The sequence below is a fragment of the Spinactinospora alkalitolerans genome, from assembly GCF_013408795.1.
GTDB classification, from domain to species: domain Bacteria; phylum Actinomycetota; class Actinomycetes; order Streptosporangiales; family Streptosporangiaceae; genus Spinactinospora; species Spinactinospora alkalitolerans.
This window is the reverse complement of sequence record NZ_JACCCC010000001.1, coordinates 6,622,079-6,675,957: the sequence shown is the minus strand read 5'-3', so window position 1 is coordinate 6,675,957 and position 53,879 is coordinate 6,622,079. Positions and strand designations below refer to the sequence as shown.

Here is a 53,879-nt window from a genome sequence, read left to right as displayed (position 1 = left end):
GCGCGTTCTCGGTGGAGTCCTCGTCGCGCTCCTCCAGCCAGCGCAGCACCGCCGGGGTGGTGGCGGTGAACCACTGCCTGTCGCGGGTCTGGCCGTCCTGGTCGAAGCCGAAGGCACGCAGTCGCAGGGCGTCGCGCACCTCGGCGGGGACGCCCGTCCGCACCGTGCACATGTCCAGCAGTGCGGGCCGGTAGCGGCCGTCCTCGCCGTGGCGCAGCAGCGCGTCGAGGTCGCGCCACACGGCGCGGTCGGCGTCGGCGGGACGGGGGTAGATCCGGCCTTCCTTGCTGGTCTGGTGGATGAGGTAGGGGTCGAGCGGAGCCGTTCCGCGTTCCCGCCACGCCCAGGTGACCCAGGCGTCGACCACGCTGGAGCCGTCGGGGGAAGGCTGCAGCAGGACGGCGTGGCGGGACTGGTTGACGAGGGTCCCGGCCGGCCCGATGGGTTCTTCGGGCAGGCCGAGCGGGTCGTTGAGGTCGGGCCGCTCCCACGGGGCGAGATCGGGCTCGGCGTCGTCGCCCGGATAGGCGATGTTGAGGACCAGGCTCTCGAAGAGGGTCCGGCCCAGCGGGTGGTAGGACACGGTGCCGCGCAGCGGTCCCGCGGTCACGTTGGCCTCGTTGCGGCCGTTGACCACCCGGGCCGAGCAGCGGCCGGACGGCCCGTTGCCCAGCGTGGCCAGCAGGTGCCAGGCCGCCTCCGCCGGGGTGAGCGGCTGCGGATCGAGGTCGTGGTGGTGCCCGCCGAGCCACACCTGGTTCTGCCCGGCTGTCCGTCCCCAGGCCAGCTTGTTGACGCCCGACGGCTTCGGGCACTGCTCGCGCAGGCGGGGGTCCTGCTGCCAGGGGCGCTCGGGGTGGAAGAGGTCGAAGCGGTCGGGGTGCCGCGCGAAGTAGTCGTCGACGGCCTCGGGGGTGAGTCCGCCGTCTTTCAGGATCTGGAGGCGCCGTTGCTGCCACTTTTTCGGGCTGTCGGCTTCGTCGAGTCCGGTGACCCTGGCGGCGATCAGCGCGAGCACCCGCCACAGCACCGCCGATGCCGGGGGCAGGGGGATCTCGACGTCGGCGAGTTCGTGGGCCCGGACGAGGGCATCGCGCAGACCGAGCGTTTCGGGCGCGACCTGGGGATCGGTGCTCCGGGCGATGAGCCACGGGGCGGTGGCGAGGTCGAAGGAAGGCGGTGGGATGGCTCCTCCAAGGGATCAAGCGGGTGCCGCCCCCCGGTCCGGCCGCACCGGTCGGCAGGACGGGACGCACCGCGCGGAGGGAGGCGATGACCTGCGATGGCATGAGCTTGGCATCGGCGAGGGTGATTTGGGCGATAGTTCTGGGAAATCGCCTCGCCCGATCACGGTGAGTGAAAACTTGGAGTCACGCTCACGCTTTCAGGCAGCAGATAAAGTGGTGCTGACGTGGTGGTCATCCCGGTCACCCCTTAGAGCAGGCCGTCTAAGGTTGGTAGCGTAAGGTCAACACCCTCACGCAAGTGGGGATGAACCGTGGCAAGGTCGACATCGACACGCCAATGGATAAATCACCCCACGCATGTGGGGAAACAGGCGGGGGCCTCTTAGCCCCCGCCTGATTCATCTACGGAAGCACACCGTAAATCGGGACTACGTAGATGACCACGATCAGGCAGAAGATGACTCCCCTGCTCCACAAGGCCACAGCCTTGACATCATTACTATCCAATTGAATCTGCACGCCGACCTCTCTACCTTCAGCTCCGTTGTCGCTTCGCTGAGGATCATGCCACAGATGTAGTCGCTTTGCGAAGTGGCATGGTCGGAGTCGTAAGTGGCAAGGTCACCTTCGACTCGCTAGCAGCGCATCGGTCACTTCAGCGAAGACAGGAAAGGGCTCGACGGTTACGTCGGGCCCTTGAACTGGCTGCAGAATACGGAGCGGAGTAGACTTCCCCTGGAACGAGTACGGGCCCCGGCGTCATCGCCGGGGCCCTCTTCATGTCTGACTTACAGCAGACCGCGCCGTGCAGCTTCCACCAGTGCGCACCACTCGGCGGAGGGGAACGCCAGCGCGCCGAGGTCACGGTTCTTCGTGTCGCGTACGCCGGTTACACCGGGAGTGTCGGCGACCTCCACACAGTTCTGCTGCTGTGTATAAGAGGAAGTGCGCCATGCGGCATCGGGGAGCGAGTACATGGACTGGCCGTCTCTCTAGGTGATCATCCTTCGGAGATGAGGGACCGTCTTCTCCTCATCGAGCGCCGATGTGCGGATGTGGTCCCACAGCAGCCGATATTGGGCGATTTCGGCTTCGCGTTCCAGATACAGGCCGTCCGTGTAGGTCTCCAAATAGACCACGGGCGATGCAGGTTCGGCGAAATCCATGATCACAAAGGGCCCGGTTGCGCCGGCGTGCACTCCGGCACTGGTCGGCAGAACTTGAACCGTCACATTGGTGGATGTGTCGGCGAGAGTGATCAGGTGCTGCACCTGTTCACGCATCAACGCAGGGTCACCGGCGAGGCGTAGTAGTGCATGCTCTTCTATAACGACCCGTACGGCCGGTGGATCTGGACGAGTCAGGATTTCCTGACGACGCAGCCTTGCGTCGATGGCACGTTGGACGTCCTTCGGATCGCGATCGAGCCTGGCCCGCTGGAGCGCCCGGATGTATCCCGGCGTCTGCAGTAGACCGGGCACGGCAAATGCTTCGTAGTGGCCGATCGCCGTGGCCTCGGCCTCCAACTCCACGTAGGAGCCGGTGAGGATGTCGTCGTAGCGGGTCCACCATCCGCGCTGCTGCCCCTGGCGGACGAGCCCGAGGACAGCGCCGTAACGCGGATCGCTTTCAGCGACCTCGTATTCCTTCAGTAGTGCTTTGACCTCGACAACGGATGGGCGTTTGCGCTGACCGGTCTCGATGTGGCCGACCTTCGCGCGCGACCACTCCACACGTTTGGCGACTTCGTCGAGAGACAGACCCGCTGCCTGCCGCATCTGTTTGAGGATCGCCGAAAGCTGGCGCCGTCGCACAGTGGGACTTGCCGCCATGCGCATCGGCCTCCTCTTGTCCAGCTTTCTGGTGGTGCTGATGGTAACTCCCAAAGCGAGAAAACGGACATATAGACATCTATGGAAGTCAATCTATTCCATAGACTTGAAATCGTAGACTTCTACGACCCAATATGGAGGGGTACTCGTTCCACTGCCGCCCCGTTCCAGGCGGCCGATCTCCCCGAGAGGGGTCCCCATGTCCCGTGTGCTGTTCCTGCTCCTGCTGCCGGTGGCGCTGCTACTGGCCGTGGCCTCGCCCCGCCCACCCGGTGCCCACCGCGCCGCCATCGCCGTTCCGACTTCACCGGCGGTCGCGCCGTGCCCCGCCGCTCCCATGAAGCCGCCCTGCCGCCAGGCCCGCTCGCTGCCGCGCCGCATCCCGGACTACTGCGCGTTCGCGGCGATGGCTCTGCGGAACGAGGCGCGTTGGGAGATCACCTACGAACACGACAGCCCCGCCCCCTGCACCGCCCGGCACCGCGCCAACGGCGATGTCATCGCCACCGCCGACCCCGAGCTGCTGGACGAACTGCTCCGCGCCTACGATCCGGCTCCCGCCGCCCGGCGCTACCTGGACGCGGTGAACGCGTGATGGCCGCGCCATCTCCTCCCCGCAGTGCGCCCGCTACGGCGCTGTCATGCGCGGCGGCCTCGGCCGCACTCGCCCGGGTACGACGGGACTTCCCCGCCTGGGCCGTCTTCTACGCCCCCGACGCGCCCGCCTGGCGCCGCTGGACAGCGGTGCGTCGCCTGCCGCTGCTGCGCGCCGAACGCCTGATGCGCCACCGGTCGCGCATCGTCGGCTCCACCCTGGACGGGTTCCTGTCCGCCCTGGGCGCCGAACAGCGCACCCAGGACCGCCACGCACACGTCCTCAGAGGGACGTGGTAGCGGACGAGGAGCCCGCCGCACGAACTGGCACGGCCTGCCGTTCCCAAGCGGAGAACCCCGAAGCGACAGGCCAAACGTATGACGATGCGGCCGATCCGGCAGCGGATCGGCCGCGCCCCGAATCGGGCGGCGCCCCATACCGCCAGGTCACCGGATCACCGGGCTACCGACCCGCCGACCCCGCAGCGTTCGCGGGCGCACCGCTTCAGTGGATCAGGCCCTTGCGCGGATCGAGCAGCCATTCGCGCCCGCCGAGCTCGGCGGGGACGATGGTTCCGTCCTCCAGCACCCCATGAGGAAGCAGCACCAGTTCGCGCAGGTGCGCGGACTTCTCCCAAGGATCGGGCGGGCGGTTCGCCTCGGGAAGCCGCTGCCCGTACCACTGCTCCGCGCGGACCGGGATCGTGCGCGACACCAGCTCGCGAAGCTGCTCCATGGTGAAAGAGCCCTTCTCCCCGGCGCCGGTCTCGGGCAGCGGAAGCGAGCACTCCGGGTCCAGCCACCACTTCCCGTGCGCGTCCACGTAGCAGCACAGCACCCGGACCGAGTCGGCTCCGAACCGCGTGGCCAGCATGTGCTCGTCGACGTCGAAGCCGAGCTTGCTGAGTCCGAGCAGATTCCCTTCGACGGCGGTCGGTGAGGGGATGACCGCGTCGCGGGCGAAACCGCGCAGCGCCATCTCCTCCCCCATGCGTTTCAGGTCGGCTTCGAGGTCTTCGGCGAGGGATTCGTCGTCGTACACGCCGTCCACGAGCGACTGCACGTCCTCCGGGATTCGGATCACCTCCCCACTCCGCCGGCGCAGCAGCGCGTGCGTGCGCTGCAGCAGCGACAGCGGATAGACCATCTGCCAGGAACGGGGGAAGCGCTGCGGGGCGTCGCCGTCCGCGCCTTCGGGCCGCTCCGGAACGAGGACGACGAGTCCGGGTCCGGCCGCCCATGCGGGGCGCTCGATGATCCCCAGATGTTCGTGCCGCCAGCACCGGCCCGCGCGCTGCAGCAGCAGGGACACCGGTGCGATGTCGGTGATCATCAGATCGACGTCCAGATCGAGGGACTGCTCGATGACCTGCGTGGCCACCAGGACGGCGGCGCGCGGCTGCCGCCGCTGACCGGGACGGGATCCTTCCCTCGCGCCGTCCTTGCCGAACCTGCGGATGATCGTCTCGGTGATCTCGGTGCGCTGCCGGTTGGGGAAACGCGAATGCAGCAGGTGGAGTTCCGGGGCGTCCTCGCCGTGCTCCGCGAACCAGTCGGCGAGCAGGCCGTACGTGGCCTGTGCCTCGGCGACCGTCGTGCAGATGACCGCCGCGCAACCGCCCTGTTCCACCAGCGGAGCGAGCTTGGAACGCAGCACCGCGGAGCGGTCCGGCCTGCCCTCCCTGCTCCCCACCTCGGCGAGTTCCACGGTCAGCGGCGCGCGTCCGGTCGTGGCGATGGGTGCGGGGTCGAGGTCCAGGTTGCGGGTCACGGCGCACGTGCGCGCGTCGGCGTGCAGCCACCCCGGGTAGGAGACATCGGTGACCGGCTGCGGCTCCGAACGCTTCCACCTGCGCCCCCGCGCACCCTCCAGGTACGCCTTCACCAGCGAGTTCGCGATGCTGTGGTGCAGGGTCGCCGACAGCAGCACCACCGGGACCTCAAGTGCGCCCAGCCAGCGCAGCAACTGTTCGAGGAGCACCTGCATATAGGGGTCGACCGCGTGCGTCTCGTCGACGACCACCACTTTTCCGGTGAGCCCGAACATGCGGACCATGTTGTGCTTCGCGGGCAGCACGGCCATGAGCGCCTGGTCGATGGTGCCGACCGACCATGACGCCAGGAGGCCGCGCTTGGGGCCCAGCAGCCAATCGGTCGCGGCGAACGGGGTGACACGGTGCTCGGAGGTGCTGCCGGAGAGCACGGTGGAGGTGGCCGGCAGGTCGGCAGGGACGTAATCGGGGTTCAGCCACGCCATGGAGTGCAGGAGCGCCAGCGTGGCGGGGCGGTCGGGGTCGACGTAGTCCGCGCGGTGCTCGGCGTAGGACCTGAAACGGGTGTGCATCTGGTCTGCGGTGGCCATTGTGGGAAGCGCGATGAAGCGGCCCTGACGCCCCGTCGCCTCGCCGAGCAGGTCGGCGACGTGGTAGGCTGCCTCGGTTTTGCCCTCCCCCATAGGGGCCGTGATCAGCACCAGTCCGGGACCCGCGCAAAGGGACGGCAGGTGGGCCGCGAGCGAGGTCTGGAGGCCGTTCGGCTTGGTGATATGCGGGAACGAGTCGGTGAACGTCGCCGGGGGCACGGTGATGTGGCCCAGACCCGCACCGTCCAGGAGGGAGGGGATCTGCCGCAGGGACTCCTCGAAGTGGGCGCGCAGTGCCTTGCCGGTCCCGTCGGCGGGCGGACTCTGCAACCGCCGCAGGATGAAGCGCTCCTGGCTGACCAGCCAGTCGGCGAGGACGACCAGTCCGCAGACGACGGCGGCCATCGGCCCGTCCAGCTCTTCGGGTTGGGCGGGCCGGTCCAGCACGTCGAACACGGTGTGCAGGAGGGCACGCCGCTGCTCCTCCCACGGGCCCGAAGCGAAACCGAACTCGGTGAGAGGATCGCCGGTACGGCTCTCGGGCTGGTCTCCGAAGCGGCCGTGGTGTCCGCCGAGCAATTGGGACACCAGCGGTGTCACCGATGAGGAGGGATCGGCGGAGTAGCCCACGCACGGGAGGGCCAGTGGCAGCCACTCCCCGGTGGCGGTGCCGTGTGAGCGCCGGGAGCCGGTGTCCTCCTCGCCGGGGTAAGCGGAGAGGTCCACGTCGATCTGCCGTTGGAACTCTCCGGTCAGCTTGCCGACGTCGTGCATCCCCGCCCAGAAGGCGACGTTCCGTCCCGCCTGCTCCGTGTCCGTCCGCATCGCCGCGGCGATCGTCTCGCGGACTCCGGGCGAGAGGTACTCCCGCCACAGCACCAGCGCTGCGGCGGCGCTGTCCAGGGAGTGGCAGGCCAAGGGATAACGGGCACCCTCCAGCCCGCGTTCTTTGGCCCACAGACTCAAGTCAACGGGAGTCCCGTATTCGTCACCGGAAAGATTCGGCTCGGCCACATCCCCACCTCCACCAGTCCATACGTCGGTCGTGCGCCGAACGTAATCGGATCCTGAGACGGAGAGCCGTGATTTTCCGGATAATGGCCTTATGAGGCCAGGACCGGGGAACCGCTCGAACCAAGAAGGTAACGCGAAGATAACGCCCCACAAAACCGCAGGTCATTAACTCCAAGCCCCACGCACGTGGGGATGAACCTTCGTACGGGTGCCAAAAAAGCGTGCCATTTTCCCAAGCCCCACGCACGTGGGGATGGCCGCCGGGTCTTCGGCGGGCTCTCGCCGGGCTCCGGGGGCCGCTGCCCACCGGGCCCCGGAAGTCGCTCGCCGCCGGGCTTCGGCGCCTGCTCTCTCGCTCATCCTGCTTCCGACGCGCCGGCTGCGAGGAGGGGGCGCATCCGGACGGGGCTTCGATGCGCGGAGAAGGCCGGACCCCATGGGGTGCGGGTGCGGCCGGTGGGCGGTGCCCGTCAGCACCGCCGGGCGGCGATCCTCTCCATGTGCTGCTCGCCCCATTCGCCGAGGGGGGCCAGGGCGTCGTTGAGCGAGACGCCGAACTCGGTCAGCGAATACTCGACCCTGGGCGGGACCTCGCGGTAGACCTCGCGATGGACGAGGCCGTCGGCCTCCATCTCGCGCAACTGCTGGATCAGCATCTTCTCGCTGACGCCCGACACCAGCCGCTTCAACTCCCCGAAGCGGCGGTACCGGGCGTGCAGCGCCCACAGGATCAGTGGTTTCCACTTGCCGCCCACGACGTCCACCGCGGCGTCCAGGCCGCAGGTGTAGGGCTTCTCGCCCATGCCGCCCCCCTTACTTACAAAAAGGTAAGTACCTGACTTAATAGTAGGTACTTGTCCTGGATGCGGACAAGGGCGAGCATCGAAAAGAGCGCGCCGCGACCGGGATTCCCGAGGGAGCTCGCGGCGGTGGCGCCCATGAGCAGGGGCAGGACGAATCGGACTGGAGCACGGAATGCACGGACGCAACCCCGGCCGCGTCGGCGGGTCGGCGGGCATCGGAACAGAAGAGAACGCGGCGGCGGGCGGGGACCGCTCCGCGGTGACGGTCATCGGCCTGGGCGCGATGGGGGCGGCGCTGGCGAACGCGTTCCTGGACAGCGGCCGTCCGACGACCGTGTGGAACCGCTCGCCGGAGAAGGCCGACGGCCTCGTCGCCGAGGGGGCGGTCCGGGCGGCCACGGCCACCGAGGCGGTCTCGGCGAGTCCGCTGGTCGTCGTGTGCGTGCTGGACTACCGGGCGGTACACGACGTCCTCGGTCCCGCGGGCGCGGCCCTGTCGGGCCGGGTCCTGGTCAACCTCACCAACGGGACTCCGGAGCAGGCCCGCCGGACGGCCGCCTGGGCGGCCGAGCGCGGCGCCGACTACCTCGACGGCGGGATCATGGCCGTCCCCCCGATGATCGGGAGCCCCGAATCCGTCCTGCTGTACAGCGGATCGGCGGACGCCTTCGAGGCCCACCGGCGGACGCTGGAGATCCTGGGCACCGGCAGGCACCTCGGCGCCGACGCCGGGCTGGCGCCGCTCCACGACCTGGCCATGCTCACCGGCGCGTACGGGATGTTCGCCGGCTTCCTGCAGGCCGTCGCCATGGTCGGCACGGAGCGGGCCGAGGTCGCGGAGTTCACGTCGTCACTGCTCGTCCCGTGGCTCAATGCCATGACAACGGAACTGCCCCGGCTCGCGGAGCGGGTGGACACGGGCGACCACGCCACCGATGTCGGCTCCAACCTCGCGATGCAGGCCGCGGCCTTCCCCAACCTCGTCGATGCCGCCGGGGCCCAAGGCGTCGACGCCGGCCTGCTCGCCCCCGTCCGGGCCCTCCTCGATCGCGGCGTCGCCGAGGGCCACGGCGCCGAGGAGCTCTCCAGCCTGGTCGAACTGCTCAGGAAACCGGCACCGGCGTAGTCACCGCCTCGGGCGCCGGGCGGCCATCCCCTGGTGTTCTTCCGGGTGGTGCTGCCGGCCTGCGTCCTGCGGGGCCTGGAGGCGGGCGCGGCGGCGGTCTCCCACGATCGCGTCACCCGGCCGCGTCGCGGAGGCTGCGGCCTGCGGCGGCCCGCCCCGCCCCGATGCGGTCGGTCCGCCGCAGCCCGTACAGCAGCCCCAGGGCCGCCCACGTGAGGTGGACCAGGTTGGCGGGGCGGTTCACCGCCATGCCCATCATCATGTGGACTCCGGGGCGGCCCCGGAACATCCACGCGTAGGCGGCGGTGAGCGCCCCGAACAGTCCGGCGGTCAACCGCATGTAGCGCGTCGGCGGCCGGGCGAACCGGGTGAGGCCGAGCAGGCCGAAGCCCAGGTGCAGCGACGCGTGCGCCCAGTTCATCCCGAACACGCCGAACAGCTTCCCGGTCCGGATGTTGACCACCCCGTCGCGGTTCCCGGTGACCGCCGGACCGGTGAAGCCGGTGATTCCGATGAGCACGTTGAGCAGCGCGAAGCGCCGCGCCGTCTGCTCGCTCCCGGGCAGGTGCATGGCGGCCCCTCTACCTCGCGCCGATGCGGCCAAACCACCGCGCGCCACCGCCGCGCCGCTCGCGTCGCGCCGGTTGGACGGCCGTCCGCGGGGCACTCTCCGTTCTGAGCAGGCGGGTCGGAGCGGGAGAGACGACAGGAGGAGGCCGGGATGCCGATACCGGAGGAGTCCCCACCCCACCGGACCCCCGAGGAGGGCGCGCGGCACGGCCGACTGGCCGCCCGCCCGTCCGTCCCCGCTGCATCCCCGCGGAAGCCGGGCACGCACCTCGTGGACGGGCGGGCGCTGCTGCGCGTCCCCGCGGCCGCGGGCCCGCACCGGCTGGTCGTGGCGCTGCACGGGGCGGGAGGGGCGGCGGAGCAGGCGCTGGAGTGGCTGGCCCCGCACGCCGAGGACGCCGGGCTGCTGCTCGCGCCGCAGGCCACCGCGTCGACGTGGGACGTGATCGTGGACGGGTACGGCCCGGATGTGAGCCGGATCGACGCGGCGCTGCGTGAGGTCTTCGAGCGGTTCGCGATCGTCCCGGCCGGGGTGGCGGTGGCCGGCTTCTCCGACGGCGCCTCGTATGCGCTCTCGCTGGGGGCGGCCAACGGGGACCTCTTCGATGCGGTACTCGCCTTCTCCCCCGGGTTCATGGCCCCGCTCGTCCGCCACGGCCGCCCGCGGGTCTTCGTCTCGCACGGCACGGCCGATCGGGTGCTGTCCGTCGACGCGTGCAGCCGTCGGCTCGTCCCCGAGCTGGAGCGCATCGGCCATTCGGTCACCTACCGGGAGTTCACCGGCGACCACGAGGTGCCGCCGGAGGTGGTCACCGAGGCGATCCGGTGGTGGTCGGCCGGCGGGGCGCCGACCGTGTCGGAATGAGAGCGGGGCGGCCTGTCCGGCGGCGCCGGCGGCCCCGGTCCGGTCATCGGCGAGCGTCGGGGCGGCCGGGGGGATCGGGCGGCAGGACGCGCTCGACCACCTCGGTCACCAGGTCGTGGATCCGCTCCTCCGGGAAGATGTCGGGCAGCGTGAGCCGCTCCACGATCAGCCAGTTCATGGCCAGGTAGAGCAGCACCACCGTGGTGGCGTCGCCCGGCAGGCCGGAGTCCAGGTGGTAGGCGATGTTGGCGTCGACGTCGGCGCGGATCCTGCGGGTGAGCACGGCGCGCAGTTCGGGACGGCGGGTGGCCTCCAGGCGCAGCTCCAGCAGGGCGAGGTAGCCCGACCGGTAGGCGGAGACCCGGTCCACCAGTTCGCGCATCAGCTCCGTGACCCGTGCGCGGTCGCGCGGGCCCTTCAGGCTCTCGGCGATGTGGGCCGGTTCGGGCTGCAGCCGTTCGTAGATGCGGCCGCCGGCCTGGGTGAACAGGGTGTCGCGGTCGGCGAAGTAGTTGGATGCGGTGCCCGCGGGCACCGCGGCCTCGGCGTCGACCGCGCGGAAGGTCAGCCCGCGCGCGCCCTCGCGCGCCAGCACCTCGATCGCGGCGTCGACGAGCGCCGCGCGCCGCTGCGGATTGCGAACCATGCGTCGTCCTCCGGAAAAGACCTTGAAACCACTACAGGCAAAGTACTACACTCAGAGCACTACAAGCGTACCGGTTTGGATCGGCTCTCCCGGCCCGCGGCCCGAGTGAAAGAGGCGCGCATGCGAAAGCTCAGCTACTACGTCGGCACCACCATCGACGGCTTCATCGCCGGACCGGGCGAGGAGATCGACTTCTTCCCGCTGGCCGACGACATGATGGAGTTCATCAGCGCCGGGGTCCCCGAGACCGTCCCCACCCACATCCGCGCGCAGTCGGGCATCGACGCCGCCAACCGGCGCTTCGACACCGTCGTGATGGGGCGCGGCACCTACCAGCCCGCGCTGGACATCGACGTCACCAGCCCGTACGCGCACCTGCGACAGTACGTCGTCTCCACCACCATCCCCGAGATCGCCGACCCCGGGGTGGAACTGGTCCCCGGCGACCCGATCGGCCTGGTGCGCCGGCTCAAGAAGGAGGAAGGCCTCGACGTCTGGCTGGCCGGCGGCGGGAAACTGGCGGGCTCCCTGCTGCCCGAGATCGACGAGCTGATCATCAAGCGCTACCCGGTGGCCGTGGGCGCCGGAATCCCGGCTTTCACCGGAGAGTTCCGGCCGCTGCCCTTCACGCTGGTCGACACCCGCACCTTCAGCAACGGGGCGGCGGTCACGACCTACGCCCGGGCATGACCGCGCCCCACCCCGCCGCCCCGGTCGGCCGTGTGCGCGTTCACCGGGACGGCAGCGGGGGCGCGTCCTCGCCCAGCACGGCGAACAGCCGCTCCCGGTCGGCCTTGCGCAGCCCCGCGACGACCCGCTCGTAGGAGTGTCTGAGCATCTCCACCAGCTCGTCGCCCGGCACCGTGCCGTCCAGGACGACGGTGTTCCAGTGCCGCTTGTCGGTGTGGTAGCCGGCGGTCACGGCCGGGAACTCGGCGCGCAGCTCCAGCGCGAGACCGGGCTCGCACTTGAGCGTGACGCGAGCGGGGCGGTCGCCGCCGGAGTCGCCGAGCAGGGCGAACATCTTGCCGCCGACCTTGTACACGAGCGTCCCCGGCCCGAACGGCTCGGTTTCGACGGCCTCGGGGAACCACAGCGCGGCGTCGATGAACTGCTGCGGGGTCATGGGAGGTCTCCTCATCGATCGGCCGGTGCCCTGCCGCGACCGGTCTCCCGAACCATCGTGGCACCCCGCGACGACATCTCCCCGGGCGTCCCCGGCCGCCCCGCCCGGTGCCGCGAACACGGTCGGCCGCTCACTCAGCGGGGCGAGTGCCCCCCGGACCCGAGCGGCCGGGGTCACCGCGTCGCGCCCCGTCGAAACCCGCCCGCCGGGTTCTTCACGCAGAGATGGTCTGGGCTTGACGGACACGAGTGGCCGACCGGACACATGCTTGGCATGACATGCGGATGCACCACAAGGAGGCGACGACATGTCGATCATGGAGGAGAGGAAACAGCCGTTCGACGTGGCCGAGTTACGCCACGCCATCGAGGACCGGGACGCCGAGGCGATGCTCCGCCTCTTCGCCGACGACGCCGAGATGCGGATCGTCAACCGGAACTCGCCCCCGAGAGCGCCCCAGACGCTGCGCGGCCGCGACCAGATCAGCGAGGCGCTGCGCGACGTCTACGGCCGCGAGATGCGGCACGAGTTGCGCAACGTCGTCGTGCAGGATGACCACGCCGCCTACGAGGAGCTGTGCACCTACCCCGACGGGACCAAGGTGCTCGGCATCATGATGGTGGACCTCGCGAACGGCCGCATCATGCGCCAGACGGGCGTCGAGGCATGGGACGAGGAGGAGGCCGCCATGGGCGGCGCGGAGCAGGCCGACTTCACCTCGCCCGACGAGACGCGCACCTTCGACCGCGGGCGGATAGAAGTGGTGAACGTGGCCGGACGCGCGATCGGGCGGCTCGTGCTCGAACCGGGCTGGCGCTGGTCGGAGTGCGTCAAGCCGCTCGTCGGCACGGAGCTGTGCATGACCGCCCACTTCGCCTATCACGCGTCGGGAACCCTGGCGGTGCGGATGGCCGACGGCACCGAGTTCGAGGTGACCCCGGACCAGGTGGCGCAGATACCGCCGGGGCACGACGCATGGGTGGTCGGCGACGAGCCCGTGGTCGCGGTCGACTGGCAGGGCGCCCTGCACTACTCCCAGCGCTGACCTGCGCTGACCCCGCGTGAGGCCGCGATCCGGCCGGTCCGGGCCGCGGGGACCGGGACCGGTCGGATCGCACCGGCGCATCCGGAAGAACCGCGAGACCGCGAGGGAATCGGCTGCCATGAGCGCACCGAAGTCCCACCCCTGGCCGCCGTGCAATCGGGCGAGGGCCGCGCCCGCATCGGGCCGGGGCCGGGGCCGACGGCCGTGCACCCGGTGGTCGGGCCCGGTCAGTACTCCCTGCTCTCGACCGTCTCGACGATCCGCGTCCGGGGCTCGCCGACGAGAGCCGGCGACGTCTCCTGCAGCCGCCACACGTCCTCGCGGAGGGCGGCGAGGAATGCCTCCGCCTCGCCGACGCTGTCGAACTCGAGCTCGATCACGAGATGGTTCCGGTCGTCGACGGGATGGGCGACGCGGTGGCGGCGCACCCCCCGTTCCTTCCGGTTCAGCGGATCCCGGTCGAAGATCGTCTTCCACTCGTCGAAGTCGCTGACCTTGTGGTCGATCTGCAGAATCGGCATGACCGGCTCCTTTTCCGTCGCCCCTGCGAAGCCCTGCGCACTCGCCGCGACCAGAACTCAGCGTAGGTTTCCGGCCCGGCCGCGGACCGGCCGGACAGGTCAACGACACCCCATGTTTGCGGCTTGCGGCGGCACGGCCGACCACTGCGCCGGGGACCGGATGCTCCGGGGCGGGTGCGGCGGATAGCATGCACGCGGTGCACGGCGACCGGCCGCGACGCGGGCTCGCCGGACGGATCGGTGACCTCCGCGGCCGTCAACTTCGCGCTGATCTTCGTCTTCGCCGGACTGGGGGAGGAGTTCGGTTGGCGCGGCCCGGCACTCCCCCGGCTGCAGCAGAGCAGGGGACCGCTCGCCGCGAGCGTCCTGGTCGGACTCATGTGGTTCGCCTGGTATCTACCCCTGGGCTTCGGCACGCGGGAGTGAGCGGCGGAAAACGCGGTCTTCCTCGTCAGCGTGACGGCGGCGACGTTCTTCCACACGTGGCTGTTCAACCGGACGGGAGGCAGCGTTCCGGCTGCCACGCTCCTGCACACCACGGAGAACGCGCTCGGATGGCCGTACCGGGGCGCCTTCGGTTTCGAACCGCCCGGTTCCCCTTTCTTCGATGGCGTCAAAGCCGGGGTGCGGGTACTCCCTGCGGTGCTCGTCGTCCTCGTCGCAGGAGGGAGGCTCGCGTACCGGGAACAGCGCTAAGAGCTCATGGTCGGGCTCCCGTCCGCAGGGTGAACGTGCAACCGGTGACACACGCCCGCGTGCGGCTCGTGCAGGACGGCGCCGAGCGTCCGGGATTCAGCGACTGATCGGTCACGAGGACTGCTCGACGGCGCTGCGCTATGCGCACCTCGCGCCGGACAACCACGCCGGAATCCGGACGGCATGGGAGCGGCGGCGAAGCGCCGACCGACGGTGGCCACTGACCGGGCCCGACCGTGGCGACGATGCACATCAGTGCGCGCGGGACAAAAAAGAGTGGCCACCCGGTAGCGGTTGTCTACTAGGTGGCCACCCTTGACCAGGGAGAACGCTCCCTGGTCACCTGTCGGGGTGGCGGGATTTGAACCCACGACCTCTTCGTCCCGAACGAAGCGCGCTGCCAAGCTGCGCTACACCCCGAAGCAACGTTGACCAGTCTAGCGGACGCGGGGCGGTGCTCGCACACCGGTTCAGCCGCCGTCATCGCGGCCCGGGAGCGTGCGGTCTGGCGCGGGCCAGGGCCCGGGTGACGCGGGCGGCGCCGTGGCGCACCACGCGTTCCAGGTGCCAGCGGCGCTTGCGCAGTTCGGCGACCGGCAGGGAGATCGCCACCGACGCCACCACCGCGCCCGCTCGGCTCTGCACCGGGGCCGCCATGCAGCCCAGGCCGCGCTGGAACTCCTCCAATTCCAGCGCGATGCCCGACTCGCGCACGTGGGACAGCTGCTCGGTCAGCTCGGCCGCGTCGGTGATGGTGCTGGGCGCCAGGCTCGGGCAGCCGGTCAGGCCGAGGTGGGCCGCGCACTCCTCCGGGGCCATAGCGCTCAGCATCACCTTGCCGAAGGCGGTCGCGTGCGCGGCCTCGTCGAACCCGACGTCGAGCGGCTGCACGCGCGGACGCCGGTCGGAGTCCTCCACGTGCGCGATCACGACGTCGGTCTCGCGGTAGACCGCGTAGTAGGCTGCGGCGTCGGCGTCCACGTGGACCTGCTTGATGGCCGCTGCGACCTCCCTGGGAACGGCGAGCTGACGGGTCAGCGCCTGGCCGAGGAAGCGGGCCTTGGAACCGATGCCGTAGCGCGCCTCCTCGCTCAGGTGGACCACGTAGCCCGCGTCGACCAGGGTGGTGAGCAGGTGGTAGGTCGACGGCAGCGCGAGGTCGAGGCGGCCCGCGATCTCCTTGGCCGACAGGCCCGTGGGCGAGCCGGCGATGAGTTCGAGCACCCGCAGCGCCTTGGTGGCCGACTGCAGCACGGGCGTGCGCGAACCTCCGGACCGCGGCGCGACCGCCCCCTCCTCGGCGGTCGCGCCCGGCCCGGTCTCCTCCGCGGCGATCCGCAGCCGCGCCCTCCTCCCCTGGCGCGGCGCATCGGCCGCCCGCCCACTCATCGCGGTTCCTCTCCCCTTCCGCGGCCGCTCGGTGCCCCCTGCTCCTCCGGCTCCGTCGGCGCTCCCGATCGCCCCGGTGCCCCCTGTTCCCCCGGCACCCCCGGTTCCCCGCCGTAGCGGGTGCCGAGCAGGCCGCGGCACCAGCCGGAGTTGCCCTCGATGCTGATCCGCGTGGTCCTGGCGAACCGCAGCCGCGCCGGCAGCCCCTCCAGCGGCACCGGCCGCCCGTCGTCGTCCAGCAGCAGCGCCGCGTCGGGGCCGTCCGGCAGTCCCAGGTCGGCGCGCCTGCGCCGCAGCCGCTCCAGGTCGGCCTCCGGCACCCGGCCGCGGACCGCGCCGAGCGTCAGCGCCACCAGCGCCTCGTGGGCCGCGCCGCCGCGCAGCAGTTGTCGGGCGACGCGCTCCTGGCACGCGGTGTGCGCCTTGCGCCGGAAGGTGCGACGCAGGTCGGCGAGGTCGCCCTCGGCCAGTCCGGGAAAGGCCCCGGTGAAGTCGCCGCCCGCCGCCACGCCCGCGTTGATCTCCTCGGAGGCGAAGTGGTCCAGCAGCCGCACGCGCACTCCGGCCACGCCGGGCACGGCGCGCAGCGCGTCGTGGGCGTCGGCGACCATGAGATAGGCGAAGTTGGGTGCGCAGAAGTAGGTGGGCAGCCGCAGCTCGGCCAGCACCTCGCCCCGGCCGGAGACCTCCAGCGCCGCGACGAAGCCGAGGTCGGTGATCGGCTCGTCGAGCTCGGGGTCGCGGACCGCGTCCAGGGCCCGCCGCGCCGCGGACTCCAGGGCCGCCGCCGGCGCCGCGGTCGTCATCGCAGCACCGCCTCGTTGCGTTCGGCCCCCACGGCCGGTCCGGCCTCGCGCTGCTGCGGGACGGTGACGCCCATGCCCTCGGGCACCTCGATGCCGTAGAGGCGGGCGGCGTTGAGACCGAGGATCTTGCGTTTGACGTCGGTGCTGAGCGTGCCGTACTCGCCCTGCATGTCCTCCGGTATCTGGAAGTCCACGAACGACTCGACCAGCCACTTGGGCGTCCAGATGGCGTAGTCGCTGGCGAACAGGATGCGGTCGTCGTTGAGCCAGTACAGCAGCTCGCCGATGATCTGGGCGAAGTAGCGGGGCCGGGTGTGGATGAACGGCAGCGCCACGGCCAGACCGCCGTAGACGTTGGGCTCCTGCGTGGCGATCCAGCAGAAGTCCTCCAGGCGCGGCAGCCCCACGTGCTCGACGATGAAGTTCAGTTCGGGGAACGCCGAGGCCACGTCGTCGACGTCGGCGACGTCGAAGGCGTCGCGGTTCAGCGGATAGATCGTCGGGCCCTTGTGCACGTGGACGTTGCGGATGCCGAGCTCCTGGCACTTCTCCAGGTAGCGGTAGGACCACGGGTCGGAGAGCTTCCACCCCTTGGAGTCGCCCTTCCACTCGGCGGTGTAGAGCTTGACGCCCTTGAGCTGCCAGCGTTCGGCGAGCCGCTCCAGCGCCTCCAGGCCGTTCTCGCCGTCGCGCGGGTCCCAGGAGCCGTTGACGATGAACCGGTCCGGGTGCTTCTCGGCCAGCGCGCCGTCCTGCTCGGTGGTGTTGAACCCGTTGACGAAGAAGTCGGTCAGGTAGGTCGGCTGGAAGATCGCCTTGTCGACGTATCCCTCCTCGAACAGGTCCCGGATGATGTCGGCCTCGCTCTGCTTCTGGAAGTGCTCCAGGTCCCACTTCACCTCGTCGGGGCTGAGGTTGCGGTGGTAGTCGTAGAAGCAGTTGATGAAGCCCTCGCCGTAGCGGTTGGCCTGGTTGGCGGGCGTGCCGTCCCAGTAGTGGATGTGCCCGTCGACGATGAAGTAGCGCTCGCCGTTCTTCTCGTACATCTGCGGCCTCCTGTGCGTGCTGGATGCGGACGGTCCGAAAGGGGGTCAGCGCGGGTCGGTGGGGACGAGGACGGCGCGGCCGCCCGGGATCCTGCCCGCGTCGAGGTCGTTGAGGGCGTCGAGGGCCGCGTCCAGCGGGTAGGTGCGGGTGCGCAGCCTGACCCTGCCCTGCGCCGCCAGCGTCATGAGCTCGTCGAGATCGTTGTAGGAGCCGACGAGGTTGCCGATGACGTTGATCTCACGGGAGATCACGTCGATCGTGGGGATGTCGACGCGGCCGCCGTAGCCGATGACGAAGTAGCTCCCGGCGTCCCTGGTCATCGCGACGCCGTCGGCCTCCGTGCCGTTCTCGCCGACGAAGTCCAGCACGACGTGGGCGCCCTTGCCCGAGGTGATGTCGAGGACCGCGTCGACCTGCCCGCCGTCGGCGCGGACGGTGTGCTGTGCGCCCAGCTCGCCGGCCAGCCGCAGCGCCTCCTCGGAGCGGTCCACCACCGTGATCTCGGCGGGCGTGAGGGCGAGCAGCGACTGCAGCCCGATGTGGCCGAGCCCGCCGGCCCCGATCACCACCACGTGCGTCCCCGGGTGCAGCAGCGGCACGGCCTTGCGCACCGCGTGGTAGGCGGTGAGCCCGGCGTCGGCCAGCGCGGCGACGTCGGCCGGGGCGAGGCCGGGGTCGAGCTTGACCACCGCCCGCGCGTTGGTGAGCAGCAGGTCGGCCATTCCCCCGTCGCTGTCGATGCCGGGGAAGGCGGAGTTCTCGCAGTGCACGTCGTCGCCGGCCCGGCAGGCGCGGCACAGCCCGCAGGTGGCCAGCGGGTGCAGGATCACCCGGTCGCCGGGCGCGACGTTGCCGACGGCCTCGCCCACCTCCAGGACGGTGCCGGCGTTCTCGTGGCCGATCGTGTAGGGCAGGGTGACGCCGCTCTTGGCCGCCCACTGTCCCTCGATGATGTGCAGGTCGGTCCGGCAGACACCGGCGGCGTTCACCTCGACGAGCACGTCGAGCGGCCCCGAGGGCTCGGGGTCGGGCACCTCGTCGATCGACGGTGGGCTGTCGTAGGTGTGGACGCGGACCGCGCGCATGTGAGCCTCCCGGGCCTGTGCCGTTGTGATCGGTCTCACCAAATGTGATCACAGGCACAGTCGCCCGCCAAGGACCGTTATCGCATGCTGATAACGCGTCCGACGTGCGCGGATCGGCGGGACGGCATCCGGGGTGCGGGAATCGGCGGCCGCGGTGGGGCCGCCGGGTCAGCCGCGGGCGACCAGGTCCAGCAGGGTGGCCTCGGGGCGGCAGCAGAAGCGGACCGGGGCGTAGGGGGAGGTGCCCAGCCCGCCCGAGACGTGCAGCCAGGAGGCGCCGTAGCGGCTCAGGCCCCAGGCGCGGCGGCGGTCGATGCCGCAGTTGGTGACGATGGTGCCGTAGAACGGCAGGCACAACTGGCCGCCGTGGGTGTGGCCGGCCAGCAGCAGCTGGTAGCCGTCGGCACTGAACCGGTCGAGGTTGCGCGGCTCGGGCGAGTGCAGCACGCCCAGGCGCAGGTCGGCGGCCGGATCGGCGGGGCCGGCGATCGCGTCGTAGCGGTCCAGCCCGATGTGGGAGTCGTGGACGCCGCCCGCCGCGACGTCCAGGGCCGCGGCCTTCAGGTGCCCCGTGCGGTTGTTGAGGTCCAGCCACCCCGAAGCGCTCATGGCCGCGCCCAGCTCCCGCCACGGCAGGTCGGGGACGGTGCGCTTCCGGTAGTCGCCCTTACTGCTGCGCCACAGGTAGCGGGCGGGGTTCTTCAACTGCGGCGAGTACAGGTCGTTGGAGCCGTAGACGAAGGCGCCGGGGCGTTCCAGCAGGGGGCCGAGCGCGTCGATGAACGGCCCGACCGCCTCGGGGTGCGCCAGCGAGTCACCGGTGTTGACGACGAGGTCGGGCTCGTGCGCGTCGAGGCCCCGGATCCAGTCGATGAGCATCCGCCGGCCGGGCGTGAGGTGGGCGTCGGACAGGTGCAGCACGCGCAGCCGCGGACTGCCCGGGGGCAGCAGCGGGATCTCGTGGTGCCGCAGCCGGAACCAGTTGCGCTCGATCACCGAGGCGTAGCCGACGCCCGCCGCGCCGACGGCGCCCGTGACCACTGCCGCGCGCCCCGCCACGCGCAGGGCCCTTCTGATTCCGCTCACCGCCACCGCACCTCCCTACGACGTCGATGGTGCCAGATCCGGCGACCGCGCCGGACCGGTTCCAGACCTCAGCGGGCCCGGCACGGCGGAAAACCCTTCTCGGGACGCGGCGCGGAAACCATATGATCCTTTCCATGGCCGAGATGAAGACACGCCTGAAGTCCGACCTCACCGCCGCCATGAAGGCGCGCGACGAGGTGCGGACCCGGACCCTGCGCATGGTGCTGACCGCGGTCTCCAACGAGGAGGTCGCCGGCGAGGCCGCCCGCGAGCTCAGCGATGACGAGATCACCAAGGTCATCACCCGCGAGGCGAAGAAGCGCAAGGAGGCCGCCGAGGCGTTCGACAAGGGCGGCCGCGCCGACAAGGCCGACGCCGAGCGCGCCGAGAGCGAGGTGCTCACCGACTACCTGCCGGCGCAGCTCTCCGACGCCGAGCTCACCGACCTGGTCGCCGCCGCCGTCGCCGAGGCCGGTGTGAGCGACGTCAAGGGCATGGGCAAGGTCATGAAGGCCGTGAACCCCAAGATCGGCGGCCGCGCCGAGGGCGGCCGGGTCGCCGCCGAGGTGAAGCGGCAGTTGGGCGCCTGAGCCGGGGCGCTCACCGCGGCGGGAAAACGGGAGAGGGGCGGGTGACCCGTCGGTCGCCCGCCCCTCCTCGTGCTCACCGCGCGATCAGTCCTCCTCGTCGTCCCTGGCGAACGGGGACCACGCCGGGACGGCGCTCGGCCGGTCGGCGGGCTGCCAGGCGCCGCCGTCGGGACTGCTGTCCGGGCTGTGCGACGCGGGGCCGGAGCCCTCGCCGTCGCTCAGGAACACGTTCACGGTCGCGCCCTCGGGCAGGGAGCTGCCGGGGTCGGGGTTGACCGCGGCGACGCTGCCCTCCGGTTCGGACGAGCGCATCGGGTCGCCGGAGACGTTGACCACGTACCCCGCGGCCTCCAGCGCGTCCACCGCCGCGTCCCTGCTCTGCCCCACGACATCGGGGACGCCGGCCTCGCTGTTGCCGGTGGGCTGGGCGGGCTCCCTCTCCCGCCGCGGCTCCGAGGTGGAGCCGAACTGCGACGGCGCGGCCGGGAAGTCTTCCTCCGGGAGGTCCTCCACGGCCCCGCGCATCGTCTTCTGCCAGATCGGGCCGGGGATGGTGGCGCCGAAGACGGCGCCGTAGTAGCGCCCGTCGAGTGTGACGTTGCGCAGCGGGTAGCCGCTGCCCCGCGGGTCGCCGACGAACACGGCGCCGGCGAGGTTCGGGGTGTAGCCGGCGAACCAGGCGAACACGTTGCCGTCGGTCGTCCCGGTCTTGGCCGCCGCCGGCCGGCCGATCCCCAGCCCGCTGGTGGTGCCGCCCTTGAACGTCTGCTGCAGCAGGTGGCTCACGCCGTCGGCGACGTCCTCGTCGATCGTGCGCTCGCACTGGTTGTCCATCTCGATCGTCTCGCCGGACTGGCGGTCCTCGATCCTGGTGATGGCCTGCGGCTCGCAGTAGATCCCGCCCGAGGCGAACGTGGCGTAGGCGTTGGAGATCGTCATCGGGGAGACCTCCTCGCTGCCCAGCGTGAAGGAGTTGTTGGCCTGGGTCCTGGGGTTGTCGAACGACTCCCCGTCGGCCCGGTGCACGCCGAGCCTCTCGGCCATCTCGATGGTGTCGCACAGCCCCACGCGCTTCTGCAACTGCGCGAAGTAGGTGTTCACCGACCCCTTGGTGCCGGAGACCATGTTGTGGTCGCCGCCGCTGCTCTCGTTGGAGTTGGCCACGTCCCAGGAGGCCAGCGGCGCGCCGTCGCAGTTGCGCTGCCCGGTCACGGTGGTGCTGCCGGGCGAGTTGAACGAGGTGCCGAAGCCCAGGCCCTCGTCCAGCGCCGCGGCCAGGGTGAACGGCTTGAACGTCGACCCGGCCTGGAAGCCGGTGCTGCCGCCGCGGTCCTTGTCGGTGGTGAAGTTGATCGACGTCTCGCCGAGGTTGCTCTCGTCGGGGCCGTAGTTGCGGCTCTGCGCCATGGCCCGGACCTCGCCGCTGCCCGGCTCGATCAGCACCTCGGCGGCGACCTTGCGGGACTCGTTCTCGCGCGGGACGTACTCGTCGACCGCGTCCTGTGCGGCCTCCTGCATGCCGGCGTCGAGGGTGGTGTGGATCTGCAGGCCGGCCGTGCGCAGCCAGCGGGCACGCTCGGTCTCGGTCTCGCCGAACCGGTCGTTCTTCTCGATCTCCTGGACGACGTAGTCGCAGAAGAACGGCTGCTCGCTGGGCATGCAGCCGTTGGTGTGCGGGGTGATGTCCAGCGCCAGCTCGGTGCCCTGGATCTCCTCGGCCTCCTCGGCCGTGGTCCTGCCGGTATCGACCATGCGGCTCAGCACGACGTCGCGGCGGGCCTGGGCCGCCTCGGGGTTGAGGCGCGGGTTGTAGAGGTAGGGGTAGCGGACCAGGCCGGCCAGCGTCGCGGACTGCTCCAGGCTGAGCTCTGTGGCACTGACGCTGAAGAAGTGCTGGGCCGCCGACTCCACCCCGTAGGCGCCGTCACCGAAGTAGGCGATGTTGAGGTAGCCCTCGAGGATCTCGTCCTTGCTCATCTCCTGTTCGAGGGCGACGGCGTAGCGCAGCTCGCGCACCTTGCGGCCGATCGTGGTCTCGCGGGCCTCCTCCAGCTCGGCCGGTGACGTGGCGCTCTCGACGAGGACGTTCTTCACGTACTGCTGGGTCAGCGACGACCCGCCCTCGGTGTCGCCGCTGATCGTGCGCAGCGCGGCCCGGAAGGTGCCGGCGATGTCGATGCCGCCGTGCTCGTAGAAGCTGCTGTCCTCCATGGCGATGATGGCGTCCCGCATGACCGGCGCCATGTCCTCCAGCGCGACCACCTCACGGTTCTGGTCGTAGATCTCGGCGATCACGCCGCCGTCGACGTCGTAGATGACGGATCGCTGCGGTGGCGGCGGAGTCTCCAGCTCGCTCGGCATGTTGAGGAAGCCGGTCGCGACGTTGCGTGCCGTGATGCCCATGCCGCCTAACGCAGGCAGCGCGAGCGCAGCGACCAGCACACCTGCGACGACGCCGACTCCGACCAACTGACCGATTTTTTGCAGCAATGTCCCCTGACCCACCCATACAGACTACGTGCGCACCGGGGCCGACCGAGCGCTGAGGAGAAGCGGGAAGCCCGTGTGTCGGCTATTTCGGTCCCACCATAACCGTCGGCCTCACGACTATCTTTCCATGATCACGGAGATGCCCGAGGATCGTCCCCCACTAGGGTTTCGTCACACTCTGTGCGGAAGAGATGACTAGTTTCGAACATCGCAATGGCCCAGCCGGGCTATATCAGAAATGGGCCTAATGGGGCCTGTTGATCACGCGCCGTGAACCGTAATTTCTTCACCAGCGGCGATGAGGAGGGCCGCGCGTCGAAGCGGCGAACCCCTAAGAGCGGCCGGACTCCCCGTCCCGGCCTCGCCTCCTTCCCCGACGTGACCCCCCTGCGCCGCACAGCCGACGACCGCGCCCGTCGGCCGTACGCACGAAAACACACATGATGATCTTGGGAGTGGGGCACATGTGGATCACGGACTGGACGGCTCGGGCCGTATGTCGAGAAACCGATCCTGACGCACTGTTCGTCCAGGGAGCGGCGCAGAACCGCGCCAAACTCATCTGCCGCGGATGCCCGGTCCGCACGGAGTGTCTGTCCGACGCATTGGACAACCGCATCGAGTTCGGTGTCTGGGGAGGCATGACCGAACGCGAGCGGCGCGCGCTGCTTCGCCGGCGTCCGGAGGTCACGTCGTGGCGCGACCTGCTGGAGAGCGCCCGCGAGCGCTACGAGCAGCGGGACAGCGACGAAGCCGACCAGTTGATCGTCGGCTGAGTCGGTCCCGCCGGGCACCTCAACCGGATCGGATCAACCGGCGTCGGCCAGCGCACGGCCGATCTCGCGCAACCCGTCGAGATCGTGCACGTCCTCCGGCTGCGCCGGTACCTCCGCCACAGGGATGGCCGGGTGCGCCGAGGTGAAGTGTCCCTTCAACCGCAGCTCTCTGGCCTGCATCTGCACGCGCTCGGCGTGCAGCCGCAGGGCGGACGCGGCGAGCGGGTGGTCGCCGGATTCCTCCAGCGACTCAGCCGCCGCCGTGCTGCGGGCCGCGGACAGGTGCGGCACCTCGGTCCGGTGGGTCCGGTTGAGTACCAGCCCGGCGAGCGGCATGCGCTCCTCGTCGAGCCGTTCCACGAAGTAGGAGGCCTCGCGGACGGCGTCGCTCTCGGGCACGGCCACCACGATGAACGCGGTGCCCGAGGCCTGCAGCAGCCGGTAGGTCCGGTTCGCGCGTTCCTGGAACCCGCCGAACACGGCGTCGAACGCGGTCACGAACGTCTGCACGTCCTTGAGGAGCTGCGCGCCGATGACCTTGGTGATGACGCCGGTGACCATCCCGAAGCCCGCGCCGAGGAGCCGGAACGCCCGTCCCCCGGTCGTGTTCGGGGTACTCAGGAACCTGATCAGCCTGCCGTCGAGGAACCGGCCGAGCCGCTTGGGCGCGTCGAGGAAGTCCAGCGCCGACCGGCTGGGCGGGGTGTCGACGATGATCAGGTCCCATTCGCCGGAGCGGCGCAACTGGCCGAGCTTCTCCATGGCCATGTACTCCTGCGTCCCGGAGAAGCTGGAGGACAGCGACTGGTAGAAGGGGTTGGCCAGGATCTGCGCGGCCCGGTCGGGGTCGGCGTGCGCCTCGACGATCTCGTCGAAGGTGCGCTTCATGTCGAGCATCATCGCGTGCAGCGTCCCGTCGCCGGACGCCCCGGTCGGAACCGGCCGCGGGGTGTTGTCGAGATGGGTCAGCCCCAGTGCCTGCGCCAGCCGCCGCGCTGGGTCGACCGTGATCACCACGGCGTCGCGGCCGTGCTCCACCGCCCGCAGTGCCAGCGCCGCCGCCGTCGTGGTCTTGCCGACCCCGCCGGAGCCGCAGCAGACGACGATGCGGGTGCCGGGGTCGGTCAGCAGCGCGTCGACGTCGAGGCGGTTCGGCCGCCGGCCGGTGCCGTAGGGCGGGTTCGTCGCGGTCATCAGGCCGCCCCCTGCTCTCGGAGTTCGTCGGCCAGCCGGTACAGGCCGGCCAGATCCATGCCGTCGGTGATGAGGGGCAGCTCGTAGCGCGGGCGGCCGGCGCCGGCGAGCCGGTCGCGCACGTCGGCCTCCGCCCGGACTCGGCGGGCGTGGTCGACGATCTCGCCGGACAGCGCCTGCGCCGTCTGCTCGGCCTGCTCCAGCCCCGCCGACTTCAGCCCGCGCGCCAGCGCGTCGATGTCGACTTCGCCCTCGCCCGCGGTGGCGAGGTGATCGGGGGGCAGCAGCGGAGAGCGGACCATGTTGACCAGGATGCCCCCGATGTTGAGGCCGACGCCGCGGACCTCCGCCATGCCGTCGAGGCACTCCTGCGCCGGCATCTCCTCCAGCATCGCGACGAAGTGCACCACGGTCTCCGGCGAGCGGATGACCTCCATGACGCGGTCGGCGTGGTTGCGGATCGGTCCGACCTTGGCCAGGCCCGCGACCTCGGCGTTGACGTTGAGGAACTGCGCGATCCGCCCGGTGGGCGGCGCGTCGAGCACCACGGCGTCGTAGACGAACGGCGCCCTGGCCTGCTCCGGGCGCCTGGCGGCGCGGTCGGCGCGGTCGCGCCGCACCCTGCGGCGCACGGCCTCGGTGGCCTTGCCGGTGAGCAGGACGTCGCGCGCCCCGGGCGCGATGGTGGTGGCGAAGTCGACCACGCCGAACCGGGTGAGGGCCTGGCCGGCCCGGCGCATGCCGTAGAACATCTCCAGGTAGTCCAGCAGGGCCGCTTCGGGGTCCACGGCCAGTGCGTGGACGTCGCCGCCCCGGGGGGCGACCGCGACCCGGCGCTCCTCATAGGGCAGCGGCGGGCAGTCGAAGAGCTGCGCGATGCCCTGGCGCCCCTCGACCTCGACCAGCAGCACCTTCTTGCCGCCCGACGCCAGGGCCAGGGCCAGCGACGCGGCCAGGGTCGTCTTGCCCGTGCCCCCCTTGCCCGTGACGACGTGGAGGCGGACACCGTCCCAATCGCGATCACCTGCGCTCACCCAAGCGAGTTTATGTGCGTATGGCCGGTCTCGCCGGTCAGCGGTGGCCCGCGGTGAGTAAGGTGGCGCTCATGACGAAGTGGGAATACTCGACCGTGCCGCTGTTGTCGCACGCGACCAAGCAGATTCTGGACAACTGGGGGGAGGACGGCTGGGAGCTCGTCTCGGTCATCCCCGGACCCTCCGTCGACGGGGACCCGCGCAACCAGCAGATGGTGGCCTACATGAAGCGGGAAAAGCAGTGACGCAGAGCCCCGAGGAGCGCATCGCCGATCTGGGCCTGACCCTGCCCGAGGTGGTCAAGCCGGTCGCGGCCTACGTGCCGAGCCTGCGCAGCGGCGGCCACGTCTACACCTCCGGCCAGGTCCCGATGGTCGACGGCAGGCTGGACGACACCGGCAAGGTCGGTGCCGCCGTCTCCCCCGAGCGGGCCGAGGAGCTCGCCGCCGTCTGCGCGCTGAACGCGATCGCGGCGGTCAAGGCCGAGGTCGGCGAGCTGTCCAGGGTCAGACGCGTCGTCAAGGTCGTCGGGTTCGTCGCCAGCGACCCGGCCTTCACCGGGCAGCCGCAGGTCGTCAACGGGGCCAGTGAGCTGCTCGGCCGGGTCTTCGGCGAAGCGGGCGCGCACGCCCGCAGCGCCGTGGGGGTCGCGGTGCTGCCGCTGGACGCCCCCGTCGAGGTGGAGATGATCGTCGAAGTCGACTGAAACCGCACCGGTCTTGCGGGACGCCCCCGGGCGCCTCGCCGCGAAGAGCGAGGGCCCGCGCCCGCGGGACCGGTGGCGACAACCCCCGGGAGGACGACGACCATGGCAACGAATCTTCCGATGTCTCAGGAAACGGCCTCCTGGGTCCGCGACGTGCTCGCCGGACGCGCCGAGCCAGTGGAGCCCCGCCCCGCCGCGACGGTGATGCTGGTGCGCGAGGGCGCAGACCCCGGCGGCCTCGAGGTGTACCTGCTGCGCCGGGTCTCCTCCATGCCGTTCGCGCCCGGCGCCCACGTGTTCCCCGGCGGCTCGGTGGACCGGCGCGACATCGACCACGAGGTGCGCTGGGCCGGGCCGGCGCCCGCGGAGTGGGCACGCCGGCTCGGCGCCGCCGAGCCGCTGGCCCGCGCGCTGGTCTGCGCCGCGGTGCGGGAGACCTTCGAGGAGTCGGGGGTGCTGCTGGCCGGCGCCTCCGCCGACGAGGTCGTCTCCGACACCCGCGGCGCCGACTGGGAGGCCGACCGCACCGCGCTCATCGACCACTCGCTGTCCTTCGCCGAGTTCCTCGACCGGCGCGACCTGGTGCTGCGCTCGGACCTGCTGCGGCCGTGGTCGCAGTGGATCACCCCGCTGGCGGAGGTCCGGCGCTACGACACCCGGTTCTTCGCCGCCGTCCTGCCCGAAGGGCAGCAGACCCGTGACGTGGGCGGCGAGGCCGACCACGTGGCCTGGATGCGTCCGGCCGAGGCGATCGAGGGCTGGCGCAGCGGGGCGATGGCCATGCTGCCGCCGACGGTCTCCTCACTGAAGGACCTCGCCGCCTACGCCACGCTGCCCGGCGTCATGGCGGCCCGGCGCACGATCGTCCCCATCCAGCCGGAACTGCGCGAGGTCGACGGCGAGGTCAGGCTGGTCGTCCCCGAGGGCGTCGACTACCCGCTCTGACCGTTCTTCTCCGTTCAGTGACGCCGCGAAATGAGGTGCGATGAGGATCGACGGTTCCGGAACCCTGCGTGCGAGCTGTGTACTGTGCCCCAACCCCGGCCCCATGACGCTCGACGGAACCAACACCTGGATGCTCAGGGAGCCCGGGGCGCGGGGCGTGATCGTGGTCGACCCCGGCCCGCACGACGAGCGGCACCTGGAACGGGTGGCCCGCACCGTCCAGGAGCAGGGCGCCCAGGTGGCGGTCACCCTGCTCACCCACCGGCACTTCGACCACTGCGAAGGGTCGCGCTACTTCTCCGAGCTCACCGGCGCTCCGGTGCGCGCGGTCGCCCCGGAGCAGCGGATCGGGGGCGAGGGCCTCGCCGACGGCGACGTCATCGAGGTCGACGGCCTGGAGGTGCGGGTCGTCGCCACGCCGGGGCACACCTCCGACTCGGTCTCCTTCCACCTGCCGGCCGACGGCGTCGTCCTGACCGGCGACACGGTGCTGGGCACCGGCACCACGGTGATCGCCGAGGACGGCGACCTCGGCGACTACATGGACTCGCTGCACCGGCTCCGCGGCCTCGTGCGCGGCACCGAGGTCCGGGCGCTGCTGCCCGGCCACGGCCCCATCTGCACCGAGCCGCTGGTGAAGCTGACCGGCTACATCGACCACCGGGAGGAGCGGCTGGCCCAGATCACCGACGCCGTGGCGGCCGGGGCCCGGACCCTGCCCGAGATCGTGACCCGGGTCTACGTCGGGATCGACGAGGCGGTGCTGCCCGCGGCCCGGGCGTCGGTGCGGGCGCAACTGCGCCACCTCGTCAAACGGGGGGACGTCCCCGCCGACGTCGGCGGAGAGTGATCGGGGGGTCCGGCCACCGGGGGCTTTGGACCTCGGCCACAGGGGTTCGCGGAGAACGGGCGGCCCGTCGTGTGGCCGAAGGCCCGTCTCTTCGGGGTGCCCGGCTCCGCGCGAAGCACAACGGATCCCTATAGCGCAGGCCGAAACCGTGGTTTCGGTGCGCGGTGAAGGCGACAGGTCCGCTTCGCGCGCGGGTGCGCAGTTCACTCAATGGGCCTTCGGCCACACGAGAGAACCGCACCCGCGCGAGCCTCCTCCTGGGCGGGGGTTACAGACCCCCTGAGGTCAAGGCCTTCTTCAACACCGGCGAGCCCGGTCAGCGGGCGCGGCGGCGCATCCGCTCGACGTCCAGCAGAACCACGGCCTTGGCCTCGATCCGCAGCCAGCCGCGCAGCGCGAACTCGGCCAGCGCCTTGTTGACGGTCTCACGGGAGGCGCCCACGAGCTGGGCGAGCTCCTCCTGGGTGAGGTCGTGGTGGACGTGCAGGCCGTCGTCGCCCTCCTTGCCGAACCGGTCGGCGAGGTCGAGCAGGGCCTTGGCGACGCGGCCGGGAACGTCGGTGAAGACGAGGTCCGACATCACGTCGTTGGTCCGGCGCAGCCGCTCGGCCAGCGCCTTGAGCAGGTGTACGGCGACTTCCGGCTGCTGCGAGACGAAGGGGCGGAGGTCGTCGTGGCCCAGTCCCGCGAGCACGGCGTCGGTGACCGCCACGGCGCTGGCCGTGCGCGGGCGGGGGTCGAACAGGGACAGCTCACCGAACATCTCGCTCGGGCCGAGCACGCTCAGCAGGTTCTCGCGGCCGTCGACGGCCGTGCGGGTGAGCTTGACCTTCCCGCTCAGAATCACATAGAGGCGATCGCCTTCGTCGCCTTCCGAGAAGAGCGTCTGCCCCCGTCCGAGCCGCACCTCGCTGATCGAGGCGCGCAGCGCCGCGGCGCCGTCCTCGTCGAGTGCCTCGAACAGAGGGGCCTTGCTCAGCACCTCGTTGGTCTCGTCCACCACGTCCTCCTTGCAGCCTGACCGTCAACAGTGTGACGCATATCGCACCTCGCTGTGAAACCAGCTTGTTACCTCGGCTTGTCGCTCGGGTGACAACCTTCTCCGCCACAGCCGACGTCAGCACTAACGATCTTAGATGCACCAACGATCCCATTACCGCTAGCCCCGCCGTTTCCCGACGTTTCCCGCCGTTCCTCGCCGTTTTCCGACGTTGCGGACGCGGTTCCGGGCGCCCGGAACCGTGGGACCTCGCCCGCAGGGCGCCGGGGTCCGTAGGCTTTGACCGTGCCTCGTGACGCTTCGACCTCCTCCGCAACGACCGACCAGGCCGCCGTTTCCGGTGGCCGCGACACTCCCACGGGCGAGTCGCGCCTCGCGCTGGTCCGGCGCGCCCGGCGGATGAACCGGGAACTGACCCTGCTGTACCCCGACGCTCATTGTGAGCTGAATTTCACTGATCCGCTGGAGCTCCTGGTCGCCACCATCCTGTCCGCGCAGTGCACCGATAAACGGGTCAACGCGGTGACGCCCACGCTGTTCGCGCGCTACCGGACCGCCAAGGACTACGCGGCCGCCGACCGCGAGGAACTCGAGGGCATCATCCGCCCCACGGGGTTCTTCCGGGCCAAGGCCAACAGCGTCGTCAACCTCGCCCAGGCGCTGTGCGAGCGGCACGGCGGCGAGGTCCCGGGGCGGCTGGCCGACCTCGTGAAGCTGCCCGGCGTCGGCCGCAAGACCGCCAACGTCGTGCTGGGCAACGCCTTCGGCGTCCCCGGGATCACGGTGGACACCCACTTCGGCAGGCTGGCCCGCCGGTTCGGCTGGACCGAGGAGACCGACCCGGTCAAGGTCGAGCACGCGGTCGGCGACCTGTTCCCGCCGAAGGAGTGGACCATGCTGTCGCACCGGCTGATCTGGCACGGCCGGCGCATCTGCCATTCCCGCCGGCCGGCCTGCGGCGCGTGCGGGGTGGCCCGCTGGTGCCCCGCGTTCGGCGAGGGCCCCACCGACGAGGCGACGGCGCGCAAGCTGGTGCGGAACGGGCCGTTTTCGTGACCGGGCCCGTGACCACTCCGGCGTGGCTGGCCTCCCTGGCCGAGGCCGCCGAGCGGATGCCGGTCCCCCGAAGGATGCGCCCGCCGCGCGAAGGCGGGCGCCACTCCGCCGTGCTGGTGCTGTTCGGCGAGACCGACGCGGGCCCCGACGTCCTGCTGATCCAGCGCAACACCGGGCTGCGCCGGCACTCGGGGCAGCCCGCCTTCCCCGGCGGGTCGATCGAGCCCTCCGACCCCGGGCCGATCGCGTGCGCGCTGCGCGAGGCCGAGGAGGAGACCGGCCTCGACCCCGCCGGCGTGCGGGTGCTGGGCACGCTGCCGGAGCTCTACATCCAGCGCACGGGCTTCCGGGTCACGCCGGTGCTCGGCTGGTGGCACACGCCCGGCGACGTCCACCCCGCCGACACCGGCGAGGTCGCCTCCGTGGCCCGGGTGCCCGTCGGCGAGCTCGCCGACCCGGCCAACCGGCTGCGCACCCGCCACTCGGACGGGTCCACGGGTCCCGCGTTCCGGGTCAGGGAGATGCTGGTGTGGGGGTTCACCGCCGGGATACTGAACCAGCTACTCGTCCTGGGCGGCTGGGAGCGGCCGTGGCTCGACAGCGGGGCCGCCGAACCGGTGGACGCGGTCCCGCCGGGCCGGCCCGGGGTACCGTAACCGGATGGAAGGCGTGGTGCTGGACGCGATCCTCGTCGTGCTCGTCGTGGTCTTCGCCATGTCGGGCTACCGGCAGGGGTTCATCGTCGGGGTGCTGAGCTTCACCGGGTTCATCGGCGGCGGGGTGCTCGCCGCGCTCGGCGCGCCGCCGCTGATCCAGCGACTGGTGGAGCAACCGGGGCAGCAGGCGCTGCTGGCCATAGCGGTGGTGTTCCTGTCCGCGGCCATGGGGCAGTTCCTGGCCTCCTACCTCGGCGCGCTGGTGCGCAACCGGGTCACCTGGAACTCGGCCCGGGTGCTGGACGCCATGGGCGGCGCCGTCGTCAGCGCGCTGTCGGTGCTGCTGGTGACGTGGCTGATCGGCAGCGCGGTGGCCAACTCCTCGATCCCCCTGCTGAACTCCCAGGTGCAGAACTCGCGGGTGCTGCAGGCCGTCGACCGCACCATGCCCGACGCCGCCCACACGTGGTTCTCCACGTTCCGCAAGATCGTCGACCAGAGCGCGTTCCCCCAGGTGTTCAGCGGCCTGGGGTCCGGAGAACCGGCCGAGGTCGAACCGCCGGACCCCGACGTCCTCAGCACCGAGGAGCTGCGCCAGGCCAGCACCAGCGTGGTCAAGGTGCTCGGCACCGCCCCGTCCTGCCAGCGCAGGGTCGAGGGCACCGGGTTCGCCTACGCGCCCGACCGCATCATGACCAACGCCCACGTGGTGGCGGGCGTGCGGGACGACCTGCGGGTCGTCACCCGCTCCGGCCAGCAGCTTCCGGCGACGGTCGTGCTGTACGACCCGCAGCAGGACATCGCGGTGCTGGACGTGCCCGGCCTGGACCTGCGGCCGCTGGAGTTCGAGCCGCAGGCCGAGAAGGGCGACGACGCCGTGGTGGCCGGGTTCCCGCGCAACAACGGGTTCACCGTCGTCCCGGCGCGGATCCGGGCCGAGCAGACCGCGCAGGGCCCCGACTTCTACCACTCCCAGCAGGTCAGCCGCGAGATCTACCAGGTGCGCGCCGTCGTCCAGCCGGGCAACTCCGGCGGCCCGCTGCTGTCCCCCGAGGGCACCGTCTACGGCGTGGTCTTCGCCGCCGCGACCAACGAGGAGGAGACCGGCTACGTGCTCACCGCCGAGGAGATCGCCGCCAACGCCGCGGAAGGCCGCGAGGCGACCGCCCCGGTCTCCACCCAGCAGTGCGACTAGACGCACCGTTCCGGCGCAGAGAAGACAGCGGGGCGCCTCCCTCGGTGGGAGGCGCCCCGCTCGTGTCTGCCGGAAACCTCAGCCCGCGGTGCGGGGGTTCGCCGGGGCGGTGTCGTCGGCACCCAGTGGCCAGCTCATGCGGACCACCGTGCCGTCCTCGTTCGGCTCGATGCTGACCTCGTCGGCCAGGCCGACGATGACGGCCAGGCCGACGTCGGGAGAGAGCCCCGAGATGCCACCGGGAGGCGTGTGGACGCCGAGGTAGGAGCCGAGCCCGCCCGAGACGTAGGAGTCCGGCTCGGAGTCGGCCACGGGCTCCTTGGCGGGAGCCCGATCGGAGACGACCACCTCGAAACGTCTGGATCCGCTGCCGTTGACGTGGCCGGGAAGCGTGGAACCGCGCCGGGCGGCATCGGCCGACGCCGACGGCCCCGAACCGGCGCTGTCGATCAGTTCGAGCCGGATCGGCTGGTCGGGGCAGTGCGCCCGGTGGGCCTCCACCGCGCGGGAGCACGCCTCGCCAACCGCCAGCCGAACTTCGTCGAGGGCGGATTCAGCGATGCCCGCCCGCCGTGCCACGGCCGTGGCCATGAGCCTCGCCGTGCGCACGTGGGCGGGCAGGGCGCTGATCGTGAGCTGGACGATTGCCATCGCTCGCTCGTTACGTAGCTACTTCGACTTACGCTTGTCGATGGCTTCCTGCACCGACTCGTAAATGCCGAACACCTTGGTCAGACCGGTGATCCGGAAGATCTTCAGGATGCGTTCCTGGGTGCAGACCAGGTCGAGGGTGCCATCGTGCGCCCGAACCCGCTTGAGGCCGCCAACGAGCACACCGAGACCCGTCGAGTCGAGGAACTCCACCTTCTCCATGTTCACCACGAGGTGGAAGTTGCCCTTGTTGACCAGGTCGATCAGAAGCTCACGCAGCCGAGGCGCGGTATAGACATCGATCTCACCTTCAACGACGACGATCTCGGTGTCGTCCTCGGTGTAGTGATCAAGCTTCAAGTCCACTAGTCCTCCAGCGCCGAACCGCGACTAAAACCGCGAGTGATCTCTGCCGGGCGTTACCCCACAAGGCCGCATTCAACCACGCCCCGCTGTGTGATCTGCCTGTTATCCACAAGAAAACCACGCCACCGCGGCTGTGTTCCCCCAGATGCCACACTGAAACCGGTATCCATGCAGCCACCGTCCTGAACCGAGTACGGTCTTGCGCGTCGAGGAGGTGCGGGGTGAACCGATGGGAGCCGACGCTCCAACGGTTGTGGCGTGACCATACCCGGACCTCGCAGGTGACACATGTACAGCGGCTGGCCCGTAGCCCTGGGGTAAGTGAAGACTGGCCCGGCTGGACACCACCTTTCCTGCTGGAGCGGCTGGCCGAGACGGGGGTGGCCGCTCCTTGGTCGCACCAGGTGGACGCGGCGGACCTCGCCCACGCAGGCAGCAATGTGATCATAGCCACTGGCACCGCCTCCGGAAAGTCACTGGCCTTCCTGCTCCCGTGCGCCGCGGCGATCGCCGACGGCGGCAACGTGCTGTATCTCTCACCGACCAAGGCGCTGGCGGCGGACCAGCAGCGGTCCCTGGCGGAGCTGGCGCTGCCCGGGGTGCGCTCGGCGGTCTACGACGGCGACACCCCCTCGGAGGAGCGCGCCTGGATCCGCGCGCACGCCAACTACGTGCTGACCAACCCCGACATGCTGCACCACGCCGTCCTGGGGCGGCACGCCGCCTGGGCGGGCTTCCTGCGGCGGCTGCGCTACGTGGTGATCGACGAGGCGCACCGCTACCGCGGGGTGTTCGGCTCGCACGTGGCGCAGATCGTGCGGCGGCTGCGCCGGGTGTGCGCCCGCTACCGCGGCGAGCCGACGTTCATCCTGGCCTCGGCCACCACGGCCACGCCGGAGGAGAGCGCCCGGCGGCTGACCGGGCTGCCCGTGCGCGCGGTCACCGACGACGCCGCGCCGCGCGCGGCGCTGAGCTTCGCCCTGGTGGAGCCGGAGCTGACCGACCTGGTGGGCGAGAACGGCGCACCGGTGCGCCGGACCGCCACGGCCGAGGCCGCCGATCTGCTGGCCGGTCTCGCGATCGAGGGCGTGCGCACGCTGGCGTTCGTGCGCTCCCGGCAGGGGGCCGAGCTGGTGGCGATGTCGGCCAGGCGCGCGCTGACCGAGGCCAAGGAGCACGACCTGGTCGACCGGGTCGCCGCCTACCGCGCCGGCTACCTGGCCGGCGACCGCCGCGGCCTGGAGGAGTCGCTGCGCTCCGGCGAACTGCTCGGGCTGGCCAGCACCAACGCCCTGGAGCTGGGCGTCGACATCGCCGGGCTGGACGCCGTGGTGATGGCCGGCTGGCCCGGCACGCTCGCCTCGCTGTGGCAGCAGGCGGGGCGGGCCGGGCGCACCGGGGAGGACGCGCTCGCGGTGTTCATCGCGCGCGACGACCCGCTCGACACCTACCTCGTGCACCACCCCGAGGCGGTCTTCGGCCGACCGGTGGAGTCGACGGTGCTCGATCCGGACAACCCCTACGTGCTGGGCCCGCACCTGTGCGCGGCGGCGGCCGAGATCCCGCTGACAGAGGACGACCTTCCGGTCTTCGGTCCCGCGGCCGAGGAGGTGCTGGCCGACCTCGTCGAACGGAAGATGCTGCGCCGCCGACCGCGCGGCTGGTTCTGGACGCGTCGCGACCGGGCCGCCGACCTGGCCGACATCCGCGGCGCCGGGGGGCCGCCGGTGCAGATCGCCGACGCCGAGAGCGGCCAGTTGCTCGGCACGGTCGACGAGGCCGCGGCCCACTCGACCGTCCACGACGGCGCGGTCTACCTGCACCAGGGGCTGACCTACGTGGTCGACCGGCTGGACCTGGACGCCGGTGTGGCGCTCGTGCGCGGCGCGAACCCCGAGTACAGCACGTGGGCGCGCGACGTCACCGAGATCGAGGTCCGCGCGACCCTGCGCGAGGCGTCGTGGGGCCCGTCCGCTGCCGTGCACTTCGGCGAGGCCACGGTGACGCGGCAGGTGGTGGCCTACCTCAAGCGCGACGTCCGCACGGGGTCGGTGCTGGGCGAGCAGCCGCTGGACCTGCCCGCGCGGACCTTGCGCTCGCGGGCGGTGTGGTGGACGCTGGGGCCCGAGGCCGAGGAGCGGCTGCGGGCGGCGGGGGTGGAGCCGCGCGGCGCCGCACACGCGGCGGAGCACGCGGCGATCGGCCTGCTGCCGTTGTTCGCGACGTGCGACCGCTGGGACATCGGCGGGGTGTCGACCGCGCTGCACGCCGACACCGGGCGGCTGACCGTGTTCGTCTACGACGGCCACGAGGGCGGGGCCGGCTTCGCCGAACGCGGGTACGCCGCCGCCCGCGCCTGGCTCACCGCGACCAGGGAGGCGATCGCCACGTGCGAGTGCCTGGACGGCTGCCCCTCGTGCATCCAGTCGCCGAAGTGCGGCAGCGGCAACGACCCCTTGAGCAAGTCCGGCGCCCTGCACCTGCTCGACGCGGTCCTGGACGACGCCTGAGATCGTTGACGGGAATTGGAAAGCCATGGCCGCAGTCCTCCATTCACCCCTGGTGACCTGGGGAGGCTGCCGTCAGCGCGCCGGCGCCGGCGGCGCGGAAGGTCGCGCCGCACGGCTCATGCCGGTCGCCCGCCGCAGACGGCCGGGGCCTTGAACGACGGGAATCCCGCGACCTTTCGCGTTGCCGGACGCTGCGCGCCTGACAACAGCCCCACCAGGACCGCAGGACCACAGCAGGGCCTGGAGGAATCCTCGCCCTCTCCCATCAGCGACCTAGCCTCCCAGGGCCTCCAGGGCCGCCGCGGCCTCCCGGGCCTCGGGGACGCCGAGTTCGGTGAAGATCTCGGCGGCGGTGGCGAGCATTCCCGCGACGTCATCGGGGGCGGCCCCGGCCGGCAGCCTGGAGAGCCCGAAGAGCGCGCTGGCCTCGGCGTAGCGCTCGTGCCGCTCCCTGGCGAGCCGGAGGGCCTCATCGAGGGAGGAACGGGCCTCGGCGTACCGACCGGCCCGCGCGTAGGTGACTCCGAGCTCGTTGAGCACCTCGGCCTCGGCGCTGCGCTGGGCGGTCTTCTCGCCGAGCTCCAACGCCGCGCCGTGAGCGGCCAGGGCGGACTCGAAGTCGCCCATCTCCCGGAACACCGTACCGAGCGCGTTGCGGGTGTAGATCTCACCGGCCGAGTCCTCCATGGCCAGGAAGACCTTCAGCGCGTTCTCCAGTTGCCCGAGCGCCAGGTTGTACTTTCCCAGCCGCATGTTCGCCTCGCCGAGCCCCCGCAGAGCCGATGCCTGGATCTCACGTGAGTCCCCGTCGAGCCTTATCTCCAGCGCGGCCTCGCAGTGCACGATCGCCTCGTGGTAGTTCCCGAGAGCATGGTGGATCGCCCCGAGGTTGGAGCGCTGGAGCGCCACGAGTGACGCGTCGTCAATCGACATCGCGTGATCGAGAGCGCGGGAAAGCACCTTTTCGGCGTCTTCGTAGCGCCCCATCCGCTCGTACACCATGCCCAGATTGGCGAAGGCCCGCATCTCCCCGGACTGGTCGCCCAGGGAGACGAAGAGCTCCTTCGCCTCCTGCAGAAGAGACAGGGAGGAGTCGAGCCGTCCGGAGAGGCAGTGCGCGATCCCGAGGCCGACGAGCGTGATCGCACTGCCCAGATGATCGCTGTCCGCCCTGCTCGCCGCCAGCGCCTGCTCGTGCGTCGTCAGCCACAGTTCGGTCTGGCCGTGGACCGCGTAGAACCGCCAGAGCGAGTCGGCGAGCTGCCACGCCTGCTGACCGCTGCCCTTCTGCGCGTAGTGGTCGACCACGGCGGCCAGGTTCTCCCGGTGCCGGTCGAACCACTCGACGGCCTCGGAGCGGGTGGTGATCTCCGCCTTGTACCTGGACGTGTCCGCCAGTTCGATCGCGTAGTCATGACGGCGCGGTCCCAGCCATTCCGCCGCCCGCTGCGCGGCGTGCAGGTAGTAGTCGCTGATGCGGCGGTGGGTGGAGTCGATCTCCTCTTCGGGGAGGAGCCTCAGGGCCTTCTGCTTCGCGTACGCCCCGATCAGGTCGTGGAACCGGTAGAGATCGACGCTCTGCTCCTCCAGCAGGCGGACACCGACGAGCTCCTGGAGGAGGTCGTCGGTCCGGGGAAGGTCGGAGTCCGTCAGCGCGGCGGCGCCGTAGAAGTCGATGCTGTTGCCGATCGCGAGACCGAGGCGGAGAAAGACCTCCTGCTGAACGCTGTTCAGGCTCTGGTAGGAGAGCTCGAAGACCGCCTCGACGCTGTGCGCGTCCGTGCGGAGTTCGCGGAACCTGCGGTGCTGCAGGCTCAGCCGTTGTTCCACGTGGACGAACGTCCACTGCGGCCGGGTCAGCATCCGGCCGGCGACGATCCGCAGCGCCAGCGGCAGACCGCCGCACAGGTTCACCACGCGGCCGAGGGCATCGGGTTCGCGCTTGGTGCGCTCCGGGCCGAGCACCGTCGAGAAGAATCGTTCCGCGGTGGCGTGGCTGAGCATTCCCAGGGAGATGTAGCGCGCTCCGCCCAGACCAGCGAGGTCGTGTCGGCTGGTCACCAGCGTGAGCGACCCGGAAGCCGCCGAGAGCAGCGGGCTCACCTGGGTGTAGTTCACCGCGTTGTCGAGGACGACGAGGATCCGCTTGTCAGCCAGCGTCGCCCTCCACAGCGCCGCGCGGTCCTCCAGGGATTCCGGGATCGCCTCCGGGCTGACGCCCACGGCCCGCAGCAGGCTGCTCAACGCCGTCGCGGGCAGCAGCGGATCCTGATCCACGGTGTGGCCGTGCAGGTCGATGAAGAGCTGGGCGTCGGGATAACGCTCGGCCATGCGGTGCGCGGCGTGCACGGCCAAGGTGGTCTTCCCCGCGCCACCCGTTCCGGTGATGACGCAGACCTCCGCGCGCCCGCCGCCGTCCGCGCCGATCGCGAACAGCTCTTCGAGGTGGTCTTCTCGCCCGGTGAAGTCGGGGGTGTCCCTCGGCAGGTCGTTGCGTGAAACGAAGGGCGCGGGAGCGGCCTCGTCCTCGTCGCCCGCCGAATCCGCAGGGGCGTCTCCCGCTCCGATTCCGTCCGGCCCGGCGACCGGAGGCCGCGTCGGTCCCTCGGAGTCGTGCAGCATGCGCTCGTAGAGTTCCAGGACCTCGCGGCCCGGATCGATCCCGAGCTGCTCGGCCAGCGCCTTGCGGATCTCGTGGAAGACCGACAGGGCGGTGGCGCGCTGCCCGTCCCGGTACAACGCGGCGATCAGCAGGAAGTGCAGCCGCTCGCGCAGCGGGTCCTCCCGGACCAGAGGAGTGAGCCGGGCCGCGAGTTCCGCGTAGCCGCCCAGCCCGAACGCCGCCTCGGCCCAGGCCGTGACGGCGGCCCAGCGCTCCTCCAGCAGCGGCTGGCAGACGGTGTAGTACAGGTAGTCGGAGCCGGTGCCCGAGAACGGCTGCCCCCGCCAGCACGACAGCGCCTCGTCCCAGAGCCCGACCGTCGCGGCCGGGTCCTCGGCCTCCTGGGCCCGGGCCGCCAGTCCGCGGAACCGGTGCAGGTCGACGCGGTCGGGATCGGTTCGGGCGAGATAGCCGCCGGCCGTGGTCTGGATGAGATCGGGGAAATTCTGGCGCAGGTGGGAGACCTGCACCTGGATGATGGAACGGGCAGTGCGAGGCGGGTCGTCCTGCCAGAGGAAGTCGACCAGCCGCTCGACCGTGACCTCCTTGCCGAGCTCGACCAGAAGCGCGCCCAGGACACAGCGCTGCCTCGGCCCGCCAACGGACACCGGCTGTCCGTCGCGCCACGCCGAAATCGGACCCAGGACGCCAAAATCCACAAACGGCACTGTAGCAAGGCCATTTGCGGTTCACAGATTCGTTGAAAACACCGCTACATCCGTACCCCCCTCCTCAGTACGGATGCAGCGGCGGTTATTCGGTTTTGGGTCAGGCTCCAGACCTACTTCTCGGGGGTTTCGGTCCCCTCTTCCTCGGGCTGCGGCTCGGTCTGCGGCTTCTCCTCTTCGAGGGGCTGCGGATCGTCCTTGGTAGGCCGCAGTTTCGCCGTCACCGGCGCATCGCCCGAGGCCGTCCAGGCACCCAGGTTCTCCACGATCTTCAGGAATTCGGTCTTCGTGCGAAGTCGGTCCACGGTCAGCATCTGTCCCATGTGCATCCCCTCATATGAGCGCCAAGCCCGTATTGCGGCCGATGACCTACGGCCACTCGACCCCGTCGTCGAAGATTTCCTCGTCCTCGTCCGGCTCCTGCTCCAGCTCCCGCTGAGGTTCCGGATCGTCTTTCGTTGGACGCACCTTCGCCGTTATCGGTTCCATGGTCAGACCCGCCACGATCTCCAGGAACTCGATCTCGGTACGAGTCGGCTCAGCGACCAGTAGCTGTCCCATGCGCACTCCGATAGCCGAACAAACGGTGAACAACGAGCATCGAAACGAAGCCGACCGCCAGACCGGTGACCGCGGGCCGTCCTCCCGCGGAAACCGGTCTCGCAGACTGGAATCGACTCTAGAGACGCGCGCTTCCGATGCGCTTTCAGTCCGCTTATGGCCACCGAAGGCCCCGCCGCCGGCCCGGCCCCCTGCACCTCGACTACCCCGGCCGGGCCGGTTCCATCCGCGGTCGAGCTGTCCGCAAGAGGACGCGAACAGGGCACAAGGGCCGGTTGCCCCTAAACTTCCCCCGTGGCACACCACGCGCCGATCCGTGAAGCCGGGCCGGGAGACCTCCTCCCCCGGCACCCCGTCGTGCGCGCACTCCTGGTGGGCGGGTTCGTCCTGCTGGTCTGCGCACTGGTGTTCGCCCTGTGGCGCATGGGCGGCCTGGCCAAGGCGTCGGAGCAGCCGCCGTCGGAGCCGGGCAAGCCGGTCCGCAACGCCCTCTTCACCATCACCGTGCACGACGCGACGGTCGTCAGCGACACCCTCGGGCCCGCCGTGCAGGTCCGCGCCGACCTCACCTCGCACGACAAGAACCCGGTGTCCTACTCCTACATCGACGACATGCTCCAGCTGACACTGTCCCCCGGCGGCGCCAAGGTCGACGGGGCGATGACCGCCGCGCTCGAACGCGACCCCGAGGGCTTCGCCGGCGACGTCCAGCCGGAGATGCCCGAGACCGTGCTGATGCGCTGGCCGCTGCCGGAGGGCACCGACCCCGACGGGCTGGAGCAGGTGCGGGTCGCCGTCACGGACGCGGAGTTCCGCCCCGGCTTCATGGACCAGACCTCCTACTGGTGGAGCACCGACAAGGTCATCGACACCATCGCCGTCCCGATCGAGCAGAGCTGACCGATGACCAGGCCCTTCCTCCGCCGAGCGGCGCACGTCGCCGCCAGCCTGCTGCTGCTCGCCCTCATCGTCGCGGCGCACGGCCTCATCCCCACCCATGACGACCTCACCGCGCCGATCAGCCACTCCGGGACCATCGGCGGCACCGTCGACGCCGAACGGTTCACCCTGGACGTCGACAAGGTCGAACTGGCCCGGTCGGTCTCCGACGAGGAAGCCCTGGGCGGAGTCGAAGGGCTGGAGGCCAACGGCGTGTGGGTCGTCGTCTGGGCCACCCTCACCTCCACCGACGCCACCGTCTCGGTGGGCGGGACCCTGCTGGAGATGGGCGACGGCTACTCCTACTCAGCGAACACGCGGCTGTCGAACACGTTCAACAACCTCGGCATCGTGCTGAACCCCGGCCTCCCGCGGTACGGCGCGTTCGTGTTCGAGGTGCCCGAGGAGCGCCTCTCCTCCCCGACCCTGCGGGTGAGCGTCCAGGAGTCGCTGGACGACCGGCTGTCGGCGCAGGCCTCGGTGGACCTCGGCCTCAGCGAATCCGACATCGACCGGCTGACGGAGGAGGCCGCCGACTCGGTCGCCGTGCCTCCCATCGGGCCCCCCTAGGAAGCACCGGCCATGGACCACCCCTCTTCCGCGGACCACCACCGCTCCGCACCGGGACGCCGCGCCGAACCGCCGTCGTTCCTGCCGCCGGAGCGGCCGCCGGGGCATGCCCCGACCGGCACGGCCGACACGGCCGACACGGCGCCGCCGCAGCCCCCGCGGCCGCGGCGCGCGCCCTGGTGGCGGCGCGGGCACGTGCCCTACATGCTGGCGCTCGTGGTGCTGCTGCCCGCGGCGCTGGGCCTTCCGTGGTGGTTGGAGCGCGAGACGCTGCTGGAGCGGGGGCAGATGCCGCCGCGGGCGGAGGTCGCCGAAGAGGGCACCGCCGAGCTCGCGGGCAGCGAATGGGACTTCAAGGGCATGGTCACCGGCGAGACCGGCTCCTCCATAAGCGACCCCCCGCCCGACGGGGTGGAGCTCGTCGACGCCGTCTTCCTGGTCACCCCCTCCGACGACGACGCGTCCGCGCTGCTCCAGCGGTCGTGCCACTTCCGCGCGGTCGACGGCCGGGGCCGCAGTTGGGAGCAGACGGCGGAGTACTCCGGCCGCACCATGCCCGAGGAGGTCGGCATGACCGCGTTCGGCTGCACCGACGCCGAAGGCGATCCGATCGCCCCCGGCGAGTCCCAGGGCCTGGTCGCGAGCTTCCTGGTGCCCGAGGACGCGCTCTCCTCGCTGCGCTTCGAGGTCAGGGCCGACACCAGCGACGACCCCGAGAGCCCGCGGCCCGCGGCGGTCGCGTTCGAGCAGGAGGAGTGACGCCCCTGGGCGGCGGGCCCCGGAGCGCCGGAGGCTAACCGGGGAGGTCGGCGCGCCTGCGTGCCCTGCGCCCCACGCTGCGGCTGCCCATGCGCCGCAGGGTCATCTCGAACGTGGCCGCGAGCAGGCACACCCGCAGCAGTTCGTGCAGCGCGCCGACGCCGAACTCGATCGGGGTGAGCCACTGCCACCACCAGGCAAGGAACTCGTGCGGCCCGACGAGGCGGTACACGCCGCGCTCCAGCCAGCCGAACCCCAGCTCCAGCAGCACGTAGTAGAGGCAGAAGGACAGGTAGAACGCCGGGCTGACGCGCAGGATGAAGCGGAAGGCGTTGAGGAACGGCGTGTACTTCTCGCGCAGGTCCCGGCCGGCGAACTGGCCGAGGCCGCGCACGACGTTGGGCACCCGGGTCGCGACCTTCTGGATGCGCCCGCCCTTGCCGCCCTTGCGGAACAGCGCCTCGGCCTTGTCGACCTCGGCGCCGAACACCACGGCCACGATGGTCAGCCACAGCAGCGGCTCGATCAACCCGTCCTTGAGGTGCGTCCACAGCTCCGCGACCAGCGCGATCGCGGCCAGGTAGCCCGCGGTGACCGGCAGGGAGGTCAGGTCGCCCAGCCAGTGCGTGAGGCCGAGCAGCGCCTCCTGGGCCTCGGCGACCACGACCCGGCCCGCCACCCACCCCTTGGCGTTGACCACCACCTGGGTGACCGAGAACACCGCGAAGAACATCCAGTTGGCCTCGAACAGGGCGGTGAGGACACCGAGCCACTTGTTCTGGTTGCGGGTGTAGAACTTCTCGCAGAGCGTGCGCCCCGACCAGGCGATCAGCGCGATGACGAGGGGCAGGCCCAGCTCGTTGTACTCCAGCGTGGTGGTGATCCCGGCCAGGCCGTGCTCGTTGAGGGAGGAGACGGCGTACTCCCGGTACTCCTCGACGAACAGGCCCCACGCGCTGTAGAAGATCAGGAACGGCAGGATCGCCATCGCCACGGCGTCGACGATGCGGCGCTCCCTGTCGGCGAAGGTCGAACCCCCCTGGCCGACGTCGGCGCGCCCGCCGAACAGCTCGGCTTCGAGGGCCGGCATGCCCGGGCGCAGCAGGTGGAACATGACGATGGTGGTCGCCAGCGTCACCAGGATGGAGACGCTGAGGCCGGCGAGCGCCGCCACCCCGTTGACCCCGGCGATCTGGACCATGCCGCGCAGCATCAGGGAGTGCAGGAGCTGCCCGGCCGTGTACACGCACAGCAGAGGAGCCCAGTAGCGCCTCACCAGGTCGAGGCCGTAGACCGGGAGCATCGCCGCGGATGTCGCCATTGCCTTCATCGAACCGAAATCCTAGCGCCGGGCCGTCCGTGCTCCTCCATCCGCACTGGCCGGGGAAGGCCACGCTTGACAGGCTGGTTGTGCGAGGAGCGGATCCGGTCGCGGTTCGCACGGTCGACGCGGGGAGGCCCGATGAGCGCAGGAGACGGTAACGGCTGGGTCGTGCTGCCCGACGGCTCGCGCCGCTGGGGACTCTACGGGGCGTCGGGCCTGCTCCTGCACGCGCACGACACGGCCGGAACCGGCCACGTCCTGCTGCAGCATCGGGCCTGGTGGACCCATCAGGGCAACACCTGGGGCATGCCCGGCGGCGCCCGCGACAGCGAAGAGTCCTCGGTGGCGGCCGCGCTGCGCGAGTTCGGCGAGGAGGTCACCGGTGACCTGGGCGGGGTCGCCTTCGGCGGGATCCACCGGCAGGACCACGTGGTCTGGTCCTACGACACCGTGCTGGGGCGCATCCCCGAGCGGCGCGTGTTCACGCCCGGCAACTCCGAGAGCGCGGCGATCCGCTGGGTGCCGGTCGACGAGGTCGGGTCGATGCCGCTGCTCCCGGCGTTCGGACTGATCTGGCCGCAGGTGCGCGCAGCGTTGGCGCAGCGGCTGGTGCTGGTCGTGGACGCGGCCAACGCGGTGGGCCACCGGCCCGACGGCTGGTGGCGCGACCGCCCGGGTGCGGCGGCGCGGCTGCGCGACGAGCTGGCGGGGCTCGCCGGGACCGGGCTGGACGGCGCCGAGCTCCCGGCCGGGCTCGCGCTCACCTCCCTGCACCGGTGGTTCCCGCGGATCCTGATGGTGGTGGAGGGGGCCGCGCGCGAAACGGCCTCGGTGCCCGGCGTCGAGGTGGTCGAGGCGCCCGGGGAGGGCGACGACACGGTCGCGGAGCTGGCCGGTCTGCACGCCGGCGCGTCCTGCGCGCTGGTCGTCACCGCCGACCGGGAGCTGGGGGACCGCTGCCGGGCCGCCGGCGCGAGCGTCGCGTCCCCGTCGTGGCTGCTGAGCGCGGCGGCCGCCGCCGACCCGGCGAACCGGTGAGGCGACGGTCCCCTTGTCTCGGCGGTCTTGACCTTGAGTTTTAACCTTGGCCCCAGAGGGTTGTGTAGGCCAGCCCCAGGAGGGAAATCGCCCTCACGCGCGCGAAGCGCACGCCGACACCGTGGACGCGGGACGGCACCGCGGTTTCGGCCCGGCGCTCAAGGCGGCGGTGTGCGCTTGCGTCCTCGGGTCGAGGTTCAACCCCCTGTGGCCGGGGCGTCAAGTCCTCGGTGGTCAAGGTCGTCGGACCCGCATCGGGTCGCCGCCTTCCGCGCGTCGGGAACGCGGCGCCCCCGATCCGCGTTCTCAACAGAGAAGGGGACCGGGGTAGTAGGGACCGCATCTCGGGGGAAGACCAGGGGTGCGCCCTGATGTACCGCACGGCGGTCCTCGGGCATGCTGGCAGCATCGGCCGGACGATCCGGCCATGCCGGCAAGGCTCATGATGTGAGGAGCAGACATGACGCTGGAGCGCGGGAACGCATTCACTCCGGTCGCCTCGGCGACCATGATCTGGCCCTGGGGCACGGCCACGGCGGCCGGCGCGGTCACGGGGGCCGCGCACTTCCTGCTGAACCTGAGCGCGTTCCCCGTCGGCGGCGCGCTGACCACCGCGATCTTCTTCTTCTCCCTGGTGGGCGGCGGCGTCGCGCTGCTGGGGAGCAAGGGCGACCGGCGGGCGCGGCGCTACGCCGGCCAGTACCCGTGGCGGTTCGCCGCGGGCCCGGCCCTGCTGGGCGGCGCGGGAACGGCCGTGGTGTCCTACATTGGCGCGGTCCTGAGCGGCGCGGTCATCAGCGGCCTCTTCGGCGCGGCCTTCGCGGGTCTGGGCGTCGCCGCCGTGATCTGGGTCATCCTCGGCATCATCGGTATGGTCGCGGGGAACAAGTCGGCCTGACCGGGCGTTGCGACCTCCCAGTCAGACCGAGCCGGACCACGAGGGGCCACCACGCTTTCTATGTCAGTCGATAACCCGCCGGAAGCCTGCGCTCGCGGCACGGAAGTGACAAGGGGAGACGAGCGCGCGCACCCCGCCGAGACAGGGCGGAGCCGTGTCGATGGGGACTGACTCCGGCAGGCGACCGCACGGGGACGGCGCCCGTTCCGGTGACCCGCGAGAGACGTCCAGACAGGGCACCGAGGCCCGGCAGAAGATGATCGAGCGGGTCCGCGGCCTGCTCCGCATGGCCGAGGACCCGTCGGTCACCGACGCCGAGAGCCAGGCCTTCACCGCCAAGGCCGCGGAGCTGATGACCCGGCACGCGATCGCCGAGGCCGAGGCGCGCGCGCAGCGCGGCGAGGCGGCCGAGTCGGTGACCCGGCTCGACTTCCCCGTGTCCGGCGTGGGCGGGCACGGCAAGGCACGGGTCAAGGCGCTCGCCGCGATCGCCTCGGCCTACGGCTGCCAGTCGGCGGTGCGCGGCAACACCTCGGCCAACACCGACCGCATGCTCATCATCGTCGGCACCGTCACCGCGCTGGACTCCCTCCGGGTGCTGCTGCCCTCGATCACCATGCAGATGGAGGCTTCGGCGCGCTTCTCGGCGCGCGAGCACGTCGCGGGACTGCGGGAGCTGCGCAACTACGACCGGTCGACCCTGGCCACCGAGCGCAGCCGGTTCTACCGGTCGTTCGTGCGCGCCTACGGCTACGCGGTGGCCGAGCGCATCCGGGAGTTCCGGGCCCGCCTGGCCGACGACTCCCCGGACGGCGATGCCGCCGGCGCCAAGGGCGGCGCGGGCGGCACCGGTTCCGACGCGGCCAAGAGCGGCGCCGAACTCGTGCTGCGCGAGGACGTCGACCGGGTCCAGGAGGACTTCCAGCGCCGGTTCCCGCAGTTGCGCCCCACGCGCCCGGAGCGCACCCACCACCGGGCCGGCTACCGCGCCGGGTACCTGCGCGGACGCCGCGCCGAGCTGGGCATGGAGACGGCGGTCGGCCGAGGGGCGTCGTCCTCGATCTCGGACGGGGAGTAGCGGCCGGCGGCGGGGGCCGTTTCCCTGCGGGAAGTCCGTCCCATATGCCGGGGATTTATGCACAGCCACGGAAAAAGGCTGTGGATAACCCTGTGGATAGTTGGGGATAACTAGCAGCGGTCACATACGCCTGTGGATAAACCGGCCGGTTTGGCCGGATGCGGCCATGGTTCGTGCGGGTGGCACGCTCCTGGCACCGGCGGCCCGAATTCCACCCGCGATGGCCGCCTCCTCCCTCTCCACGGGCACCCGTGGGCGCGCGGCCGCTTTCCGGCGCGAAAGAAGTGACTCAGGTCACGGAAACGGGGAAGGTAGGCCGTAGCAACCCCACTACAGGGAGGACGAGGATGTCCGCGGCCACGATCCTCAAAACGTTCCATCGCGAGAAGACCGCGCTGCTGACCACCTACCACCAGGACGGCATGACCGCGGTCGACACCCCGGTGCGGATCGCGGTGGACGGCGACCGCGTGCTGTTCCGCGCGTGGGAGGACTCCGGCGAGGCCGAACGGCTGCGCCGGCACCCCGTCGCCGACCTGCGTCCCTGCACGTTCCGCGGCGACCCCAACGGGTTGCCCGTCCGCGGCGGGGTCAAGCCGCTGGAGGGCGGGGAGGCACAGCGCGCCGCGCGGATGCTGAGCCGCAGGCACCCCGTCCTGCAGGGATGGGCGGTCCCGCTGTCGCACCGCCTCGTGCGCCGCCGCACGCTGTACTACGAACTGTGCCCCAGGGACGACGCCGAGATCGAGAGCAACGAGGGCTGCCCCGACTGACCTGCCGCTACGACACCCGCAGCGGCATCACCAGGTAGCGGAAATCGGGCCGGCCGCCCTCCTCCTCGGGGGCGCCGGAGATCACGGCCGGCTTGGTGGGCGTGGTGAAGTTCAGGTGCACGGTGTCGGTCTCGACCGCGGTGAGGCCGTCGAGGAGGTACTGCGGACCGAACGCGACCCTGATCTCCTCGCCCTCGTACCCGGCCTCCAGGACCTCGCGCGCCTGGGCGTCGTCGCCGGAGCCGGCCTCCAGGACGACCTCGCCCCGGGAGAAGGAGAGCCGCAGCGGGGTGCTGCGGTCGGCCACCAGCGCGACCCGCTTCGCCGCCTCGATCAGCGGGGCCGTGGCGACCTGGGCGCGTGCGGCGAACTCGTCGGGGAACCGGGACTCGTACTTGATGAACTCGCTGTCGATGAGCCGGGTCGTGGTGCGCCTGCCGCCGTGCTCGAAGCCGATCATCCCCTCGCCCTGGGAGGATCCGGCGCCGACCGTGGACAGCGCGATGTCGACGTTGCCGCCCGGCAGCAGGGAGCGCGCGGTGTCGGCCAGCGTGCGCGCGGGGACCAGCGCCGAGGCGGTGATGTCGGGCAGCTCCGAGCGCCACCACAGTTCGCGGACGGCCACCCGGTAGCGGTCGGTGGCGGCCAGCGTCAGCGTCTCGCCGGAGAAGGCCAGGTGCACGCCGGTGAGCATGGGCAGCGTGTCGTCGCGGCTGGCGGCCGGCGCCACCTGGCGCACCGCCGCCGCGAAGACGTCGCCGGGGAGCGAGCCGGCGACCTTGGGCATGTCGGGCAGGGTCGGGTAGTCCTCCAGCGGCAGGGTGAGCAGCGTGAACCGCGCGCCGCCGCAGGTGACGAGCACCCGAGAGCCGTCGCAGGCCACCTCCACCGGCTGCGGCGGGAGGTTGCGCGCGATCTCGGCGAGCAGCCGCCCCGACACCAGGACGCCGCCGGGCTCGTCGACGTCGACGTCGACGGCCGCGCGCGCGGAGACCTCGTAGTCGAAGCTGGACAGCCGCAGCCGGCCCGAGGCCGCGTCGGGGATGTCCAGGCGCATGCCCGCGAGCACCGGCACCGCGGGGCGCGCGGGCAGCGCACGGGCGGTCCACGCCACGGCGTCGGCGAACGCGTCGCGGTCAACTCGGAACTTCACGCCGACCTCCAGTCGTCACATCCGGTCACCTCCGGATGAGGACACCGTACCCAGATGAGGCGACAATTCCGCTGGATCGGCGCGGCGGCTCCCGGCCTCCCCGCGCGCAGCGGGACCGGCCGCGGCGCGGGAGGCACGGAAGAAGGCGCCGCTAGATCGGTGTGACGGGATCGGGATGGTCGCAGTCCTCCTACCTCGCAGGACAGAACACGGTGAGTGGTGGGGCTGCCTGACGGCCGCGTCCTCCGCCCAGGCGGCCGCGGCCTGCCGTGCGGCCTTCTTCGCTTCCGGACGGCGGGTGGTCTGGACTCGGAAAGCGGCAGCGAGGGCGGCAGGGGCCCACCTCGGTGGTGGGGTGCGGGCCACCCGGCCGACCACACGGCCGCACAGCACACCTCGGCCGCCGACCACCACCCCCATGCGACCGAGAAAGCCTCAGTCAGGCGTTGGCGCGCAGGGTCCAGACCACGGTCATCGTGCCGGTGACCGTCCCGTCCTCGGTGCGCAGTTCGATTTCGACCGGGAGCTCGGGGCGGGTGCCGGCGTCGAGCTCGGCCACGACCTCCTCCTTGGCGCGGCCCAGCCGGGCCTCGGCGAGCACGGGCCCCATGGCGAGTCTGCGGTAGTGGATCTCGGCGCGCAGCACCAGCGGCACGGCGCGGTCGAGCTGGTCGCCGAAGGAGGCGAGCACGATCGCGCCCGAGGCCGATTCGGCGAGCGTGAACATCGCTCCGGCGTGCGGGCCGCCGACGTGGTTGTGGTGGTCGGCGTCGTCCGGCAGCCGCATGACGGCGCGGCCCTCGTCCAGGTCCACGAACTCCAGTCCGAGTGTGCGCGTGAACGGCACGGAGGCGAGCAGGCCGGATTTCACCGTTTCGGCGTTGTCGAGTGTCATAGCGCCTGATGTTACTCGTCGGTAATCCGTTTGGGAACGGACGACCGGGCGGCGCACAACCTCCGACCTCCTCTTCTTTCCCCGGATCGGGCATGGAAGTCCGGGTTCTGGGCAGGCGGCGAAGGAGCCGAACCTAGGGAAAGGGGATCCGGCCATGAGTGGACCCGTCGACCGCCAGGGGGCGACAGCGGCCGAGCCATCGGCCACTCCTCGCCAGAGGGCCGAGTCGCCGACCGTCGGCCGTCAGGACGCGGCAGTGACCGAGCCGTCAACCGCCGACCTGGTCAAACAGGCATCGGAGCAGATCTCCCATCTGGTCAGGGACGAGCTCCGGCTGGCCCAGGTGGAGATGAAGGAGAAGGGCAGGCACGTCGGCCTGGGGGCCGGCATGTTCGGCGCGGGCGGCCTGGTCGCGCTGTTCGGACTCGGCACCCTGATCGCCGGGCTGGTGCTGCTTCTCGCCCTGGTCCTGCCCGCGTGGGCCTCGGCCCTCATCGTGGCCGCGGTGCTGTTCGCGGTGGCCGGCGTCCTCGCCCTCATGGGCCGCAAGCAGGTCGGGCAGGGCACGCCGATGAAACCCGAGGAGACCACGAGCAGCGTCCAGGCCGACGTCGCGGAGATCAAGGGAAGGGCGCACCCATGACCCAGAACGTTTCCGGAAGCCAGGAGGGCCGCGGGAAGCAGCCCCAGGAGGATCCCGACCTGCTGCGCGCGGAGATCGACCGCACCCGCGCCGAACTCGGCGACACCGTCGAGGCGCTGGCGGCGAAGGCCGACGTGAAGAGCAGGGCGAAGGAGGGCGCCGCACGGGCGGTGGACTCGGTGCGGACGAGCGCGTCCGAGCCGATGACCGAGGGGCGGCGGATCGCGGTGTCGGTGGCCGCGGGGGCCCTCCTCGCAGCGGCCGCAGCCGTCGTGACCGCCAAGCGCGGACGGCGGTGAGGTCGGTGCGGTTCATGTACAAGCCCTTCGGCCTGCTGGCCGGCGTCCTCGGCGGCATCCTGGCCGGTGTCATCTTCAAGCAGGTCTGGAAGCTGGTCGCCGGGCACGAGGACGCCCCCGAGGCGACCAAGGAGGACAGCACCTGGCGGGAGGTGCTGACCGCGGCGGCGATCCACGGAGCGGTCTTCGCGGTGGTCAAGGCGGTGGTCGACCGGGCGGGGGCGACCGGGGTCCGCAGGGTGACCGGCACCTGGCCGGCCAAGCCCGCCAAGGGCAGGAAGAAGTAGACCGGACGGGGAGGGGACCCGATGTCCGACGACGCGCGGCGGGCCGGACCGCCCACGCGGCCGCCCAGCGGCGAAGAGGCGGCCCCCGACACACCCACCGAGCTTCCGGCGCCCTCGTGGTGGGCGTCGCTGAAGCGCACCTTCGGCGAGTTCAGTAAGGACAACCTCAGCGACCTCGCGGCGGGCCTGACCTACTACGCGGTGCTGTCGATCTTCCCGGCCCTGCTGGTGCTGATCTCGCTGCTGGGCCTGGCCGGGCAGTCGGCGACGGACCTGCTGGTGCAGAACATCAGCCGGATCGCGCCCGCCGAGATCGAGCAGGTCCTGATCGCGGCGATCGAGAACCTGCAGCGGAGCCAGACCACGGCCGGCATCTTCGGTCTGGTGAGCCTGGCGCTGGCGCTGTGGTCGGCCTCCGGCTACATCGCCGCGTTCATGCGCGCCTCCAACATCGTCTACGACGTTCCCGAAGGGCGGCCGATCTGGAAGACGCTGCCGATCCGGGTGGGGGTCACGCTGACCCTGGTCGTCCTGCTCACCGTGAGCGCGGTGGCGGTGGTCCTCACCGGCGGCCTGGCCGAGCGGGTGGGGAACCTGCTGGGCGTCGGCCCGATCGCGGTCACCGTCTGGGACATCGCCAAGTGGCCCGTGCTGCTGATCATCGTGAGCTTCATGATCGCTCTGCTGTACTGGGCCTCGCCCAACGCCAAGCGCGGGTTCAGCTGGATCAGCCCCGGCAGCGTGCTGGCCATCGTCATCTGGCTGCTCGCCTCGGCCGCGTTCGCCTTCTACGTCGCCAACTTCGGCTCCTACAACAAGACCTACGGCAGCCTCGCCGCCGTGGTGATCTTCCTGGTGTGGCTGTGGATCTCCAACATCGCGATCCTGCTGGGCACCGAGTTCAACGCCGAGATCGAACGCGGCCGGGCGATCGCCGCCGGGCGTTCGGCCGATGAGGAGCCCTACGTGGAGCTGCGCGACGAGCCCAAGCCCAAGAAGCGCAGGAGGAGACGCAAGGGGTAGCCGAGGGCTCCGCGAGCCCGCTGCGGGAGCGGGAGAAGGGACGGCGGAAGGATGGACCCGGAGGAGTTCCTGCCCTCGCCCGTCGCGCCGCCGCTGCCGGGGCCGGTGCTGCTCACGCAGGACTGGCGTGACGTCGTGTTCCTGCACTGGCCGGTCCCGCCGGAGTCCGTGGCGCACCTGCTGCCGCCGGGCACCCGGCCCGACGTGCTCGGCGGCGTCACCTACGTGGGGATCGTGGCGTTCCGGGTGACCGGCACGCACGTTCTGGGGCGGGTGCCGGTCGGGCGCTTCAACGAGTTCAACGTGCGCCTGTACTCGGTGGACGACCGGGGCCGCCGCGGAGTGGTGTTCATGTCCCTGGACGCCGACTCCCCGCACAACGTGGCGGCCGCCCGACTGCTGGCCGGACTCCGCTACATGTGGGCCGGCACCTCGATCGGCACCGGCCCCGAGGGCCGCATCGGCTACGCCTGCCTGCGCCGCTGCCCGGGACCGCGCGCGGCGACCCGGTTCAGGGTGCGTCCGGGGGACCCCGTCGCGCGCCCGTCCCCGATGGAGGTGTTCGTCACCGCGCGCTGGGGCCTGCACACCCGCGTCCTCGGCGGCACCCGCTGGGTGCGCATCGCCCATCAGCCCTGGAGGCTGCACCGCGCCGAGCTGACGGAGTTCCGGGATTCGCTGGTCGGTGCCGCGGGCATCGCGGTCGGCGAGCGGCCCCCGCCGTCGGTGCTGTGGTCCCCCGGTGTCGACGCGGCCGTGAGCCTCGGGGCCGATCCGACGCCGTGATCCCGGCGGACCCGACCGGTCGGCTGCTCGCGTCCTCCTCGCCGAGAGCCGCCTCGGCGGCGACGCGGTCGTGGGCGGGGTGCCCGGCCTTTTCTTCCGGGGACTCCGTTGGGCCGTGCCCCGGCGGGTGGGTGGGGAGGTTTGCCGGGGCGCGGCGGTCTCATGGGTGGATGAGCGGGGGACGGGGGCGGGGCCGCCGCCCTGCTCGTGTGGTGCGGGTTGCCGGGGTCTTCGGGGGTGTCTGCCCGCATTCGTCGCAGCGCTGTTGCCAGCTTTGGCCGTGGGCGTCGAGGTGGCGTCCGGTGTGGCCGACGGGGCGTATGCAGGTGAGGGGCCGCTGTTCGGGGCCGGGTCCTTCCTGAGCGGGGCGGTGCTGGTCGCAGGTGTCGCCGAGCCATTGGGCGATCCGGCGCAGGATCGCCACGGAGGTGTCGCGGGCGCCGCCGAGCCAGTAGGCGCGGTCCTGGGTGCCTTCGACGATGTCGTCGGCCATGGTGCGCAGCAGGCGGGCCTCATCGGGGGTGAGGTCGAGCATTCAGATCACCCCGGCCGTGATCGGCCGCCGCCCGCGGGCGGGGCGGTGGTCGAGGTAGGGGCGGACATAGGACGGCGGCGTGAACGCGGTCAGCGCGAAGTCGAGGGTGTCGGGGTCGCCGGCGGCCAGCACGATGCCGGTCCTGGCGCGGTGGTGGGCCTGGTACGGCGCGGCCTGGCCGGGGGCGTAGGCCAGGTGCCAGCGGTGCCGGTGGCGTGCGCCGAGCTCGCCGAACCGGTCGGAGTCGGGCACCGCCACCGGCGCGGCGGCGTAGGAGCGGGGGCGCTTGGCCCGCCGCTCTTTGGGCCTCGGTTCGGGGACCGGGCTCTTACGGCTTGCCCGGGGCACCGGGGGCCATGGGGTGCGGGCGTGGCGCGGGGGCGGCTGGTTCGGACGCCGCCGCGCCTCGAACAGGGACGCGTAGAGGGTCCGGATGAGTCGCATGGGCGAACTCCTCGGGAGCGAGGCCGGATGGGAGGTCCGGCCGGGGAATAGGTTGCTCACCCATCGTTACTCTGAAGCTTCATGGTTTCAAGCTTTCATGTAAAGCTTGTTCATAAAAATTTTCATCAGCCATAGCCACTTCATGTCTGGAAGCTTCATCCATGAGCGATTCGCGTACTTCACGGTCCGCCCGTAGCATCCGAGAAGCAGGTCAAAGCCCAGGAGAGAACATGGCCGAACAGCGGCAGTCCATCCGCCGCCGACGCCTGTCCGCAGAGCTGAAGCGAGCTCGCCAAGACGCGAGCATGACCGTTGAGGACGTCGCGAACGCCACCGAGTGGTCGATGGGCAAGATCAGCAACATCGAAACCGGCGTGCGTCTGCGCCCGACCGTCATGGAGATCAAAGGGCTGCTGGACATCTATGGCGTTACCGATGAGCGTCGTCGCGAGGCGGTCCTCGACCTCACCCGGCAAGCACGCGAGCGCGGCTGGTGGTCGAAGTACAGCGACATCTTCACGGATGACTTTCCGGCGTTCGAAGCCGAGGCCCGAAGCATCCACACCTACGAGCTGGCCATCATCCCCGGACTACTGCAGTCGCCCGGCTACGTCGAACTGATGATGCGGGCCCTGCTTCGCCGGAACCCGCTGGACATCGACCGCGTACTTGAGACACGCAAGCGGCGTCAGGCGATCCTGGACCGCGCGAACAGCCCTGAGCTC

At 71.1% G+C, this 53,879-nt stretch carries 59 protein-coding genes and 1 tRNA gene (2 of these 60 running past the window's edge); 31 read left to right on the top strand and 29 right to left on the bottom strand.

The features are described from left to right. From casA to HDA32_RS30060, 3 genes are all read right to left on the bottom strand, one after another. On the bottom strand, positions 1-1,186 hold the 5' portion of the coding sequence (gene casA / locus HDA32_RS30070) for a type I-E CRISPR-associated protein Cse1/CasA (protein WP_179647049.1). Its footprint begins 407 nt before the window's first position; only the first 1,186 of its 1,593 coding nucleotides appear in the window; its start codon is at positions 1,184-1,186; the stop codon falls past the left edge of the window. Between the two features lie 789 nt (positions 1,187-1,975). Continuing rightward, positions 1,976-2,164 (bottom strand): DUF397 domain-containing protein, encoded by a 189-nt coding sequence (locus HDA32_RS30065; protein ID WP_179646352.1) that lies wholly within the window; start codon positions 2,162-2,164, stop codon positions 1,976-1,978. Positions 2,165-2,179: 15 nt separating this feature from the next. After that, positions 2,180-3,025 carry a helix-turn-helix domain-containing protein gene (locus HDA32_RS30060; protein WP_312863389.1) on the bottom strand — a complete coding sequence of 282 codons (846 nt, stop codon included), beginning with the start codon at positions 3,023-3,025 and terminating at the stop codon, positions 2,180-2,182. Positions 3,026-3,218: 193 nt separating this feature from the next. Here HDA32_RS30060 and HDA32_RS30055 point away from each other — a divergent pair, with 193 nt between their 5' ends. Next, positions 3,219-3,614, top strand: coding sequence for a hypothetical protein (locus HDA32_RS30055; protein ID WP_179646351.1), 396 nt, complete (start codon positions 3,219-3,221; stop codon positions 3,612-3,614). After that, positions 3,614-3,913 (top strand): hypothetical protein, encoded by a 300-nt coding sequence (locus HDA32_RS30050; protein WP_179646350.1) that lies wholly within the window; start codon positions 3,614-3,616, stop codon positions 3,911-3,913. The genes HDA32_RS30055 and HDA32_RS30050 overlap by 1 nt, the downstream gene beginning before the upstream one ends. A 205-nt stretch (positions 3,914-4,118) precedes the next feature. Here HDA32_RS30050 and cas3 read toward each other — a convergent pair whose 3' ends face one another. Both cas3 and HDA32_RS30040 read right to left on the bottom strand, forming a co-directional pair. Continuing rightward, entirely contained in the window at positions 4,119-6,989 is a 2,871-nt protein-coding gene (gene cas3 / locus HDA32_RS30045) for a CRISPR-associated helicase Cas3' (protein ID WP_179646349.1), read from the bottom strand. Positions 6,990-7,459: 470 nt separating this feature from the next. After that, entirely contained in the window at positions 7,460-7,792 is a 333-nt protein-coding gene (locus HDA32_RS30040; RefSeq protein WP_179646348.1) for a winged helix-turn-helix transcriptional regulator, read from the bottom strand. 172 nt (positions 7,793-7,964) lie between these two features. Here HDA32_RS30040 and HDA32_RS30035 point away from each other — a divergent pair, with 172 nt between their 5' ends. Further along, entirely contained in the window at positions 7,965-8,918 is a 954-nt protein-coding gene (locus HDA32_RS30035) for an NAD(P)-dependent oxidoreductase (protein WP_179646347.1), read from the top strand. A gap of 112 nt (positions 8,919-9,030) precedes the next feature. On the opposite strand, the gene HDA32_RS30030 is transcribed toward HDA32_RS30035, so the two are convergent. Beyond that, the gene (locus HDA32_RS30030; protein ID WP_179646346.1) at positions 9,031-9,489 is read right to left on the bottom strand and encodes a DUF4383 domain-containing protein; all 459 of its coding nucleotides are present in this window, start codon (positions 9,487-9,489) and stop codon (positions 9,031-9,033) included. Between the two features lie 150 nt (positions 9,490-9,639). On the opposite strand from HDA32_RS30030, the gene HDA32_RS30025 reads away from it, so the two are divergent. Next, positions 9,640-10,353, top strand: coding sequence for an alpha/beta hydrolase (locus tag HDA32_RS30025; RefSeq protein ID WP_179646345.1), 714 nt, complete (start codon positions 9,640-9,642; stop codon positions 10,351-10,353). A 43-nt stretch (positions 10,354-10,396) separates the two neighbouring features. On the opposite strand, the gene HDA32_RS30020 is transcribed toward HDA32_RS30025, so the two are convergent. Further along, positions 10,397-10,999 carry a TetR/AcrR family transcriptional regulator gene (locus tag HDA32_RS30020; protein WP_179646344.1) on the bottom strand — a complete coding sequence of 201 codons (603 nt, stop codon included), beginning with the start codon at positions 10,997-10,999 and terminating at the stop codon, positions 10,397-10,399. A gap of 120 nt (positions 11,000-11,119) precedes the next feature. On the opposite strand from HDA32_RS30020, the gene HDA32_RS30015 reads away from it, so the two are divergent. Beyond that, on the top strand, positions 11,120-11,689 hold the full coding sequence (locus tag HDA32_RS30015; RefSeq protein ID WP_179646343.1) for a dihydrofolate reductase family protein: 570 nt from the start codon (positions 11,120-11,122) through the stop codon (positions 11,687-11,689). A 40-nt stretch (positions 11,690-11,729) separates the two neighbouring features. On the opposite strand, the gene HDA32_RS30010 is transcribed toward HDA32_RS30015, so the two are convergent. After that, positions 11,730-12,125: an MmcQ/YjbR family DNA-binding protein gene (locus tag HDA32_RS30010; protein ID WP_179646342.1), complete on the bottom strand. Its 396-nt coding sequence runs from the start codon at positions 12,123-12,125 to the stop codon at positions 11,730-11,732. Between the two features lie 307 nt (positions 12,126-12,432). Here HDA32_RS30010 and HDA32_RS30005 point away from each other — a divergent pair, with 307 nt between their 5' ends. Then, positions 12,433-13,170 carry a nuclear transport factor 2 family protein gene (locus HDA32_RS30005; RefSeq protein WP_179646341.1) on the top strand — a complete coding sequence of 246 codons (738 nt, stop codon included), beginning with the start codon at positions 12,433-12,435 and terminating at the stop codon, positions 13,168-13,170. Positions 13,171-13,397: 227 nt separating this feature from the next. Here HDA32_RS30005 and HDA32_RS30000 read toward each other — a convergent pair whose 3' ends face one another. Continuing rightward, positions 13,398-13,691, bottom strand: coding sequence for a hypothetical protein (locus HDA32_RS30000; RefSeq protein ID WP_179646340.1), 294 nt, complete (start codon positions 13,689-13,691; stop codon positions 13,398-13,400). A 240-nt stretch (positions 13,692-13,931) separates the two neighbouring features. On the opposite strand from HDA32_RS30000, the gene HDA32_RS31980 reads away from it, so the two are divergent. Continuing rightward, positions 13,932-14,117: a CPBP family intramembrane glutamic endopeptidase gene (locus tag HDA32_RS31980; protein WP_179646339.1), complete on the top strand. Its 186-nt coding sequence runs from the start codon at positions 13,932-13,934 to the stop codon at positions 14,115-14,117. Between the two features lie 30 nt (positions 14,118-14,147). Further along, positions 14,148-14,387 (top strand): hypothetical protein, encoded by a 240-nt coding sequence (locus HDA32_RS29990; protein ID WP_179646338.1) that lies wholly within the window; start codon positions 14,148-14,150, stop codon positions 14,385-14,387. Positions 14,388-14,733: 346 nt separating this feature from the next. Here HDA32_RS29990 and HDA32_RS29985 read toward each other — a convergent pair. The 6 genes from HDA32_RS29985 to HDA32_RS29960 form a co-directional block, all read right to left on the bottom strand. Beyond that, positions 14,734-14,807, bottom strand: a tRNA-Pro gene (locus tag HDA32_RS29985). A gap of 60 nt (positions 14,808-14,867) precedes the next feature. Beyond that, positions 14,868-15,776: an IclR family transcriptional regulator gene (locus tag HDA32_RS29980; RefSeq protein WP_179646337.1), complete on the bottom strand. Its 909-nt coding sequence runs from the start codon at positions 15,774-15,776 to the stop codon at positions 14,868-14,870. Continuing rightward, positions 15,773-16,582, bottom strand: coding sequence for an iron-sulfur cluster assembly protein (locus HDA32_RS29975; protein ID WP_179646336.1), 810 nt, complete (start codon positions 16,580-16,582; stop codon positions 15,773-15,775). Before HDA32_RS29975 ends, HDA32_RS29980 begins: the two co-directional genes overlap by 4 nt. After that, a complete protein-coding gene (locus HDA32_RS29970; RefSeq protein ID WP_179646335.1) occupies positions 16,579-17,628 on the bottom strand; it encodes an amidohydrolase family protein in 1,050 nt (349 codons plus the stop codon). Before HDA32_RS29970 ends, HDA32_RS29975 begins: the two co-directional genes overlap by 4 nt. Before the next feature lie 45 nt (positions 17,629-17,673). Then, positions 17,674-18,714, bottom strand: a complete 1,041-nt coding sequence (locus HDA32_RS29965) for an NAD(P)-dependent alcohol dehydrogenase (RefSeq protein ID WP_179646334.1) — start codon at positions 18,712-18,714, stop codon at positions 17,674-17,676. Between the two features lie 168 nt (positions 18,715-18,882). Then, positions 18,883-19,800 (bottom strand): metallophosphoesterase, encoded by a 918-nt coding sequence (locus HDA32_RS29960; RefSeq protein ID WP_179646333.1) that lies wholly within the window; start codon positions 19,798-19,800, stop codon positions 18,883-18,885. Between the two features lie 134 nt (positions 19,801-19,934). On the opposite strand from HDA32_RS29960, the gene HDA32_RS29955 reads away from it, so the two are divergent. Continuing rightward, the gene (locus HDA32_RS29955) at positions 19,935-20,390 is read left to right on the top strand and encodes a GatB/YqeY domain-containing protein (protein WP_179646332.1); all 456 of its coding nucleotides are present in this window, start codon (positions 19,935-19,937) and stop codon (positions 20,388-20,390) included. Positions 20,391-20,474: 84 nt separating this feature from the next. Here HDA32_RS29955 and HDA32_RS29950 read toward each other — a convergent pair whose 3' ends face one another. Further along, entirely contained in the window at positions 20,475-22,880 is a 2,406-nt protein-coding gene (locus tag HDA32_RS29950; protein WP_179647047.1) for a penicillin-binding protein, read from the bottom strand. Positions 22,881-23,344: 464 nt separating this feature from the next. Here HDA32_RS29950 and HDA32_RS29945 point away from each other — a divergent pair, with 464 nt between their 5' ends. Then, positions 23,345-23,656, top strand: coding sequence for a WhiB family transcriptional regulator (locus tag HDA32_RS29945; protein ID WP_179647046.1), 312 nt, complete (start codon positions 23,345-23,347; stop codon positions 23,654-23,656). A gap of 33 nt (positions 23,657-23,689) precedes the next feature. On the opposite strand, the gene bagB is transcribed toward HDA32_RS29945, so the two are convergent. Both bagB and bagA read right to left on the bottom strand, forming a co-directional pair. After that, positions 23,690-24,850 carry an ATPase BagB gene (bagB, locus tag HDA32_RS29940; protein WP_179646331.1) on the bottom strand — a complete coding sequence of 387 codons (1,161 nt, stop codon included), beginning with the start codon at positions 24,848-24,850 and terminating at the stop codon, positions 23,690-23,692. Next, the gene (bagA, locus tag HDA32_RS29935) at positions 24,850-25,884 is read right to left on the bottom strand and encodes an ATPase BagA (protein ID WP_179646330.1); all 1,035 of its coding nucleotides are present in this window, start codon (positions 25,882-25,884) and stop codon (positions 24,850-24,852) included. Before bagA ends, bagB begins: the two co-directional genes overlap by 1 nt. Before the next feature lie 71 nt (positions 25,885-25,955). On the opposite strand from bagA, the gene sp36 reads away from it, so the two are divergent. From sp36 to HDA32_RS29915, 4 genes are all read left to right on the top strand, one after another. After that, on the top strand, positions 25,956-26,129 hold the full coding sequence (gene sp36, locus HDA32_RS29930) for a Sp36 family protein (protein ID WP_179646329.1): 174 nt from the start codon (positions 25,956-25,958) through the stop codon (positions 26,127-26,129). Next, positions 26,126-26,590 carry a RidA family protein gene (locus HDA32_RS29925; RefSeq protein WP_179646328.1) on the top strand — a complete coding sequence of 155 codons (465 nt, stop codon included), beginning with the start codon at positions 26,126-26,128 and terminating at the stop codon, positions 26,588-26,590. Before sp36 ends, HDA32_RS29925 begins: the two co-directional genes overlap by 4 nt. 120 nt (positions 26,591-26,710) lie before the next feature. Then, a complete protein-coding gene (locus tag HDA32_RS29920) occupies positions 26,711-27,535 on the top strand; it encodes an NUDIX hydrolase (protein ID WP_179646327.1) in 825 nt (274 codons plus the stop codon). Positions 27,536-27,575: 40 nt separating this feature from the next. Then, positions 27,576-28,385: an MBL fold metallo-hydrolase gene (locus HDA32_RS29915; protein WP_179646326.1), complete on the top strand. Its 810-nt coding sequence runs from the start codon at positions 27,576-27,578 to the stop codon at positions 28,383-28,385. A gap of 316 nt (positions 28,386-28,701) precedes the next feature. On the opposite strand, the gene HDA32_RS29910 is transcribed toward HDA32_RS29915, so the two are convergent. After that, positions 28,702-29,388, bottom strand: coding sequence for a Crp/Fnr family transcriptional regulator (locus HDA32_RS29910; protein ID WP_179646325.1), 687 nt, complete (start codon positions 29,386-29,388; stop codon positions 28,702-28,704). A gap of 282 nt (positions 29,389-29,670) precedes the next feature. On the opposite strand from HDA32_RS29910, the gene nth reads away from it, so the two are divergent. The 3 genes from nth to HDA32_RS29895 are packed head-to-tail and all read left to right on the top strand — an operon-like array spanning position 29,671 to position 32,292. After that, on the top strand, positions 29,671-30,441 hold the full coding sequence (gene nth, locus HDA32_RS29905) for an endonuclease III (protein ID WP_376767006.1): 771 nt from the start codon (positions 29,671-29,673) through the stop codon (positions 30,439-30,441). A gap of 56 nt (positions 30,442-30,497) precedes the next feature. Beyond that, positions 30,498-31,097, top strand: a complete 600-nt coding sequence (locus HDA32_RS29900; protein ID WP_179647045.1) for an NUDIX hydrolase — start codon at positions 30,498-30,500, stop codon at positions 31,095-31,097. A 16-nt stretch (positions 31,098-31,113) separates the two neighbouring features. Then, a complete protein-coding gene (locus HDA32_RS29895; RefSeq protein WP_179647043.1) occupies positions 31,114-32,292 on the top strand; it encodes a MarP family serine protease in 1,179 nt (392 codons plus the stop codon). Between the two features lie 78 nt (positions 32,293-32,370). On the opposite strand, the gene HDA32_RS29890 is transcribed toward HDA32_RS29895, so the two are convergent. After that, on the bottom strand, positions 32,371-32,943 hold the full coding sequence (locus HDA32_RS29890; protein WP_179646324.1) for an ATP-binding protein: 573 nt from the start codon (positions 32,941-32,943) through the stop codon (positions 32,371-32,373). Positions 32,944-32,961: 18 nt separating this feature from the next. Next, complete coding sequence (locus HDA32_RS29885) at positions 32,962-33,309, bottom strand: STAS domain-containing protein (RefSeq protein WP_179646323.1); 348 nt, start codon at positions 33,307-33,309, stop codon at positions 32,962-32,964. Between the two features lie 221 nt (positions 33,310-33,530). Here HDA32_RS29885 and HDA32_RS29880 point away from each other — a divergent pair, with 221 nt between their 5' ends. Further along, positions 33,531-35,819 carry a DNA 3'-5' helicase SftH gene (locus HDA32_RS29880; protein WP_179646322.1) on the top strand — a complete coding sequence of 763 codons (2,289 nt, stop codon included), beginning with the start codon at positions 33,531-33,533 and terminating at the stop codon, positions 35,817-35,819. Between the two features lie 273 nt (positions 35,820-36,092). Here the strand turns inward: HDA32_RS29880 and HDA32_RS29875 are convergent, their stop codons facing one another. The 3 genes from HDA32_RS29875 to HDA32_RS29865 all read right to left on the bottom strand — a co-directional run bounded on the left by HDA32_RS29875 (position 36,093) and on the right by HDA32_RS29865 (position 39,710). Continuing rightward, positions 36,093-39,089 carry an AfsR/SARP family transcriptional regulator gene (locus tag HDA32_RS29875; protein WP_312863388.1) on the bottom strand — a complete coding sequence of 999 codons (2,997 nt, stop codon included), beginning with the start codon at positions 39,087-39,089 and terminating at the stop codon, positions 36,093-36,095. Positions 39,090-39,262: 173 nt separating this feature from the next. Further along, entirely contained in the window at positions 39,263-39,472 is a 210-nt protein-coding gene (locus tag HDA32_RS29870; protein WP_179646320.1) for a hypothetical protein, read from the bottom strand. Between the two features lie 46 nt (positions 39,473-39,518). After that, on the bottom strand, positions 39,519-39,710 hold the full coding sequence (locus tag HDA32_RS29865; RefSeq protein ID WP_179646319.1) for a hypothetical protein: 192 nt from the start codon (positions 39,708-39,710) through the stop codon (positions 39,519-39,521). A gap of 294 nt (positions 39,711-40,004) precedes the next feature. Between HDA32_RS29865 and HDA32_RS29860 the strand changes: the two genes are divergently transcribed. The 3 genes from HDA32_RS29860 to HDA32_RS29850 are packed head-to-tail and all read left to right on the top strand — an operon-like array spanning position 40,005 to position 41,978. Next, positions 40,005-40,610: a hypothetical protein gene (locus tag HDA32_RS29860; RefSeq protein ID WP_179646318.1), complete on the top strand. Its 606-nt coding sequence runs from the start codon at positions 40,005-40,007 to the stop codon at positions 40,608-40,610. A 3-nt stretch (positions 40,611-40,613) separates the two neighbouring features. Continuing rightward, the gene (locus HDA32_RS29855) at positions 40,614-41,219 is read left to right on the top strand and encodes a DUF4352 domain-containing protein (protein WP_179646317.1); all 606 of its coding nucleotides are present in this window, start codon (positions 40,614-40,616) and stop codon (positions 41,217-41,219) included. 12 nt (positions 41,220-41,231) lie between these two features. Further along, a complete protein-coding gene (locus tag HDA32_RS29850) occupies positions 41,232-41,978 on the top strand; it encodes a hypothetical protein (protein WP_179646316.1) in 747 nt (248 codons plus the stop codon). A gap of 34 nt (positions 41,979-42,012) precedes the next feature. On the opposite strand, the gene HDA32_RS29845 is transcribed toward HDA32_RS29850, so the two are convergent. Beyond that, positions 42,013-43,299, bottom strand: coding sequence for a hypothetical protein (locus tag HDA32_RS29845; protein ID WP_246334541.1), 1,287 nt, complete (start codon positions 43,297-43,299; stop codon positions 42,013-42,015). A 141-nt stretch (positions 43,300-43,440) separates the two neighbouring features. On the opposite strand from HDA32_RS29845, the gene HDA32_RS29840 reads away from it, so the two are divergent. The 4 genes from HDA32_RS29840 to HDA32_RS29825 all read left to right on the top strand — a co-directional run bounded on the left by HDA32_RS29840 (position 43,441) and on the right by HDA32_RS29825 (position 47,089). Continuing rightward, entirely contained in the window at positions 43,441-44,340 is a 900-nt protein-coding gene (locus HDA32_RS29840) for an NUDIX hydrolase (RefSeq protein ID WP_179646314.1), read from the top strand. A gap of 460 nt (positions 44,341-44,800) precedes the next feature. After that, positions 44,801-45,238 (top strand): hypothetical protein, encoded by a 438-nt coding sequence (locus tag HDA32_RS29835; protein WP_179646313.1) that lies wholly within the window; start codon positions 44,801-44,803, stop codon positions 45,236-45,238. Positions 45,239-45,494: 256 nt separating this feature from the next. After that, positions 45,495-46,316, top strand: coding sequence for a DUF2786 domain-containing protein (locus HDA32_RS29830; RefSeq protein WP_179646312.1), 822 nt, complete (start codon positions 45,495-45,497; stop codon positions 46,314-46,316). A gap of 347 nt (positions 46,317-46,663) precedes the next feature. Then, positions 46,664-47,089 carry a PPOX class F420-dependent oxidoreductase gene (locus HDA32_RS29825; protein ID WP_179646311.1) on the top strand — a complete coding sequence of 142 codons (426 nt, stop codon included), beginning with the start codon at positions 46,664-46,666 and terminating at the stop codon, positions 47,087-47,089. Between the two features lie 7 nt (positions 47,090-47,096). Here the strand turns inward: HDA32_RS29825 and dnaN are convergent, their stop codons facing one another. After that, positions 47,097-48,242 (bottom strand): DNA polymerase III subunit beta, encoded by a 1,146-nt coding sequence (gene dnaN / locus HDA32_RS29820; protein WP_179646310.1) that lies wholly within the window; start codon positions 48,240-48,242, stop codon positions 47,097-47,099. Between the two features lie 439 nt (positions 48,243-48,681). Then, positions 48,682-49,137, bottom strand: coding sequence for a DUF4442 domain-containing protein (locus HDA32_RS29815; RefSeq protein ID WP_179646309.1), 456 nt, complete (start codon positions 49,135-49,137; stop codon positions 48,682-48,684). 256 nt (positions 49,138-49,393) lie between these two features. On the opposite strand from HDA32_RS29815, the gene HDA32_RS29810 reads away from it, so the two are divergent. From HDA32_RS29810 to HDA32_RS29790, 5 genes are read left to right on the top strand one after another with little or no spacing between them, the layout of a single operon-like run. Next, positions 49,394-49,780, top strand: coding sequence for a phage holin family protein (locus HDA32_RS29810; protein WP_312863387.1), 387 nt, complete (start codon positions 49,394-49,396; stop codon positions 49,778-49,780). Next, positions 49,777-50,079, top strand: a complete 303-nt coding sequence (locus tag HDA32_RS29805) for a DUF3618 domain-containing protein (RefSeq protein WP_179646307.1) — start codon at positions 49,777-49,779, stop codon at positions 50,077-50,079. Before HDA32_RS29810 ends, HDA32_RS29805 begins: the two co-directional genes overlap by 4 nt. 14 nt (positions 50,080-50,093) lie before the next feature. Then, positions 50,094-50,366, top strand: coding sequence for a DUF4235 domain-containing protein (locus tag HDA32_RS29800; protein WP_179646306.1), 273 nt, complete (start codon positions 50,094-50,096; stop codon positions 50,364-50,366). A 21-nt stretch (positions 50,367-50,387) separates the two neighbouring features. Beyond that, complete coding sequence (locus HDA32_RS29795; RefSeq protein WP_179646305.1) at positions 50,388-51,389, top strand: YihY/virulence factor BrkB family protein; 1,002 nt, start codon at positions 50,388-50,390, stop codon at positions 51,387-51,389. 51 nt (positions 51,390-51,440) lie between these two features. Beyond that, a complete protein-coding gene (locus HDA32_RS29790) occupies positions 51,441-52,175 on the top strand; it encodes a YqjF family protein (RefSeq protein ID WP_179646304.1) in 735 nt (244 codons plus the stop codon). Positions 52,176-52,335: 160 nt separating this feature from the next. On the opposite strand, the gene HDA32_RS29785 is transcribed toward HDA32_RS29790, so the two are convergent. Together HDA32_RS29785 and HDA32_RS29780 are read right to left on the bottom strand one after the other, a co-directional pair. Continuing rightward, positions 52,336-52,710 carry a hypothetical protein gene (locus HDA32_RS29785; RefSeq protein ID WP_179646303.1) on the bottom strand — a complete coding sequence of 125 codons (375 nt, stop codon included), beginning with the start codon at positions 52,708-52,710 and terminating at the stop codon, positions 52,336-52,338. Continuing rightward, positions 52,711-53,154: a hypothetical protein gene (locus HDA32_RS29780; protein ID WP_179646302.1), complete on the bottom strand. Its 444-nt coding sequence runs from the start codon at positions 53,152-53,154 to the stop codon at positions 52,711-52,713. 230 nt (positions 53,155-53,384) lie between these two features. On the opposite strand from HDA32_RS29780, the gene HDA32_RS29775 reads away from it, so the two are divergent. After that, on the top strand, positions 53,385-53,879 hold the 5' portion of the coding sequence (locus tag HDA32_RS29775) for a helix-turn-helix domain-containing protein (RefSeq protein WP_179646301.1). The gene runs 342 nt beyond the window's last position; only the first 495 of its 837 coding nucleotides appear in the window; it begins with the start codon at positions 53,385-53,387; the stop codon falls past the right edge of the window.

What these genes read in the sequence shown, in the direction of transcription:
- HDA32_RS30030 (WP_179646346.1), bottom strand. Translation starts at nt 9,489, where the DNA reads ATGCACCTGCCCGGGAGCGAGCAGACGGCGCGGCGCTTCGCGCTGCTC.
- HDA32_RS29945 (WP_179647046.1), top strand. Translation starts at nt 23,345, where the DNA reads ATGTGGATCACGGACTGGACGGCTCGGGCCGTATGTCGAGAAACCGAT.
- HDA32_RS30060 (WP_312863389.1), bottom strand. Translation starts at nt 3,025, where the DNA reads ATGCGCATGGCGGCAAGTCCCACTGTGCGACGGCGCCAGCTTTCGGCG.
- HDA32_RS30050 (WP_179646350.1), top strand. Translation starts at nt 3,614, where the DNA reads ATGGCCGCGCCATCTCCTCCCCGCAGTGCGCCCGCTACGGCGCTGTCA.
- HDA32_RS29975 (WP_179646336.1), bottom strand. Translation starts at nt 16,582, where the DNA reads ATGACGACCGCGGCGCCGGCGGCGGCCCTGGAGTCCGCGGCGCGGCGG.
- HDA32_RS30055 (WP_179646351.1), top strand. Translation starts at nt 3,219, where the DNA reads ATGTCCCGTGTGCTGTTCCTGCTCCTGCTGCCGGTGGCGCTGCTACTG.
- HDA32_RS29785 (WP_179646303.1), bottom strand. Translation starts at nt 52,710, where the DNA reads ATGCTCGACCTCACCCCCGATGAGGCCCGCCTGCTGCGCACCATGGCC.
- HDA32_RS29815 (WP_179646309.1), bottom strand. Translation starts at nt 49,137, where the DNA reads ATGACACTCGACAACGCCGAAACGGTGAAATCCGGCCTGCTCGCCTCC.
- HDA32_RS29825 (WP_179646311.1), top strand. Translation starts at nt 46,664, where the DNA reads ATGTCCGCGGCCACGATCCTCAAAACGTTCCATCGCGAGAAGACCGCG.
- HDA32_RS29980 (WP_179646337.1), bottom strand. Translation starts at nt 15,776, where the DNA reads ATGAGTGGGCGGGCGGCCGATGCGCCGCGCCAGGGGAGGAGGGCGCGG.
- sp36 (WP_179646329.1), top strand. Translation starts at nt 25,956, where the DNA reads ATGACGAAGTGGGAATACTCGACCGTGCCGCTGTTGTCGCACGCGACC.
- HDA32_RS29865 (WP_179646319.1), bottom strand. Translation starts at nt 39,710, where the DNA reads ATGGGACAGCTACTGGTCGCTGAGCCGACTCGTACCGAGATCGAGTTC.
- HDA32_RS30065 (WP_179646352.1), bottom strand. Translation starts at nt 2,164, where the DNA reads ATGTACTCGCTCCCCGATGCCGCATGGCGCACTTCCTCTTATACACAG.
- HDA32_RS29870 (WP_179646320.1), bottom strand. Translation starts at nt 39,472, where the DNA reads ATGGGACAGATGCTGACCGTGGACCGACTTCGCACGAAGACCGAATTC.
- HDA32_RS29900 (WP_179647045.1), top strand. Translation starts at nt 30,498, where the DNA reads ATGCCGGTCCCCCGAAGGATGCGCCCGCCGCGCGAAGGCGGGCGCCAC.
- HDA32_RS30025 (WP_179646345.1), top strand. Translation starts at nt 9,640, where the DNA reads ATGCCGATACCGGAGGAGTCCCCACCCCACCGGACCCCCGAGGAGGGC.
- HDA32_RS29795 (WP_179646305.1), top strand. Translation starts at nt 50,388, where the DNA reads ATGTCCGACGACGCGCGGCGGGCCGGACCGCCCACGCGGCCGCCCAGC.
- HDA32_RS29805 (WP_179646307.1), top strand. Translation starts at nt 49,777, where the DNA reads ATGACCCAGAACGTTTCCGGAAGCCAGGAGGGCCGCGGGAAGCAGCCC.
- HDA32_RS30005 (WP_179646341.1), top strand. Translation starts at nt 12,433, where the DNA reads ATGTCGATCATGGAGGAGAGGAAACAGCCGTTCGACGTGGCCGAGTTA.
- HDA32_RS29830 (WP_179646312.1), top strand. Translation starts at nt 45,495, where the DNA reads ATGATCGAGCGGGTCCGCGGCCTGCTCCGCATGGCCGAGGACCCGTCG.
- HDA32_RS29920 (WP_179646327.1), top strand. Translation starts at nt 26,711, where the DNA reads ATGTCTCAGGAAACGGCCTCCTGGGTCCGCGACGTGCTCGCCGGACGC.
- HDA32_RS29915 (WP_179646326.1), top strand. Translation starts at nt 27,576, where the DNA reads ATGAGGATCGACGGTTCCGGAACCCTGCGTGCGAGCTGTGTACTGTGC.
- HDA32_RS29855 (WP_179646317.1), top strand. Translation starts at nt 40,614, where the DNA reads ATGACCAGGCCCTTCCTCCGCCGAGCGGCGCACGTCGCCGCCAGCCTG.
- HDA32_RS30015 (WP_179646343.1), top strand. Translation starts at nt 11,120, where the DNA reads ATGCGAAAGCTCAGCTACTACGTCGGCACCACCATCGACGGCTTCATC.
- bagB (WP_179646331.1), bottom strand. Translation starts at nt 24,850, where the DNA reads ATGACCGCGACGAACCCGCCCTACGGCACCGGCCGGCGGCCGAACCGC.
- HDA32_RS29835 (WP_179646313.1), top strand. Translation starts at nt 44,801, where the DNA reads ATGACGCTGGAGCGCGGGAACGCATTCACTCCGGTCGCCTCGGCGACC.
- HDA32_RS29850 (WP_179646316.1), top strand. Translation starts at nt 41,232, where the DNA reads ATGGACCACCCCTCTTCCGCGGACCACCACCGCTCCGCACCGGGACGC.
- HDA32_RS29955 (WP_179646332.1), top strand. Translation starts at nt 19,935, where the DNA reads ATGGCCGAGATGAAGACACGCCTGAAGTCCGACCTCACCGCCGCCATG.
- HDA32_RS30000 (WP_179646340.1), bottom strand. Translation starts at nt 13,691, where the DNA reads ATGCCGATTCTGCAGATCGACCACAAGGTCAGCGACTTCGACGAGTGG.
- HDA32_RS29845 (WP_246334541.1), bottom strand. Translation starts at nt 43,299, where the DNA reads ATGGCGACATCCGCGGCGATGCTCCCGGTCTACGGCCTCGACCTGGTG.
- HDA32_RS29970 (WP_179646335.1), bottom strand. Translation starts at nt 17,628, where the DNA reads ATGTACGAGAAGAACGGCGAGCGCTACTTCATCGTCGACGGGCACATC.
- HDA32_RS29790 (WP_179646304.1), top strand. Translation starts at nt 51,441, where the DNA reads ATGGACCCGGAGGAGTTCCTGCCCTCGCCCGTCGCGCCGCCGCTGCCG.
- HDA32_RS29890 (WP_179646324.1), bottom strand. Translation starts at nt 32,943, where the DNA reads ATGGCAATCGTCCAGCTCACGATCAGCGCCCTGCCCGCCCACGTGCGC.
- HDA32_RS30020 (WP_179646344.1), bottom strand. Translation starts at nt 10,999, where the DNA reads ATGGTTCGCAATCCGCAGCGGCGCGCGGCGCTCGTCGACGCCGCGATC.
- HDA32_RS29780 (WP_179646302.1), bottom strand. Translation starts at nt 53,154, where the DNA reads ATGCGACTCATCCGGACCCTCTACGCGTCCCTGTTCGAGGCGCGGCGG.
- HDA32_RS30010 (WP_179646342.1), bottom strand. Translation starts at nt 12,125, where the DNA reads ATGACCCCGCAGCAGTTCATCGACGCCGCGCTGTGGTTCCCCGAGGCC.
- HDA32_RS29800 (WP_179646306.1), top strand. Translation starts at nt 50,094, where the DNA reads ATGTACAAGCCCTTCGGCCTGCTGGCCGGCGTCCTCGGCGGCATCCTG.
- HDA32_RS30035 (WP_179646347.1), top strand. Translation starts at nt 7,965, where the DNA reads ATGCACGGACGCAACCCCGGCCGCGTCGGCGGGTCGGCGGGCATCGGA.
- HDA32_RS29965 (WP_179646334.1), bottom strand. Translation starts at nt 18,714, where the DNA reads ATGCGCGCGGTCCGCGTCCACACCTACGACAGCCCACCGTCGATCGAC.
- HDA32_RS30040 (WP_179646348.1), bottom strand. Translation starts at nt 7,792, where the DNA reads ATGGGCGAGAAGCCCTACACCTGCGGCCTGGACGCCGCGGTGGACGTC.
- HDA32_RS29840 (WP_179646314.1), top strand. Translation starts at nt 43,441, where the DNA reads ATGAGCGCAGGAGACGGTAACGGCTGGGTCGTGCTGCCCGACGGCTCG.